We start from the raw sequence: 57,671 nt of genomic DNA on the forward strand, positions 1-57,671 counted from the left end.
AAGACGAAATCGAGCATGCCGGTGCGATCGGCATCGGTGTCGGTCCACACGTGCGAGCGATAGGACAGGAAACCGTTTGGCTTGCCCTCGGTGAAGGGCGAGTCGGCGAAGAGTGCGGTGGCGATCGGCTGTAGTGCCAGGCCCACGCGGAATTTCTTCACCATGTCTGCTTCGGAGGAGAAATCCAGGTTCACCTGCACGGTGCAGGTGCGCGTCATCATGTCCAGGCCGAGCGAACCGACCTTGGGCATGTATTCGCGCATGATCTTGTAGCGGCCCTTGGGCATCCAGGGCATTTCATCGCGCTTGAACTTCGGCTGGAACCCCATTCCCAGGAAGCCCAGGCCCATGCCATCGGCGATCGAGCGCACTTCTTCAAGGTGTGTATGAACTTCCGAGCAGGTGTCGTGGACGGTTTCCAGCGGCGCGCCGGAGAGCTCCAGCTGTCCGGCGGGCTCAAGCGTGATGTTGGCCTTGCCGCGAGTGAGCGCCACCGGCGTCTCGCCTTCACGGGCGATGTCCCAGCCGTAACGGTCGGCGATGGTCTCCAGCAGGTGCCGGATGCCACGCTCGCCCTCGAAGGTGGGCGGGCGCAGGTCGTCGGTACGGAAGCCGAATTTCTCGTGCTCGGTACCGATCCGCCAGTCGGCCTGCGGCTTCTCGCCCTGGGCAAGATAAGCCACCAGCTCATCCTTCGAACTGATCGGCGTGCCGGGGGCGGCGCTGGGGATGGACACAGGCATTCCTTGGAAGTGTTGGCTGGCCTTCCCTTTGGGGGCGGCCGCCCGCGATCAAAAGGGCGGGTGATCGCGAGAATAGCGTTCAGATGGCCCGAAGACGAGCCGCGCGACTATTTGGCGGCCATTGCCCAACCCATCGGCGCAACGGGTTCAGTAATGTGCCCTGCCGCAGGAAGTAACGACCCGATCATCATTCCGCGTTACCAGAGCGTGGGGCAAGATCGATCCTTGTTCTTTTCATAGGAAGGCATTGCCCATGAAGGCCATCGTTTATACCCGGAACGCCCTGCCCATCGACGACCCCGAGTCGCTCTACGAGATGGACCTGCCCACGCCTGCGCCGGGCCCGCGCGACCTGCTGGTGGCCATCCATGCGATCGCGGTCAACCCGGTAGACACCAAGGTGCGCCAGCGCGTCGCCGTGACCGAACCGCGGATCCTGGGTTGGGACGCCGTGGGCACGGTGGTGGACACCGGTGCGGACGTCACACTGTTCAAGAAGGGCGAGGAGGTGTTCTACGCCGGCTCCATCGCGCGGCCAGGCTCATATGCGGAGTTCGGCCTGGTGGACGAACGCATCGCCGGTCACAAGCCGCGGACGATCGATGCCGCGCAGGCAGCCGCGTTGCCGCTGACATCGATCACCGCCTTCGAACTGCTTTTCGACCGCCTGGGCGTAGATGAGGGCGGAGGCAAGGGCCAGTCGTTGTTGATCGTCGGTGCCGGGGGCGGCGTGGGCTCGATCCTGGTGCAGCTGGCGCGCAAGCTCACGCAGCTGACGGTGATCGGCACCGCCTCGCGCAAGGAGACCAGCGATTGGGTGAAGGAACTTGGCGCGCACCATGTGATCGACCATGGCAAAGCCTTGGGTCCGCAGCTTAAGGCGCTGGGCGTCGAGCAGGTGGAATGGGTGGCCAGCCTCACGCACACCCACGAGTACTTCGACCAGCTGGTGGAAGTAATGGCCCCGCAGGCCCGCTTCGGCTTGATCGACGATCCGGAAACCCTCGACGCCACACGGCTCAAGCAAAAGGCCATTTCCCTGCACTGGGAACTGATGTTCACCCGCTCGGTATTCCAGACCCCTGACATGCAGCGCCAGCACGAGATTCTCGAGCGCATCGCGTCGCTGGTGGACGACGGTACGCTCAGGACCACCATAGGCGAGAATTTCGGCAGGATAAATGCCGAGAACCTGCGCAAGGCGCACAAGAAGATCGAATCACACACCGCGCGCGGCAAGATCGTGCTGGAAGGTTTCTAGGTGCTATCGGCCAGTGTTTCGATGTCGTCGAAGGTTCGTTGCACGCCATGCGCAAGTGCTCCCACGCGAAGTTCCCGCATTCCTGGTGTGTCGATCACCCAGGCGCCTGTGGCGGTAGCGAACATCCTGCGTGAGGTGGTGGTGTGGCGGCCGCTGGCATCATCTTCGCCGATGCCAGCGGTATCGCGGGCGTGTATGCCGATAACGGTGTTGGTGAGCGTGGATTTTCCCACGCCGGAGGAGCCGACGAAGGCTACGGTCTGTCCATCGCCAAGCCATGGGGCGAGCAATGACGGGCTTGAGGCAGACGTGGCATTGACGGCGAGCACCGTGGCAGCACCTGAGATATCGCGGGCCTGCGCTACGTAGCCGGCGGTATCGTCGCAAAGGTCGGCCTTGGTCAGCACGAGAACGGGTTCGACAGCAGCCTCGTGGGCCAGGGCAAGGTAGCGCTCCAGCCGTGAAAGATTGAAGTCGTCGTTGCACGAGGTAACCACGAACAAGGTATCGACATTGGCAGCGATCGATTGCCGTTGGCTTTGGCTGCCGGCGGCGATACGCGTGAGCAGGGATTGCCGCTCTATCAGGCGGTACATGCGGTCGGCGTGGTGTTCCACCAGCACCCAGTCGCCCACGGCGATCGAATCTTCCAGTTCCTCAATCAGCCGAGCGGGAACCGTCACCTGACCCTGGCCACGTGCCGAGAGCACGCTCAAACCACTTCGATGCGCGCCGACCACGCGGGCAGGGTAGGCGGCCTCGAAATCGTCCAGTGTCAGGTAGTGGGCAAAGCTTGCACACCAGCCGAGCTGGTGCAGGGAATAAACCGGTGAATACATGGGTGAACCCTTTGAAGGCGCATACGGAACGGCTTCCCGGCAGCGGGAAGGCGAACGGAAGACCAGGTTCGACACGCGGGCCAGCCAGGGTGGCTGGCCGGAAGACTTAGTGCAGCGTGGACCCGGCGACGATGGCGGATGCAACATTCATGATGTTCTCCTTCCTCGTGCGAGTAAGACCAAAGGGACGCGCAGGTTAATCGCGAAGATCGCCAAGCGCAACCATGCCGTTCGTTACGGGTGCATGTGCACGGCTTCCTGTGCCCGTGGCGATCAGCGGCCACCGTGAGCGGGAGGCCGACCGGTAGATCCGAGCCGTGCGGCGGCGAGTTCCAGCGAGGCTATCGCGGCCAAGGTGAGGATGAACCATTCCTTTCCCGCACCGACCAGAATCCATCCGCCGACCACCGGAAAGCCGAAAATGCCCACGAAATAGGCGACGACGAACCATGTGAGGGCGGCGTGGCGATGCTCCGGCGCGGAGTGGTTGATGGTCCAGGTCTGGATCACCGGGTAAACCAGCCCATAGCCTGCTCCCGTCAACATCGCTGCGATGATGTGGAAGGCAGGATGAAACGAAGTGCCCAGCAGGCACACGATACCCAGGATAAGGCACGACAACAATACGGTGATCAGCCGAAGCTGCGGCATCATCGATAGACGCCGGGCGAGCATCAGCCGCAGAGTCACCACGGTCGCGGCATGGACGGCGAAGAAGGTACTGGCATGGGAGTCGGTCCCTTCCACGAGCGAGCCCTGGAAGGACATGATCCCCGAGAATACGCAGCCGCCAAGGCCCACCATGGCAATGGGCCTGATGGCGCTGCTCGCAGCGACGGCTGACAGTTTCCTTACCCAGGGCCTCAACGAGGGTTCGTCATGGCCACGAGGTTCCCTTGAGGCGAACATCCCCAGCAGCAGCGCGGCGAGCATCCCCATGCCGCCGACCAGGAGAAACGTTGCCTGGATGGCCATGCCGGTCTGCGCTATCACGGCGGTGAGGAGAATCGGGCTACCGCAGATCCCGGTCATCTGAAACGCGCTGAAGCGGGTAAACCATGGTCCGCGCTGCGCATCGGTGATGCGTTCGGACAAGGCCATGGGGCCGCCGATATAAAACATCCCCCATCCCAGGCCGATCAGCAGCGCTGCGACGTGCGGAAGATTGACCAGGCCACTACCCAGCAGAAGGTAACCGGCGGACATCGTGAGGGCGGCGAGGGCAGCCAGGCGCGATGCATCGAGCTGGCCGGCAAACCATCCCACCACCGGTACCCCGACCAGGGTGCCGACCAAAGCGACGCCGAGTGTTGCCCCCGCGTCGATATCGCTTCCTCCCTGCGCGCGATACCAGTCGGAAACAAGGAATGTCGCGCCATACCCACCGGCCGTGAAGGTGGTGCCGAGCATAAGGAATGGCGCCGATCCCGGCCGCATCGGTCAGGATCCAACTTTTTTATGGGGAGCCATCGACCTCAAGGTTTCCACGGCGTCTTCCAGTTGCTGGCAAACATCCCGAATCTCGGCCTCGGTGGTGAACCTTCCGAGTCCGAATCGGACGTTGCCCTGGGCGTGCGCGTTACATCAGCCACTTGCTGATCCATGGTCGATATCCTTTCGACTGTTCGAGCTATTGTTGTCGTTGTGTCCGACAGCGTCTGTAGTACCCAGGCAGGTAAGTTGTAATCATGCACGTGGCATATCTGTAGGAATGCGCTTACCGAGTGTCTTCGTCAGTTGCTTGCGATAATGACGGGTGAAACACTCATGGTGTTTCCTTCCTCTGGCGAGCAGAGCAAGGGGGTATGCCGGTCAAACGCGATATCGCCAGACGCAACCGTGCCGTTCGTTACCTATGCACGTATCCGGCGGCCAGCGCCGGTGGCGATCAGGCCGGCGGCGATCGAGAGTCCCAGCCCCAGCAGGTAAATCGGATGGAACGGGGCGTCGAAGAACACGACCAGCCAGATAGTTGCCAGCACCGGCGCCAGGAACACCAGCGGCGCGATGCGCGAAGGCGGCGCCAGTTGCAGTGCCCGCAACCACCAGAAATACGAGAGCCCGTTGATGATGCAGCCGTTGAGCAACAGCCCCGACCACGCCTTGCCCGACGACGGTAAGGCCAGCCCGTCACCGAAAAGCACGGTGATGAGGGAAAACACGGCGCCCCAGGCGAAGAAGCAGAAGATCACCAACATGCCTTCACCCGGCACGCTTCTGGACAGCAGGGAATAAAGTGCGAAGGACACCGCACCGACCAGTACGATGCCAAGCGTCGGCAAGTCCTGCGCGGGCAGGGCGGTGAAATTCCCCTTCGTGGCCACGACCGCGGAACCTGCGAAACCCAGCAGCACTGCCGTCACGCCAATGGCGCCGATCCGGTCGTGCGTCACCAGCGGCGCCAGCAACACGATCAGCACGGGCCACAGGTACTGCACCACCAACACGGCGATTCCATCGCCCACCGCGTAACCGTGGTACAGGCACAGATAGAAGAGATAGCAGCCGAGGAAGCCGGGCACGGCTGTACGCAGCAGGTTGGTGCGAGTCCCGGTGAGAAGACTCACGAAGGATGGCGCACGCTTCATCGCCACTACCCCGCACACGACGGCGGAGAGTACGTTGGACAGCAGCAGGAATTGCAGCGGCGTCAGGTCGTGCGTGGTCACCTTGGCGACCACGGGAATCAGGCTCCAGCTCGCGATGCAAAGCGCGGCGAAGATAAACGCCTTTGTCATGAACTGAATTTCCTTTCGCCGTATCGAATACTTCTTCTTTCTAACATGACATGGCGCCGTCGGCGTGTCCGGACGAAAGACGAGAGTCGATCCGACAGACAGCAATACGAAGGCCTACGGTCAGAACGTGGAAGCGAAGCTATCCTCCTTCTCGTATCCTGCTCCGCATCATGCGTTTAGGCAGGAAGCCATCCATGCAATCCACACCGGGCCAGGAAGGTCAAGAAATGAGCGCTGCGGAGATCGACCCGGAAACGAACCCGCGAAAAGCGGGCGATGGTGGCGGTTGGATGCTGGCCTCGCCGCAGGGCGACGACCTGACAACCCATTTGATCGCCCGCATGGGGAATCTCGAGTTCGGCATGGGGCGAATGATCGGCTCCATCGAACGCTTGAATGACCGAATCGACTCCCAGGTCGAGCGTTTGAACGATCGGATCCATTCCCAGGTCGCGAGCCTCAGCGAACGCATCGATACCCAGGTCGCGAGCCTGAGCGAACGAATCGATACCCAGGTAGCGCGTTTGAGCGAACGCGTCGATGCCCAGGTCGCGCGCTTGAGCGAACGCTTCGATACTCAGGTCGAGCATTTGAACGATCGAATCGACGCCCAGGGTGAACGGCTCGATAAGCGAATCGCCGTGCTCGGCGGACAGGTACAAGAGCTCGCTTCCGAGGTACAGAAGGTTTGTGTCGCGGTGAACGACCTTAACACCTGGAAACACAAGGTCTGGGGCATTTGCGTTGCGGTGTCCGGCATCGTCTCCATCGCGAGCGCGCTGGGTGCACTTTTCCAGGCGCTCGCCAAGACACCCTGACGGCGCGCAGCGCAAAGAAATGCCGGCTTGTAGCCGGCACTTGAATCAACCTTGCGGATGGGAAGGGCCGGAGTTGAGCTCCGGCCCCGATCAGATCAACGCTTCATCGAATTAAAGAACTCATCATTCGACTTGGTGTTCTTCATCTTGTCCAGCATGAACTCGATCGCCGCCAGTTCATCCATCGGATGCAGCAGCTTGCGCAGGATCCAGATCTTCGACAGCAGGTCCGGGTCGATCAGGAGATCCTCACGGCGGGTGCCGGAGCGGTTGATGTCGATGGCCGGGTAAACGCGCTTCTCGGAGATGCGACGGTTCAGGTGCACTTCCATGTTGCCGGTGCCCTTGAACTCCTCGTAGATCACCTCGTCCATCTTCGAGCCGGTTTCGGTGAGGGCGGTAGCGATGATGGTGAGGCTGCCGCCTTCCTCCACGTTACGCGCCGCGCCGAAGAAGCGCTTGGGGCGCTGCAGGGCGTTGGCGTCGACACCACCGGTGAGTACCTTGCCGGAGCTCGGGATTACCGTGTTGTAGGCGCGGGCCAGGCGAGTGATCGAATCGAGCAGGATGATCACATCCTTCTTGTGCTCGACCAGGCGCTTGGCGCGCTCGATCACCATCTCGGCCACCTGCACGTGGCGTACGGCGGGTTCGTCAAAGGTGGACGAAATCACTTCGGCGCGCACGCTGCGGGCGATTTCCGTTACTTCTTCCGGGCGCTCGTCGATCAACAGCATGATCAGATGCGCGTCGGGGTGGTTGTGCACGATGGCCTGCGCGATGTTCTGCAGCATCATCGTTTTACCGGATTTCGGCTGGGAGACGATCAGGCCGCGCTGGCCGCGGCCGATGGGGGCGACCAGATCCAGGATGCGTCCGGTGATGTCCTCGCTCGAGCCGTTGCCACGTTCAAGCTTGAAAGCCTTGCGCGGGAACAGCGGGGTGAGGTTCTCGAAGAGCATCTTGTTCTTCGAGGCTTCCGGCGGATCGCCGTTGATGTCGTCCACCTTGAGCATGGCGAAGTAACGCTCGCCTTCCTTCGGGTGGCGCACGCGTCCGGTGATGTAATCGCCGGTGCGCAGGTTGAAGCGACGGATCTGGCTGGGCGAGACATAGATGTCGTCGGGACCGGCCAGGTAAGACTCGTCGGCCGAACGCAGGAAGCCGAAGCCGTCCTGCAGGATTTCCAGCACGCCCTCGGCCCAGATGCCACCGCCGGAGCGGGCGTGGGCCTTGAGGATGTTGAAGATCACATCCTGCTTGCGCTGGCGGGCCACGCCTTCGCGCACACCGAGCGATTCGGCGAACTCCAGGAGCTGGATGGCGTTCTTGCGCTTCAGTTCCGTGAGGTTGATCAGGCGATCGTTGCTGCCGGCGTCGGCGTTTTCGTCTTCGTCGGCCGGGTAGCCGTTATTGTTGTTGTAGTGCTGGTTGCGCTGGTAATTGCCGGGGTTGCTGTTGCCGGCGTTATTACCCGGGTTTCCGCCACCACCACCCTGTTGGGGGCGTCCCTGGTTGCGTTCGTTGCGGCGGCGACGGCCGCGGCTGTCGCGACCTTCGCGCTGCTGCTGGCTGCCCTGGCCCTGGCCGCCCTGGTTCGGGTTGGCGGACTGGCCGCCCCCCTGGCCCTGTGGCTGACCTTGCGGACCGTTGCCACCGGGCTTGCTTTCCTGGCCGCCCTGGCTGGGCGGACTGCCGCCCTGGTTATCGCGCGCCTCATAGGCGCCGCGCGACTCCTGGACATTGCCATTGGCATTGCCCTGGCTTTCGTTGCCGCCCGGGGCCGTGGCCGCAGGGGCCGGCTGCGTGGGAGCAGGAGCCGGAGTTGGGTTGGGAGCGGGCGACGCGCTTTCAGCGCGCACCGGAGCCGATGGCAGCTCGCCCTGCACAGGCGCGGCAGCCTTGGCTGTCTTGCGCGGAGCGCGCTTGACCGGCCCGCTCACGGGTTTGTCATCGGCGCGCTTGGCGTCGGTGGATGCTTTGGATTCGATATCAGACACGGGCAAACCTCGGGGGCGCCGTTAAAAGGAAGGGTTTTTGGGAGTTGAAGCAGATGGCGCGAAGGGCACGGGACAGCGGTGAGTCCCGGCAGGTGCCATGGAATCTAGCACTGCACGCGCCGTGGCGTAAAGCCACGGCGTGTGAAATCCGGGGCGAAATGCCCGGAAGAGAGCAACTTACAGCGTTTTGTCGATCAACTGGGCCAGCTGGCCCTTGCTGACGGCGCCGATCTGGGTGGCCTCGACCTTGCCGTTCTTGAAGATCATCAGGGTGGGAATACCGCGGACGCCGAAGTCCCGGGGGGTCTTCTGGTTCTGGTCGATGTTGATCTTGGCGATACGCAGCTTGCCCTGGTACTGGGTGGCCAGGTCGTCCAGGATAGGGGCGATGGCCTTGCAGGGGCCGCACCACTCCGCCCAGAAATCGAGCAGGACAGGGGTCTCGGAATCGAGGACTTCGGCCTTGAAGGCGTCGTCGCTAACGTGGGTGATCAGGTCGTTCACCATGGATCTCCAGCTTGGAATGTTAAGGGGGTTGACGACCGCGCGGCTCGCATCAGCTACACTCATGCGCCCACGAAGCGCGGGTTGAACCAGGAATGAGGGACTGCCCCATGGGGCTTGCCCTCATTCCAGCGCAACTCGGGGTGCGATTCAAGGGCGCTGAAGCTGGCGCCGCCGCACGGCCGCTACACGCCCAGGCCAGGGCACCCCGGGCGTTTCGTTTCTGCAACTGGAAATGGGCACGCCCGCCCCAATTTCAACCATGCCCCAGGCGCCCGTTCGCGCCGTGGCCCCCAAGCCGGCAGCCGATCCGGGCGCCCGCATCTGTGATGACCCCCTATCCATGTCTGAAAAAGTACTGACCGACACCTTCTTCGAGTCCTTCGACCTTCACCCGCTGCTCCAGCAGGGCCTTGCCGATACCGGATTCACCCGTTGCACGCCGATCCAGGCGCTTACCCTGCCGCTGGCGCTGGAGGGCCGCGACGTCGCCGGCCAGGCCCAGACAGGCACCGGCAAGACCTGCGCCTTCCTGGTGGCGATGATGAACCGGCTGCTCACCCGGCCGGCCGCCATCGACCGGAAAGATTCCGACCCCCGGGCGCTGATCATCGCCCCGACGCGTGAACTTGCGATCCAGATCGAAAAGGACGCCCGCGCCATCGGCCGACATACGGGCCTGCGCTTCGCCCTGATCTACGGCGGGGTGGACTACGACAAGCAGCGCCAGCTGCTGCGCGATGGCTGCGACGTGATCATCGCCACGCCCGGCCGCATGCTCGACTACTACAAGCAGAATGTGTTTGGCCTTAATTCCGTCGAAGTGATGGTGATCGACGAGGCCGACCGCATGTTCGACCTCGGTTTCATCAAGGACGTCCGCTTCATCTTCCGCCGCCTGCCTGCCCGCGAGCAGCGCCAGGTGCTGCTGTTCTCAGCCACCTTGAGCCACCGTGTGCTGGAGCTCGCCTACGAGCACATGCACAACGCCGAGAAGCTGGTGGTGGAAACCGATAACGTTACCGCCGACCGCGTGCGCCAGCTGGTGTATTTCCCTTCCAAGGAAGAGAAGATGCCGCTGCTGCTGAACCTGCTCGAGCAGACTGGCGTCGAGCGAAGCATCATTTTCGTCAACACCAAGGCCGCCGCCGAACGCATCACCGACCGCCTGAAGCGCCACAACTATCGTGTGGGCGCGATCTCCGGCGATGTGCCGCAGGTCAAGCGGCAGAAGCTGCTGCAGCGCTTCCAGGACGGCGTGATCGACATGCTGGTGGCCACCGATGTAGCTGCACGCGGCCTGCATATTCCAGCTGTCAGCCATGTCTTCAACTACGACCTGCCACAGGACGCCGAAGACTACGTCCACCGCATCGGCCGTACCGCGCGCCTGGGCGCCGAGGGCGATGCGCTCAGCTTCGCCTGCGACCTCTATGCCATGGGCCTGCCAGACATCGAGCAATACATCGGGCAGAAGATCCCGGTAGCCAATGTCACGGCCGATCTGCTGATCATGCCCAAGCCGCGGCCGCGCGCCGATGGCCTGGTGGACGATGCCGAAGAAGATGCCGCCGATGCCGCCGCCAGTTCGCCGGTGAACGACAAGGCCCGCGAGGCCCGGTCGCGTTCGCGCAGCGGTGGCGGCGCGTCCGATCACAAGGGCAAGTCCAACGGCAGCAGTGGCCAGTCCCGTCCTCCGCGCGAGCGCAAGCCGGCGGCGGCGGTCACCGCCTCGGCTGGCGATGCCGTCGCGGTGCCCGTGCCCGTCACATCCACCGGCTCCGAAACGGCTACCGATGCCGTCAGTGATGATGCGGCCAGGAAGCGTCGCCGCCGCCGCCGCGGTGGCAAGGCCGCTCGTGAGCGGACGGCAGGGACGGTCAATGGCGCGGCCAACGGGGAGCGCGCCGAGGCCGCTTCGAACGGGTCGGCTGAGCCCGGCCGTCGCCCGTCGCGCCACGTGCCGTCCTCGCGCCCCAACGCCCCGGCCCCGGCGGCCCCCGCCACCGAGAAAGTCGGCTTCTTCAAGCGCCTCGGACGCCTCTTCGGCGCTCGATAACTTGCGGAAATCCCGTATGCTTCCTTAAGTCAATTCCTAGGGAAGCCCGGTGATTCGTTTCGACCAGGTGGGCAAGCGCTATGAGGGCGGCCACGACGCCCTGGCCGATGTCAGTTTCGGTGTCGAAGCCGGTGAGATGGCCTTCGTCACCGGCCACTCCGGCGCCGGCAAAAGCACCTTGCTGAAGATGCTGGGCCTGATCGAGCGCCCCTCGCACGGCATTGTGATGTTCGACGGCCAGAGCCTGGCGCAGGTGCGCCAGCGCGATGTTCCCAGGCTCCGCCGGCGCATCGGCATGGTCTTCCAGGACCACCGCCTGCTGATGGACCGCACCGCCTTCGCCAATGTTGAGCTGCCGCTGGTGATCGCCGGTGTCCCTGCCGCCGACCGTGGCAAGCGCGTGCGTGCCGCCCTGGAAAAGGTGGGCCTGCTACCCAACGAGAAACACCTGCCCTCGGCACTGTCAGCCGGTGAGCAGCAGCGCCTGGGCATCGCCCGCGCCATCGTCGGCAAACCCACCCTGTTGATCGCCGACGAGCCCACCGGCAACCTTGATCCCCAGCTGGCGGTGGATGTCATGGGCCTTTTCGCCGAGTTTCAATCCGTAGGCACCACGGTGCTCATCGCCAGCCACGACCTGATGCTGATCAAGCGGATGCGCAAGCGCGTCGTGGTGCTCGACCATGGTCGCCTTGTGGCCGATATTCCCGCCACGGAGATCGTATGAACGAGGCGGTACGCGAGAACCGGAAACCAGTCACTGCACGGGCACGCGCCGGCGGCTTCAACGCGTGGCGTGAGCACCATGCCTGGAGCATGGCATCGAGCTTCCGCCGCCTGGCCAGCCGGCCGCTGGGCACGGCGCTTACCGTGGCGGTGATGGGTTTTGCCATGTCGCTGCCACTGGCATTCTTCCTGTTGCTGGCCAACGTACAGCGCATCGGTGATTCGCTGGGCAAGGCCGACACCATCAGCGTGTTCCTGAAGGGAACCCTCGCAGCGCCCAATGCCCAGCAGGTGGCGGACATCCTGCGCGAGCGCCGGGACATCGGTGCCGTCGAGGTGGTCACCCCCAAGGAAGGCCTGGATGAAATGGCCCGTGCCCAGGGCTTTGCCGGCGCCATCGCCGACCTCGACAACAACCCGCTGCCCTACGTATTGAAGGTGCACCCGAAAACCGGCCTCACCGCCGACGAGGTGGCCAGGATGGTGCAGGAACTGCGCGACATGGGCGGGGTGGACATGGTCCAGGACAATGGCGGCTGGCGCGCCCGCCTGGATGCCATGGTGAACGTGGGTACGCGCGCGGTCACCGTACTCGCCCTGCTGCTGGGCATCGCCGCCCTCCTGGTGGTGGGAAATACCATCCGGGTCGACATCCAGGGGCGTGCGGCCGAGATCAGCGTGCTGCTGTTGATCGGGGCAAGCCGGCCGTTCATCCGCCGGCCTTACCTTTACGCCGGGCTCTGGTACGGCCTGTTTGCCGGCATCCTGGCCGTAGCGCTGGCGCTGGCCCTGCAGGCGGCCCTGGCCGGCCCCGTGGCGCGCCTTGCCGATGCCTACGGCGGCAGCATGGATTTTGGCGGCTTGCCGACATGGTTGTTGCTTGTTGTACCGTTACTATCGTCTTTCCTCGGCTGGCTGGGCGCGCGCCTGGTGGCCGCCCGGCAACTGCGAAAGGCACCTTAGCCGTGATGACCGCCGCCAACGATGCCAATGCCAGCCAGCACGTAACGCCGCCGCGCGTGTTGATCGTCGACGGTTCACGCGTGGTGCGGCAGCTGATCACCCGGGTGCTTTCGGCCGAACTTCCCGGTGTGGAGGTCGTCGCCTGTGGCAGCGGCGCTGAAGCGCAGGAACACCTTTCCCGTGGCGTGGTGGATTTCATCACCGTCGCCCTTCGCCTGCCCGATATGGACGGCCTGGAACTGGCGCGGATCGTTCGCGAAACAGCGCCGCAGATCTACGTACCCATCGTGGTGGTGTCCGGTGATGTCGAGCAACGCCTGCAGCGCCGGGAGCTTGGCGAGTTCATCACCGACTACTTCGACAAGGCACTGGGGTTCAGCGCCCTGGCCGAATTCATCAAGGGCTACGTCAAGCCCGAGGGTGGCGCCGAAGGCGAGGTGCTGTACGTCGAAGATAGCCGCGTGGTGGCCCTGGCCACGCGCCGCATGATGGAAAAATACGGCCTTACCGTGCATCACGTGATCAGCGTGGAAGACGCCCTGGCCCGGCTCGACACCGCCCGCGTACAGGGCAAGCTGGGTTGCGACATCGTACTCACCGATGTCAGCCTGAAGGGTGAGCTCACCGGGGCGGATCTGCTAAGCCGCATCCGTGGCGAGTTCGGTTACGGCAAGGGCCAGCTGCCGGTGCTGGTGATGACGGGCGATGAAAATGCCCAGAACCAGTCCGCGCTGTTGCGCGGCGGCGCGAACGACCTCGTCGTCAAGCCCATCGAGGAAAAGCGCCTGATCACCAAGCTGCTGTTCCAGCTGCGGGTGGCGTTGCACCTGCGCGAGCGGCTCACCACCGCGGCATGAGCGGCGAGCGCGTGAAGCTTGAGCCTTCGTGGAAGGCTCGCATCGGTGACTATCTCGAGCGGCCGGACATGCAGGCGCTGTCGGCATTCCTGCGTGCGGAGAAACAGGCGGGCAAGGTGATCTATCCGCCCGGCCCGGATATTTTCGCCGCCTTCGACCACACAGCGTTCGACAACGTACGCGTGGTCATCCTGGGGCAGGATCCTTACCACGGCCCGAACCAGGCGCACGGGCTTTGTTTTTCCGTGCGCCCCGGTGTGCGGATTCCCCCGTCGCTGCAGAACATCTTCAAGGAGATCCAGCGCGACCTGGGTATCGCGCCGCCGGATCATGGTTGCCTGACGCCGTGGGCCGACCGTGGTGTGTTGCAGCTCAATGCGGTGCTCACCGTGGAGCAGGGCAACGCCAATGCGCACCAGGGCAAGGGCTGGGAAGGGTTCACCGATGCGGCGATCGATGCCCTGAATCGAGAGCGCGAGGGCATTGTGTTCATGCTCTGGGGCTCATATGCACAGCGAAAGGGGCAGCTGATCGACACGGACAGGCACCGGGTACTGAAGTCGGTGCACCCTTCGCCGTTGTCGGCGCACCGGGGTTTCCTGGGTTGCGGGCATTTTTCCGCGGCCAATGCCTACCTGGAACAGCACGGCAAGGCCCCGGTCGACTGGTCCCTGCCGGCCAAGGCCTCGTTGGAAGCCCAGTAGCGCCGGCTTCCCGAGGTGGCCCGCCAGGGGGCCTCCGCCCCCGCAGCCCAGGTTTCATGCGGTTTTCCGCCCCCTGCTGAAAGACATTCCCCTCTGGCCGGGTCTTCCACTGGACACCGGCAACCAATTTCTGTACTATTGCGTACAGATAAGGGGCCGGGGAACGAAAGACGGCCTTAGCACTCCAACCCCTGGAGTGCTAAATTTCTACGAATTATCTTGGAGGTCAGTTCATGTCTACAGCCTTGGTCACCAGGAACTACCCGGTACCCAGCCTTACGGGCAGCCTGGATTCCTATATCTCGGCCGTACACCGCATCCCCGTCCTTACCCTGGACGAGGAGCAGTCGCTTGCCCGTAAATTCACCGAACAAGCCGACCTGGAAGCCGCCCGCCAGATGGTGATGTCGCACCTGCGTTTCGTGGTGCACGTTGCCCGCGGCTACAACGGTTACGGCTTGCAGCTTTCCGACCTCATCCAGGAAGGCAACATCGGCCTGATGAAGGCGGTCAAGCGTTTCGACCCGAACCAGGGCGTGCGTCTGGTCAGCTTTGCCGTGCACTGGATCCGTGCCGAAATGCACGAATTCATCCTGCGCAACTGGCGCATCGTCAAGGTGGCCACCACCAAGGCGCAGCGCAAGCTGTTCTTCAACCTGCGCAAAAGCAAGAAGCGCCTGGGCTGGATGAACGCCGAGGAAGTGCGCGTAGTGGCGAAGGATCTTGGCGTACCCGAGGCAACCGTGCGCGAGATGGAATCGCGACTGTCCGGCCGTGACATCGGTTTTGAAGCCCCGGCCGACGCGGACGACGACGACAAGCCGGCACCGGCGGCTTTCCTCATCGACGAGGGTGCCGACCCGTACGACAACGTCGCCGATGCTGACGCCAGCGACAACCAGATGGGGGCGCTTTCTTCAGCGCTCGCCCGCCTGGATGACCGCTCGCGCGACATCATCCAGCGTCGCTGGCTGCGTGAAGACGACAAAGCCACGCTGCAGGATCTTGCGGACGAATATGGTGTTTCGGCCGAACGCATCCGCCAGATCGAGGCCAACGCCATGAAGAAAATGCGTGGCGCCATCGCGGCCTAAGCCAACCAAACGTGGTTATGATGACGGCGGCCCCCCTGGGGCCGTTCGTCGTTTGGGCGGGGGAGCCCGGCGAATTATTCCCGCACCGGAGATCAGTCGGATGCAGCGAGCATTGGTCATCGAGGACGACGCGGTTACCGCGAACGAGATCGTCGCCGAGCTCGACCTTCATGGCTTGTCCGCCGAGTGGGTCGCCAACGGCGAGGACGGCCTGGACCGCGCCAGCAGCGCGGACTACGACATCATCACGCTGGACCGCATGCTGCCGGGCATGGATGGCATCGACGTGGTGGCGGCCCTGCGCAACCGCGGCGTTGACACCCCGGTACTGATGATCAGCGCACTGAGCGACGTGGATGAACGCGTGCGCGGCCTGCGCGCTGGCGGCGATGATTACCTCACCAAGCCCTTCGCGCCGGACGAAATGACCGCACGGGTGGAAGTGTTGCTGCGACGGCGCCAACCGCAGGCGCGCAGCGTGCTGCGAGTGGCGGACCTCGAATTGGACCTCGTTACCCATGCAGCGAACCGCGCCGGCCAGGAACTGCCGCTTCAGCCTACCGAATACCGCCTGCTCGAATTCCTCATGCGTCATGCCGGCCAGGTGCTGACGCGCACGATGATCTTCGAGCACGTATGGGGTTTTCATTTCGATCCAGGCACCAACGTGATCGATGTGCACATCGGCCGGCTGCGCCGGAAGATCGACCAGCCTGGGCAGTCGTCCCTCATTCGCACCATTCGTGGTTCGGGATACGTCATTGCGCCCGCTGACTGAAGTCTGGAGCGCCGCGACCTCGCGGTTGATGCTCATTTACGGCGCCCTGTTCGCTGTCTGGTGCGTGATTCTGCTCGGTGCGGTGCAGTTTGAATCGTCGCGCTACCTTTCCGGTGTGATCGACTCCATGCTGCAGCAACGCATCGCGCTGCTGGCACGCACGGAACCCTCGGCACTCCAGGGCGCGGTGGAGAAGGCGGTCGCGATCGATCCGGCCGGCGTGATGTGGCTGGGCCTGTTCGATGCCGATGGTCGGCCCATGGCGGGCAATGTCAACGCGCTGCCGGCGGACCTGCCAATGGACGGCGTGGCACACGCGATCGAGTCCGGTACGCTGCATCCGGTGGTCGGACGCCCCGTTCGGTCGCGCGCGGTGGTCATGAGGCTGCCCGATGGCCGGCGCCTGGTGGCGGCGAAAGATTCGCGCACGATCGATGGCCTTGGCGCGATCATGCGCCGCGGCCTGTTGTGGGGATTGTCCCTTACGCTTATTCCGGGCCTGCTGGGTGGCTTCCTGCTAAGCCGTGCACCGGCCAGGCGGATCCGGCAGATGCAGCGGGCCGCTGAACCGATCCAGCGCGGGGACCTTTCGCGGCGCCTTCCGGTTAGCGGAAGGGGGGACGAGATCGATCTGCTGGCCGGCATCGTCAATACCATGCTGACCGAGATCGAGCGCCTGATGGGCGAGGTCAAGGGCGTGTGCGACAACATAGCCCACGATCTTCGCACCCCGCTTACCCACCTTCGCGCCCGTCTCTACCGCACGCAGCAACAGCTCAAGGGGCCCGAAGAGGCAGCATCGCTGGATGTGTGCCTTGCCGACATCGATGCCCTGATGGCGCGTTTCCGCGCCCTGCTGCGCATCTCGGAACTGGAAGATGGCCAGCGCAGCGCCTGCTTCCAGCCGATGGACCTGGCCGGTGTGATGCGACAGGTGCATGAGTTCTACGGCCCCCTGGCCGAAGACCGCGGCCAGCGCTTCGAACTGGACCTGCAACCGATGCCGGCAACACGCGGCGATCCGCAACTGCTGTTCGAAGCGTTGGCGAATCTCGTGGGCAATGCGATCAAGTTCACGCCCGCCGGCGGCATGGTGACCTTGCGCAGCGCCAATGACAGTGACGGTGGCTACATCGAGGTTGGCGACAGCGGCCCGGGTATTCCCGAAGGCGAGAGGGAAGCGGTGCTGCTGCGTTTCTACCGTGGCGACGGCAGCCGCAGTACGCCGGGCTCGGGCCTGGGGCTTTCCATTGTCAGCGCCATCGCGCGATTGCATGGCTATGGCCTGGAAGTAGGTGGGGACGGCCACGGAGCGCGCATCCGCATGCGGTTCGGCCCCGCGACGTCGGCTACCGGCTAACCGTAAAGACGTCCAAACTTTCCTGCGGCTTTCATTCAATTTATTTGAATGATGAAACAATCTTCATCGATCCGGCGGGCCGGATATTTATGCTGCATGGCAAAATAGATGCATCGGCGCCCTTTCCCCGCGCCGGGAAGCACTCCCCATGCTTGCACTTGTCCGGATCGCGCTGACGCGGCCGTATACCTTCATCGTCCTCGCGTTATTGATCCTGATCATTGGCCCGATAACGGCCATGCGTACGCCCACCGACATCTTCCCGGACATCAAGATCCCGGTGATCAGCGTGGTATGGCAGTACACCGGCCTGCCGCCCGACCAGGTGGCCGGGCGCATCTCCTCGCCGTTCGAGCGCGTGCTGACCACCACGGTCAATGACGTGGAGCACATCGAGGCGTCGTCGATCCAGGGCTTCGGCATCATCAAGATCTTCTTCCAGCCCACGGTGGACATCCGTACGGCCAATGCCCAGGTCACCGCCGTGGCGCAGACGTTGCTCAAGCAATTGCCGCCGGGTATCACGCCGCCCCTGATCCTCAACTACAACGCATCCACCGTGCCGATCATCCAGCTGGCGCTGTCGGGCAAGGGACTGTCGGAACAGAACCTGGGCGACCTGGGCCTCAACGCGATTCGCCCGCCGATGACTTCCGTGGCAGGTGCGTCGGTGCCTTATCCCTTCGGCGGAAGGACGCGCCAGGTGCAGATCGACATCGATCCAGCCGCCTTGCAGGCGCGTGGCATGTCCGCGCAGGACATCGCCAATGCCCTGGCAGCGCAAAACCTGATCATCCCGATCGGTACGCAGAAGATCGGTGACTACGAGTACACGCTTCAGCTCAACAACGCCCCGGATAACATCGCCGACCTGGGCAACCTGCCGATCAAGACGGCCAACGGCACGACGGTTTACGTCCGCGACGTGGCGCATGTGCGCGACGGATCGCCACCGCAGACCAACATCGTGCACGTGGACGGCAATCGTTCGGCCCTGATGACGATCATGAAGAACGGCTCGGCCTCGACGCTTGCGATCATCGCGGGAGTGAAGGACAAGGTGAAGGAGATCATCCCGACCCTTCCCGATACGCTTAAAATTTCCCCCATCGGCGACCAGTCGCTGTTCGTCTCCGGTGCGATCTCCGGCGTGGCGAAGGAGGGTGTGATTGCCGCGGCGCTGACCAGCCTGATGATCCTGCTGTTCCTGGGCAGCTGGCGTTCCACGGTGATCATCGCCATTTCCATTCCGCTGGCGATCTTAAGCTCCATCGCGGCGCTGTCGGCGATCGGCGAAACCCTCAACATCATGACCCTCGGCGGCCTGGCGCTGGCGGTGGGCATCCTGGTGGACGATGCCACGGTAACCATCGAGAACATCAACTGGCACCTTGAGCAAGGCAAGGAAGTGGAGGAATCCATCCTCGACGGCGCGGCGCAGATCGTCACCCCGGCATTCGTGTCGCTGCTGTGCATCTGCATCGTGTTCGTGCCGATGTTCTTCTTGAATGGCGTGGCGCGTTTCCTGTTCGTGCCGATGGCCGAGGCGGTGATGTTCGCCATGGTGGCAAGCTTCATCCTCTCCCGTACGCTGGTACCGACCATGGCCAAGTACCTGCTGCACAAGCACAGGGCGGGCGAGGAACACGGCCACTCGATGGCGCCTTCGCGTAACCCGCTGGTGCGTTTCCAGCGGAGCTTCGAGAAGCGTTTTGAGAATATCCGTGACGGTTATCACGGGCTGCTGGCCCTGGTTCTGGAATACCGCAAGGTGTTCGTGATCGGCTTCCTGGCATTCGTGGTGGCATCCTTCGCGCTGGTGCCGTTCCTGGGCAGGAATTTCTTCCCGTCGGTGGATTCAGGCCAGATCCTGATGCATGTGCGGGCGCCGGTGGGTACCCGCGTGGAGGAAACCGCGCGCGTCTTCGCCGACATCCAGGCATCGATCCGCCGCATGGTGCCCCAGGAAGAACTCGGTACGGTGGTGGACAACATCGGCCTGTCGATCTCGGGCATCAACAATGCCTACAACAACACCGGCACCATCGGCGAACAGGACGGTGACATCCAGATCGCACTGAAGGAAGGCCACGCGCCCACGGCCAGGTACGTCAAGGCCTTCCGCGAGCGCCTGCCACGGGAGTTCCCCGGCGTGACGTTCTCGTTCCCGCCGGCGGACATCATCAGCCAGATCCTGAACTTCGGTTCGCCCGCGCCGGTGGACCTGCAGATCCGCGGCAACAACATTGGTGCGAACTTCGATTTCGCCAACAAGGTGCTGCGAGAGATCCGCCGCGTTCCCGGCGTGGCCGATGCGCGCATCCAGCAATCGCAGCAGAACCCGGTGTTCAACGTGGATGTCGATCGTACCCGCGCGCAGCTGGTGGGGCTGACCGAGCGCGATGTCACCAACAGCCTGGGCGTGAACCTGGCCGGCTCCAGCCAGGTGGCCCCCACCTACTGGCTGAACCCGCAGAACCAGATCTCCTACCCGATCGTGATGCAGACGCCGCAATACAGCCTGGACAGCCTGCCGGCGCTGGAGAACCTGCAGGTGTCAGGTCCAGGCGGTTCACAGATCCTGGGTGGATTTGCCAGGCTCCGGCGCACCCACTCCAACGCGGTGGTTACCCAGTACAACATCCAGCCGGTGGTGGAGATCTACGCCACCCCGCAGGGTCGCGACCTGGGCGCCGTGGCGACGGACATCCAGAAGATCATCAATGCCCATCAGAAGGAATTGCCCAAGGGTTCGAGCATGGCCCTGCTGGGCCAGGTGCAGACGATGAACAACGCCTTCAGCGGCCTGATCCTCGGCCTGCTCGGCGCGGTGGCGTTGATCTATTTCCTGATCGTGGTGAACTTCCAGTCGTGGAGCGATCCGTTCGTGATCATCACGGCACTGCCCGCGGCACTGGCCGGCATCATCTGGATCCTCTTCGCCACGCATACCACGCTCTCGGTGCCCGCACTCACCGGCGCCATCATGTGCATGGGCGTTGCCACGGCCAACTCCATCCTGGTGGTGAGTTTCTGCCGCGAGCAGCTGGCCCTGCATGGCGACGCCGCGAAGGCTGCGCTGGAAGCAGGCTTCGTGCGCTTCCGCCCGGTGCTGATGACGGCGCTGGCCATGATCATCGGCATGGCGCCCATGGCCCTGGGCCTGGGCGAGGGCGGCGAACAGAACGCCCCGCTGGGCCGCGCGGTGATCGGCGGCCTGGTCTTCGCCACGGTGGCCACGCTCCTTTTCGTACCTGTCGTTTTCGCCATCATCCACGGGCGGCACGCCCGCACCGCACCCGCGGCGCCTGCTTCCGGAGAACCTGTCCATGTCTGACAACATCACCAAGCCTAGTCGTCGCAGCTTGCGTCTGGCCGGCCTTATCGCGCTGGTCGTGTTCGTGGCGATCGTGGTGGCGGGCATTGCCACGCGCGCCGCCGATGCCCGCCGGCTGCGCACCTGGACCGACAACCAGGTCGTGCCAACGGTCAACGTGGCGCCGCCTTCCACCGACGTCGATGGCTCGCCGCTGCAACTGCCCGGGCGCCTGCAGGCGTATTCCCGCGCGCCGCTGTTTGCCCGCGTCAGTGGCTATCTGAAATCGTGGTCGGTGGATATTGGCGGCAAAGTGAAGGCCGGCCAGCTGATCGCCGAGATCGAAACCCCCGACCTCGACCAGCAGCTGCTGCAGGCCAAGGGCGCGCTCGCCAGCGCCCAGGCCAATGCGGCGCTGGCCGCCACCACGGCGAAGCGCTGGCAGTCGATGCTGGGCTCGGATTCGGTATCCAAGCAGGAAGTGGATGAGAAAACCGCCGACTACACCGCCAAGCTCGCCCAGCAGCGCGCGGCGCAGGCCGATGTCGATCGCATCCAGGCGCTGAAGGGCTTTGCCCGCATCACCGCGCCATTCGACGGCGTGGTCACCGCGCGCAACACCGATGTCGGCGCGTTGATCAATGCCGGTGGCGGCGCCGGCCCGGAACTGTTCGAGGTGTCGGACATCCGCAAGTTGCGGGCCTACGTGCGCGTGCCACAGAACTATGCCCCAAGCATCCATGACGGCGACACCGCCGAGCTCACGGTGCCTGAGTACCCGGGCAAGACCTTTACCGCGAAAGTCGAAGCCTCCGCCGGTGCCATCAATGCCGACTCGGGCACCACGCTTGTGCAGTTGGCCGTGGACAATGCCGACGGCAAGCTGATGCCCGGCGCCTTTGCCAACGTCAATTTCAGGCTGCCGGCCGACGCCAATGCTTTCAGCATTCCCGCCAGCGCGCTGGTGTTCGATGCCAAGGGCATGCGCGTGGCCACGCTGGGTCCCGACAACCGGGTGAAGTTCAAGCGCGTGACCATCGCGCGCGACCTTGGCAAGACGATCGAACTGGGCTCGGGTGTCGATCCGCAGGACCGTGTCATCGAAAGCCCGCCCGATGGGCTGGACGATGGCGACCAGGTGCAGCTTGCCCCGAAGGACAACACGGCCGAGACCCATGGCAAGGCTTGATCGCGCGTTCCTCGTCGCGGGGCTGACCGTGGTGCTGGGTGCCTGTTCGCTGGCACCGAAATACGAGGCGCCGAAGGTACCGGTAGCCGACCAGTACAAGCAGGTCGGCCCCTGGGCACCGGCCAAACCCGCCGATGCGTTGCCGCGCGACGGCTGGTGGCATTCGTACAGCTATCCGCGCCTGGACCAATTGCAGGCAAAGCTCGCAGCCAACAACGCCGACCTCGCCGCCGCGCTGGCGCACTACCAGCAGGCGGAAGCCTTCCGAAAGGAAATACGCTCCGGACTGTTCCCCACCATCGGCGTCGATGCCAATGCCCAGCGCGATCGCCAGTCCGACACCAAGCCGCTGCGCGGTGTGCTGGGATCGCCCACCTCGCCGCGCACGTACAACTCGTTCACCGTGGGCGCCGACCTGGACTACGAGGTCGACCTTTGGGGCCGCGTGAGCGACAGCGTCAAAGCCGGCAATGCCGAGGCCGAGGCCGCCGCGGGCGATTTTGCTTCCGCGCAGCTCAGCCTGCAGGCGCAGTTGTCCGACAGCGTGATCGTGCTGAACGGCCTCGACCGCCAGATCGACCTGCTACGACAGAGCATCGGGGCTTTTGAAAAAGCCTTGCAGCTCACCGAGGACCGCCATGCCGGCGGCATTGCCTCGGGGCTGGATGTGGCGCGTGCGCAGACACAGCTCTCCAGTGCGCGTTCGCAGCTGAAGCAAACCCAGGCCCAGCGCGAGATCACCGAGCACGCCGTGGCCGTACTGGTAGGCGATTCAGCGTCGACGTTCTCCCTGCCGACGGATCTCACCGCGGTCAACCTGCCGGCGATCCCGCTGGGCGTACCTTCGACCCTGTTGCAGCGCCGTCCCGACATTGCCGCCGCCGAACGCCGCACCGCGGCGGCCAATGCCCGTGTGGGCGTGGCCCGGTCGGCGTATTTTCCGCAGATCACGCTGGATGCGCAGGGTGGCTACCAGAGCGCCGTGTACCGCGGACTGCTCAATGCTCCGAATCATTTCTGGTCGCTAGGCCCGAGCTTCCTGTTGACGCTATTGGACGGCGGCCTGCGCAAGGCCGGCGTTGAGGCGGCCAGGGCGGCCACGGACGAAGCCGGGGCGAAATACCGCAGCGTGGTGCTGAATGCCTTTGCCCAGGTGGAAGACAGCCAGTCGCAGCTGGCCGACTTTGCTTCCGCGATCGAAGACCAGCAGGCGGCGGCCGACGCCGCGCAAAAAACGCTGGACCTCTCCATGGACCGCTACAAACAGGGCGCCGTCGGCTACCTTGACGTCGTTACCGCCCAACAGACCGCGCTTGATGCCAAACGCAGCCTGATCGACCTGAAGACCCAACAGCTCCGCGCCAGCATCGAGCTGGTCAAAGCCCTCGGCGGCGGCTGGCAGCAAACGTAAACATTAGGGGCCGAGGCTAGAGCTTCGCGCCGAGGAGTTCTTCCAGCTTGCGCTGGTCCACGGCGAACTTGCGGATGCCTTCGGCCAGCTTGTCGGTGGCCATGGCGTTTTCGTTGTGACCCCAGCGGAAGGCGCTCTCGCTGATCTTCGGCTGGCGCTCTTCGCGCTTGCCGTTATCGGACAGTGCGCGGGGCAGGTCGTCCTGGTTTTCCTGGAGCTTTTGCAGAAGATCCGGGCTGATGGTGAGGCGGTCACAGCCGGCCAGGGCCTGGATCTGGCCGATGTTGCGGAAGCTCGCGCCCATCACGATGGTCTGGTAGCCGTGCAGCTTGAACCAGTCGTAGATGCGGCGCACCGACTGCACGCCAGGGTCTTCGGCTGGTGCGTACACCTTCTTGTCGGTGTGCTCGACATACCAGTCGAAGATGCGGCCAACGAAGGGTGAGATCAGCGTGGCACCGGCTTCGGCGCAGGCGCGCGCCTGTTCGAAGCTGAAGAGCAAGGTCATGTTGCAGTTGATGCCTTTCTTCTCCAGCTGTTCGGCGGCGCGGATGCCTTCCCAGGTGGATGCGAGCTTGATGAAGATGCGGTCGTTCTTGACACCAGCGTCGTTGTACATGCCGATCAGGCGTTCAGCCTTGGCGATGGAAGCGTCGGTATCGAAAGAAAGGCGCGCGTCCACTTCGGTGGAGACGCGACCGGGCACGATGTCCAGGATCTTCCGGCCGACCTGCACGGCAAGATAATCGCTGGCGTCGGTCAGCTGCTGCTGGCGGTCGTTTGATTTGCCTTTCGCCCAGGCCACGGCAGCGTCGATCAGCGGAGCGTAGCCAGCATCGCCGGCGGCCTTGAGCAGCAGCGAGGGATTGGTGGTGGCGTCCACCGGTTTCCATTGGCTGATCGCCTGGATATCGCCGGTATCGGAGACGACGGTGGTGATCTTGCGCAGCTGTTCGAGTTGGCTCGCCATGGGGGACATCCTTGGAATCGAAGGGGAGGGCTATGAAAGACCAATATTTGTACCAGACCGCGTGTTGCCAAGGTGTCGATGGCCGCTAGTAAAGGTCCACCGGGTCGACGTCCAGCGACCATCGCACCTTGCGCGCCCCGGGTGCTGTCGCCAGACGGCTCGCCCACGTCTTGAGGAAGGCGTGGAGCTTGCCGCGCGTGGCAGCTTCTACCAGCAACTGGCCCCGGTGGCGACCGGCCCGCAGCGGCATGGGTGCGGGCATGGGGCCTGCGACGCCCCACCCGGCCTCCGGCGGGATCGCTGCCAGTGCCTGGGCCAGGAAGGTGTCGACAGCATCGCGGCCCAGTGCGTCCACGCGCAGCAGCACCTGGCTGCCGAAGGGAGGCAGCTCGGTCACCCGCCGTTCGTCCAGCAGCTGCGCGGCCACGGCGCCGTATCCGGATTGAAGCAGCGTGCGCAGCATCGGGTGGTCGGGGTGGTGGGTCTGCAGGATCACCGTGCCAGGTTTGCGTGCGCGCCCGGCGCGGCCAGCCACCTGTACCACCAGCTGGGCCAGCCGTTCGTTGGCGCGGAAGTCCACGCTGTGCAGGCCTTCATCGACGCCGACGATGGCCACCAGCGTGAGGTTGGGCAGGTCGTGGCCCTTGGCCAGCATCTGCGTACCCACCAGGATCGCGGGTTTTTCGTCCGCCAGCGAGCCAAGCAGCTCCTCGAAGGCATCGCGGCGGCGGGTGGTCTCGCGGTCCACGCGCAGCACGCGGACGTCGGGGAAGCGCGCCGTGAGCGCCTCTTCCAGCCGCTCGGTACCCTGGCCCTGCGGGCGTAGCTCGGTGGCCCCGCAGTTTGGACAAGCCTCCGGCAGCCGTTGCTCGCGGTTGCAGTGGTGGCATACCAGCCGGCGGCGGCCAGCGTGCAGGGTCATCGGTCGTTCGCAGCGCGTGCAGTCGGCATGCCATCCGCAGGCATGGCACAACAACACCGGCGCGTAGCCGCGGCGATTGCGGAATACCAGGGCCTGCTCGCCTCGCGCCAGGCACGCCGCCACCGCGTTGATCAAGACAGGAGACAAACCGTGGTCCAGCCGTTGCGCGCGCATGTCCACGACCTCCACACGCGTGGGTTGCGCCGCACCCGGCCGCACGCGCAGTCGCAGGTTGCGATAACGGCCGGCATCGACATTGGCCAGGCTTTCCAGCGACGGCGTACCCGAGCCCAACACCACCGGCACGCCCATCGCGCGGGCGCGCACCAGGGCAAGGTCGCGCGCGTGGTAGCGGAAGCCTTCCTGTTGCTTATAGGAACCATCGTGCTCTTCGTCCACCACGATCAGGCCCGCCTCGGGCAACGGCGTGAACACCGCCGAGCGCGTGCCCAGCACCACGCGTGCGCTCCCGTCGCGGGCCCGCAGCCAGGCGCGGGCGCGGTCACCTTCGGACAGATTCGAATGCAGCACTTCCACCGCCACACCCAGGCGGTCGCGCAGGCGCCGTACCGTCTGCGGCGCCAGGCCGATCTCCGGCACCAGCATCAACGTTTGTTTACCCGCCGCCAGCGCCTGTTCGATCAGGGCGAGGTAAACCTCGGTCTTGCCGCTGCCGGTGACGCCGTCGAGCAGGAATGGCTGGAACTGGCCGAACGATTCGCCGATCGCCGCCACCGCCTCGGCCTGCTCGGAGGTCAACTGGGGGGCGGGCGCGGCATGGCGGGGAAGGGTGGTGGCGGACCACTCGAGCTTCTGAACAAGACCAGCCTCCAGCAGGCGCCGGCCGGCCTCACGCCATTTGGGAACGCGCTCATCCAGTTCGTCGGCAGCACACGGGCCGTTGGCCAGCGCATCGAGCAAGCGCTGGCTGCCACCCTTGCGCGTACCGGCGGCGTGGACATCGCGACCGGCCACCGTGGTGGCCCATGCCTCGCGGCCCAGCGGCGGTAATGGCCGCGGTTCGCGCAGGGCCAGGGGTAGCGCATTGACCAATGCCTCGCCCGGTGCGCCCAGCCAGTAGTCGGCGGCCCAGTTCACGCTGGCCAGGAGTTCGTCATCCAGTAGCGGTGCGTCGTCCAGGAGTTCCAGGGCGGCTTTGAGCTTTCCCCCCGCGACGGTCGACTCGACGGCCGGGTCCACCACCACGCCCACCATCGCGCCCTTGCCGAAAGGCACCAGCACCCGCGCGCCGGCCCGGGCCTGGCCGGTGGCGGGCGGCAGGTAGTCGAACAGGGTGGGCAGGGGGACGGGCAGGGCAACGCGCAGGACGACAGGCATGGCCGGAAGTGTAGCGGCCCGCGTCGCAGGGTCTGCGACGACCTCGTGCGGGGGCTTCCCGGTCTGGATCATCACCTTGGGCAGCGATTGATCACCGTCATCGAGATGTCATCGCTAAGTCACTATGGGTTCGGGGGTTTCAACCTTATCCACAATGTCTGTGGATAAGTCTGTGGATGGATGTCGGCCATAAGCACTTTTTGCTCGGCGCGGGGCCCGGTTGTACACCCTGATTACATTTTGACCACCCAAAAAAACGCTTTTGAATCAAGAGACTGCAAAATCCTGACCTGCAGTGTTCATGTTCTGGTCACCGTTCCGTCACGTGTGTTGACGTGCCCGGGCGTCTGTGTAAAACCCTCTCTGCCCTAATGCGAAAGGCTGATGGCGGCGGCTATCAGCAGGGCCCAGAACAGCATCCAGGCGTACCAGAAACCAGCGAAAAAGTACTTCAGGAGGGTTTTGAACCAGCCCTGCCGGTACACCCGTTTCTGGGTCAGCAGCAGGTACACCGGCATCCACGCGAACAGGGCGAACTGCAGCCAGCCAATGCCGGTGTAGGCCCAGTGCGCGTGGGGCTTGAGCGCATTGCCAAGCATCGAGAGCAGGGCCACCAGCAGCACCGACAGGAACAGGAAGGCGTGGCTGTGCAGGGACACGATCATGTGTTCCATGTACAGGCGCCGCCGGAAGATATAGACGATCTTCAACAGCAACGCGAAGATCGGCAGCAGCACCAGCATGGTCTGCGGAAGCACGCTGAAAAGGCCCGTGATGAACCGTTCCTTGGCATCGGCATCGCCATCCTTCATGGCGGCCAGGTTGGCCTTCACCCGTGCCAGGCCCTGGTCCAGGCGGATGTTCACCAGGTTGGGCAGCCAGCTGATATGGAATCGGCTGACCACGTCAGGATGGTTGGGGTCGATCCGTTCGTCCGGGTGGTTGTGCTCGAAGGCGTTCAGCTCGGCCATGCGGCGATTGGCCTCGTGCACTCGCTCCGTCGCCTCGGCATCCAGTGCGGCGGTATCTGCACCGGGCTTATGGCGGGCGGCATCGATCGCGCCCTGGACAGTATCCAGGCGCTTCTGCACGGCGTCCTCGCTGGTATCGCGGGCAAACTCTCCCGCGTCGCCGCCGTACCATTTGGTGGTGATATGCGTGCCTTGGGCATTGGGTCCGGCGCTTTCGCTTCGTCCGAAGCCGATCGCCAGGTGCACGGCGAAGAACGCCAGCAGGCAGAACACGAACATCAGGCGGAATGGCTGCACGTAACGCACGCGGCGCCCGGCGAAATATTCCAGGGTAAGGAAGCCCGGCTTGAGGAAAAGCGGCGGCAAGGTGTGCACGATGCGCTCGTCGACATGGAAGATCATGTCCAGCGTGTCTTCCACCATCGAATGGATCGGCCGCAGCACGCTCTTCACCGACTGACCGCACGCATGGCAGAACGGGCCCTGCAGGGGCGCCTGGCAGTTGGCGCAATGCAACGCCGGTGCTGTCGCCGGTTCGGTTTCCGGCGCTACTGGCGTTAGCTCGGTGCTGGACATCGTTCCCTCCCCGGGACGAAAGCGTTAGCGGCGCGAATGATCGCACAGCCGGTACTCCACCGGCTCGCGCCATAGGGCACCCCTGCTTTCGGCACGCAGGGGGTGACTATCTGCCCTGACCTTAGTCACGGCATCGCCCGTACAATGGCCGGCCACGTTGTCGATCCCTCCCTGTCATGGCCGTTCACACCATCGATCGCGCCCGCGTCCGCCGCGAAGCCGGGGCGACGGTGCGCCTGGCCCTGCCGTTGATCGTCGCGCAGCTGTCGGCGATGGCGCCCAACGCGATAGACGCCATCCTGGCCGGACACTTCAGCGCGCACGTGCAGGCGGCGGTGGTCACCGGCACCAGCATCTGGGTGCTGGCCCTGGTGCTGGCCCTGGGCACCATGATGTCGGTGCCGCCCACCGTGTCGCAGCTCGATGGCGCCCAGCGGCGCGGCGAGATCGGCGCGATCTTCCACCAGGCGCTGTGGATCGCCTGGATCCTGGGGGCGGCGCTGTGGTTCGCCGCGCGCAACGCCGCGCCACTGATGACCGCCTTCGGTGTGGTGCCCTCGTTGCACGACGATGTGCAGGCGTTCCTGCATGCGATCAGCTGGGCGGCGCCGGCACTGACCACCTACTTCGCCCTGCGCGGCCTGTCCGAAGGGCTATCGATGCCCTTGCCATCGATGTTCTTCAGTATCGGCGGCCTGTTCGTGCTGGCGCCGCTGGGCTACGTGCTGGTGTATGGCAAGCTCGGCTTCCCGCCGATGGGCGCCCGCGGCACCGGTATCGCCACCGCGGTGGCGATCTGGGTGGAGATGATCGGTTTCGGCATCTACGTGCTCAAGCATCGCGCCTATCGCGATATCAACCTGCGCCAGCGCCTGGCCTTGCCCAACTGGTCGAAGATCGCCCCGCTGCTGCACATCGGCGTGCCGATGGCCATCACCCTGTTGATGGAAGCGGGCATGTTCGTGGCCGTGGCGCTGCTGATCGGTCGGCTGGGCGAAACGGTCACCGCAAGCCACCAGATCGCGCTGAACGTGGCCTCGATGTCGTTCATGGTGCCGCTGGGCCTGTCCATGGCGATCACCGTGCGCGTGGGTAATGCGGTAGGCCGCAACGATGCGGCCGGCGTGCGTTACGCAGGTTTCTGCGGCATCGGCCTGGTGATCGCGGTGCAATTGGTGGCGGTGGCCCTGATGCTGGGCGTTCCCCACGGTATCGCGGCGATTTATTCAAATAATCCAGCCGTGATCGCGGTGGCGGCGCAGCTGTTGCTTTATGCCGGCATGTTCCAGTTTTCCGACGGCATCCAAGTGGCTTCCAACAGTGCGCTCCGGGGCCTCAAGGACACCCGGGTGCCGATGGCCATCACCCTGGTGGCCTACTGGATGATCGGCATGCCGGTGGGCTGGTACCTGGGCTTTCCGATGGGCCTGGGCGCCCCGGGTATGTGGATCGGCCTGATCGCCGGGCTTACCGCGGCGGCGGCCTTGCTGTTCACTCGCTTCTACCGGGTGGCGCGGCGTGCCAGCTGGACTTCCGCCACGTGACCGCCCCCGCGGGAACGGCTACGCTCAGCACCGAACCCACCGGATTTTTTGCATGAGCGACCAGCTGCCACCTGCCTACCCACCGCCGCCACCACCGCCCGTGCCCGGGCCGGCCCCGGTGCGGGTGCAGGCGGCTGTACCTGCGCGCCGCCCGAGCGGATTCTGGGCTTTCCTGAAAGGCTTTGGCCGCGGCATCAATATCACCCGCCTGGTGATATTGAACCTGCTGTTCTTCGGCGTGTTGTTCATCGTGCTGCTGTTCGTTTTCCTCGGTGCCCTCGGCAGCCGCGAACTGCGCATGGTCAAGAACGACAGCGTGCTGTTGATCCGGCCTGAAGGTCGGCTGGTGGAGCAGTACAGCGATCCCATCGGCGTGGCCCTCTCGCGCCTGTCGGGCAACAAGGCCAAACAGGTGCAGGTACGCGACCTGGTCGGTGCCATCGATAACGCGGCCACCGATGCGCGCATCTCGCGCATCGTGCTGGATGTGGACGACATGCAGGCAGGTGGCTTCGCCGCATTGCGCGAAGTGGGCGCGGCGATCGACCGCTTCCGCGCCACCGGCAAGCCCGTGATCGCCTGGGCCGCCAATCTCGACCAGGGCCAGTACTACCTCTCGGCGCATGCCTCGAAAATCCTGCTCGATCCGCAGGGCAGTGTGTTGCCCACGGGCCTTGCCAACTACCGGTTGTTCTATAAAGACCTGCTGGACAAGATCGGCGTGGACGTCCACCTGTTCCGCGTAGGCCAGTTCAAGTCGGCCGCCGAGCCCTTCATCCTGGACCACGCCTCGCCGGAGTCGAAGGCCGCCGACACGTTCTACCTGGGCGGCCTGTGGGACACATGGCTTGCCGAAGTGGCCGCGGCGCGCAAGATCGATCCGGCCAAGCTTCGTGCCTCGATCGACAACATGCCCCAGCTGATCGCATCGGCGCGCGGCAACATCGCCCAACTGGCGCTGGACCAGCACTTGGTCGATGGCCTGGCCACCGAGGAAGAACTGATCGACGGCCTGCGCAAGGACGGCGTGCCGGCGGGCAAGAACGGCGAAGGCGTGCGCAGTGTTTCGCTCGAGCGCTACAACGCACAGATCGCCTCGGTCAGCGCGTTCAACAGCAAGCCCGGTGTGGCGGTGGTGGTGGCCGAAGGCGAGATCGTCAGCGGCAAGCAACCACAGGGCCAGATCGGTGGCGAATCCACCGCCGCCCTCATCCGCAAGGCGCGCCAGGACAAGAAAACCGCAGCACTCGTGCTGCGGGTGGATTCTCCCGGTGGCGAGGTGTACGCCGCCGAGCAGATCCGCCGCGAAGTGGCGCAGACGCGCGAGGCCGGCATCCCCGTGATCGTGTCGATGGGCGATGTTGCCGCCAGCGGCGGTTACTGGATCTCGATGAACGCCAACGCGATCCTCGCCGAACCCAACACCATTACCGGCTCCATCGGCATCTTCGGCATGTTCTATACCGTGCCCAACGCGCTGGACAAGATCGGCGTGCATTCAGATGGCGTGGCCGTAGGCCCGCTGGCCGGCTCCTTCGACATCACCCGGCCGCTGGATCCAAAGATCGGCCTGGTGGTGCAGTCGATCATCGACAAGGGTTACCGTGATTTCGTCGGCGGCGTGGCCGCGGCGCGCGGCAAGGATTTCGCCAGCATCGATGCCATCGCCCAGGGTCGCGTGTGGACCGGCGCGCAGGCGCGCGACCGCGGGCTGGTGGACAAGCTCGGTGGCCTTAACGATGCCATTGCCCTGGCGCGCAGCGAAGCGAAGCTCGACAAGGACGCACCCACCCGTTACATCGAAACGGACCTCGGTACGTTCGGCCGCGCCGTTGTCAGCATGAACGACAGCGCCGCGGTATCGATCGGGCGTTCCTGGGGCCTGGGCCTGCCGAAGTGGCTCTCGACTATCGACGAGCGCATTCCTGAGCTCAAGCTGCTGGAGCACGCACAGGCAGGTCGCCCGAACATCTACGCCTACTGCTTCTGCTCACCGCAGTAGGCAACCGCCGTTATTTCGACTGGTCTTCCACCGCCGCGTCCTGCGCTGCGTGTTGCTGGTCCACGGTGGCCTGTACCGCGCGGGCACGGTCGCGTGTCTTGAGCATCGGGTCAAGCGGGTTATAGGGCTTGGCCGTTGACTGCGCCGCCTGCGGTGCCGGCGGCGCGTTCGGATCGGGCGGTGGGGGATGGGAACAGCCGACGGCCAGCAGCGCAGCGGTTGCCGTGGCGCATGCAAGCCATGATCGTGTGGACTTCATCAAGCTACCCTCGCTGAATACCATGCATCGTTCCGCTGCACGCGCAGCGGCATGTCGAACAGGCGTGACAACGCATCACCGCCCAGGATCCCGCTCTTCGGGCCATCGGCGAACACCTTGCCATCGCGGATCATCACCACGCGGCCGATCTCGGGGATGATTTCCTCGATGTGGTGGGTGACCACCACCAGGGTGGTGCCGCCGCGGGCCAGTTCGCGCAGGTGATCGAGGAATTCCCGTCGCGCGGAAAGGTCGAGCCCGGTGCAGGGTTCGTCCAGCAGCAGGGCGCGCGGCTGGTACACCAGCGCGCGGGCGATCAGCACGCGGCGTGCCTCGCCGGTGGACAACGTGGCCACTTCGCGGTCGGCCAGCGCCAGCATCCCTACGCGTTCGAGCGCCCGGTTGGCGGCTTCGAGCATGTCCTGGGTCACATGGTGATCCAGCCCCAGCACCAGCGAGGCAAAGAAGCCGGAGAGCACCACCTCGCGCACGAGCAGCCCTTCGACAGTCTCCAGATCCCGCCGCAGCTCCGCCGACACCACGCCAATCAGCCGCCGGAGCTCGGTGACGTCCCAACGGGCGCGGCCGAACACGCGCACCGGATCACTGCCGTCACTGGGCGAAAGGGGATAGAGCCGGCGCTCGATCATCCGCACCAGGGTGGATTTGCCCGAGCCGTTGGGGCCGAGGATCGCCGTGTGCTCGCCGTCGGCCACACGCAGGCTGAAGTCTGCCAGCAGGGCGCGGTCTCCGCGGAGTACGGTGGCATGGTCGATGTCGAGCAGGATAGTAGGTTGGTCCATGCCTTCGAGCATAACGCGCCGTTGTACGATGCGTGCCTGTCCTTCATCTTCGGGAGACCCACGATGCATCCACGGCTGGCAAGCTGGCGGCTGGACGGCCAGACGGCGCTGGTGACCGGTGCCAGCAAGGGCATTGGTTATGCCTGCGCGCGCGAGCTGGCCGCGCTGGGCGCGGACCTGCTGCTGGTGGCCCGTGACGAGATCCACCTGGATCATGTCCGTGCCGAACTTGCCGATGAAGCCCCTCAGGCGTCGGTGCTGGCGCTGGCCGCGGACCTCACCGACCCGGAAGACCGCCTGGCCGTATTCGACTGGATCGCCGACCTCGGCAGCCCGCTGTCGTTGCTGGTCAACAACGTCGGCGGCAACGTGCCCGCCGCCACGGTGGATTACTCGCCCGAAGAATATCGCGGCATCTTCGAAACCAATGTGTTCTCCGCCTTCGAGATGTGCCGCCTGGCGTATCCGCACCTGGTGCAGCATGGCAACGCCGCGGTGGTGAACATCGGCTCGGTATCGGGCGCGGTGCATGTGCGCACGGGCTCGGTCTACGGCATGACCAAGGCCGCCGTGCACCAGCTCACCCGGAACCTTGCCGTGGAGTGGGCCGAAGATGGCATCCGCGTGAATGCCGTGGCCCCCTGGTACATCCGCACCCAGCGTTCGGAACCGGCCCTGGCCGATGCGGATTATCTTGAGGAAGTTCTCGACCACACGCCGATGCGCCGCATCGGCGAGCCGGAGGAAGTAGCCGCTGCAGTGGCTTTCCTGTGCCTGCCCGCGGCGAGCTACATCACCGGCGAGGTGGTGGCGGTGGACGGTGGCTTCCTGCGTTACGGCTTCTGAAGCCGCAGCCTCTGCGGCGCTCATGCCGGGGTGTTATGCGGCGCAGCCCTTCAGTTGCGCACGCAGCTCCGCATCGCGCTGTTCGAAGGGCGCCTGCTGGCTCTTGAAGGCCTTGCGCAGCTTGTCGCCGTTTTCGTCCAGCTGATCCTGCAACGCCTTGCAGGTTTCTTCCGGCGAAAGCTGGTGGCAACTGTCCTGTACCCATACATAGTTGTTGCCGATCATCTGGCCGTTGACCTTGACCCGATTGATTTCCGGGGCCGAGGGGGCAGCCTGGGCCGATAGTGAACTGCCGTAACTGCCGACCACGCCAGCTGGCGCCTGGTACGGCTGGCCCGGTCCATTGCTGGTGTAGGGCGTGCCGTCGGTGGCGCGCACGCAGCCGTACATGACCGGGATGCCGGGTGGGGGCGGAGGCATGGTACTGAATTGAGCTGGCGGCGCTGCGACAGGGGGAGCCGGCGCCACCGGCGGCAACGGCGCGGGCGGCGTCGTCATCGGCTCGGTATCGTCGATCACCCGCTTTTCGGACTTCGCACCGTGAGGGCACGGCATGTTCTGGTAGGTGACCTCACCTTTGGCGGTGGTGCATTTGTAGATGTCCGTGGCGTGGCTGGCCGGCGCGTACGCCAGCAAGCCCAGCACCATCAGGAAAACGAAGCCGGCAAGACGCATCAGAACTCCGCCACGTGCTCTTCGGCGGCAAAGCCGATGGTCATGGCGCCTTCGCCTACGTTCACCATGCCGGTGATGCTCATCGGGCTTTCCAGCATGTCCACCCCCGCAGCCTCGCAGGCCTTGAGCAAAATCTCGTAGCCGGGAAGGTTGCGCATCACGTCCAGGTCACCGCCGTAGGAAAGGCTCATCGCAGGCACCAGCAGGCCGGCCTGCACGCGCTTGGCGGCATATTCGAAGAGCGTTTGGGCGCCGTGCTCGAAGCCACGGATCTTGCCCACCGGGCCTGTTTCACCGCGGTAGCAGCGCAGCAGCGGCTTGATGTCCAGGGCCGAACCCAGCATGGCACTGAACATGCTGACACTGCGGTCCCCCTTCTTCTTGGCGCGTGCGCGCAGGTAGTAAAGGTCGCGCGGCAGCATATAACCGTAGGCATTGTTGGCGATATGCGCCGCCCGTTCACGCATCTGCTGGGGCGATTCGCCCGCGGCGATCATGCGCACCGCTTCCACCACCGGCGCCGCGGCGCCTGCAAAGATATTCCGGGTATCCACCACGCGCATCAGGAACGGCTGGCGGTTGCCCGACGCCTCGCGGATAGGGCGGTAGTGCTTCAGGATCGCGAAGCTGGCGCGGATCACGTTGTCGTGGATCGGGCTGCGCGTGGCGGTGATGGTGAGGCAGATCACGCAGTCGTAATCCACCACCATCCTGTCCAGGAACACCCGCTGCACGTGCTCCACGCTGCTGGGTTCGGTTTCCGCCTCGTGGGCGCGGCTGCCCATGTTCTGGTCGATGAAACGCTGGGTTTCGGCGGCGTTCCTGTCGTCCAGGAAGGTCTGGCCGTCCACCTTGATGGTGATCGGCAGCACCGTGATGTTATTCCTTTCGATGAAGTCCCGCGGCAGGTCGCAGGCCGCATCGATCGCTACGCCGATTCGCATGATGTCCCCCGACTAAAAGCCCTGGCGCGTCCGGGCAAACGGTAGCACGCCCGGGGCATGAAAGCCCGCCGTGATGCGCCGGCAGCCCTCGCGCGGGGCCGACGCATGGCGTATCCTCGTTGCGACAAATATAGGGCTCCTGCCGGCGTGGCGTCGCCGGTGCCAGCGCCGATCGGTTCGGTGCTAGAAAAAGCTGGAAAACATGAAGAACAAGCAAGAGATCGTCAGCAACTGGCTGCCGCGTTATACCGGCACCCCGCTCGAGGAATTCGGCGAGCACATCCTCCTTACCAACTTCGGACACTATGTAGAGCGCTTCGCCGAGTGGAACGGGGTAGACGTGAAAGGCCGCGACCGGCCCATGCCCAACGCCACGGCCGACGGCATCACCCTGATCAACTTCGGCATGGGCAGCCCCAATGCCGCCACCGTGATGGATCTTCTAAGCGCCATCGGCCCGAAGGCGGTGCTGTTCCTGGGCAAATGCGGGGGGCTTAAGAAAAAGAACGCGATCGGCGACCTGGTGCTGCCGATCGCCGCCATCCGCGGCGAGGGTACTTCCAACGACTACCTGCTACCCGAGGTGCCGGCCCTGCCGGCCTTCCAGTTGCAGCGCGCGGTGTCCACCATGATCCGCGACCTGGGCCACGACTACTGGACGGGCACTGTCTACACCACCAACCGGCGGGTGTGGGAGCACGATGAGGCGTTCAAGGAATACCTGCGTCGTACCCGATCGATGGCGGTGGACATGGAAACGGCCACCATCTTCGCGGCGGGCTTCGCTAACTCGATCTCCGTTGGCGCGCTGCTGCTAGTTTCGGACCAGCCGATGATTCCCGAGGGGATCAAGACGGAGAAGAGCGACACGGCAGTCACCGCCAACTATGTCGAGCGGCATATCCGCATCGGCATCGAGGCGTTGAAGCTGGTGCGCCGGCATGGGCGGAGCATGAAGCACCTGCGGTTCGAGGATGAGAATTCGCTGGAGTAGGGTTTAGGCGAAACGTGGAAGCGGGCAGGACGCGTCTGGGGGAACATAGGTTCGATCCTAGGACATGGATGTTGACATGCACCCCATATTTTCTTCGGCTGCCCACCAGCTTCAGCGCCTGCTGCCGCAGGCGTGGTCTGCAGCCAGGTCGCAAGGTTCAAACGTTAGCTCGCAGTTGACGAATGTGCGTCAAGCTGGCGCCGCCACGAAGGGATGCCAGACAACTTATTCCGACGCCAAGGAACTGATACTCCGCAAAGCGTGCGAGGACGAGTCAGGTGCCAGGCGTGGTATCACCCTCAAAATTCTCAACATCGCCAGTGGGGTTCGTCGTCTTAGTAACGATGTGCAGGCGGAAAGGATAGTTACCGCGGGTAAAAACACTTTCTTCGGAACGAAGGTGGCGGCGGCTGCCGTCGGCGCCGTCAAGTCCAGACCCGAAATATTGCATGAAGGATGGCAAGCGAACCTGCGGAACGGCATAACTGCACTTATCAAGCGCGCTGGTGAGCAGGTGTTCCAGGTGCAGTCGGACGCCAGCTTGGGCGTGAAGCGCGAACAACGTTCGTCCGATGCCTTCCTCAATGCAATCCGGGTAGATAGCAGCAAACTGAAGCCTTATTACGACGCGATCATTGACGCCACGAAGCTCAACAAAGCGGGCCGCCATAAAGAGGCCCTCGACTTGCTGCGGGATGCTCCGGATCACCAGAAAATCATGGCTTACTTCCGGGTCCCACCCGGTGCGCATGGATCGGAGAAGGCCGATCGTGCTCTATCGCACGCGAACGAGGCGCGCGAAAGTTTCCATGCACTTGTGGATGGTCATGCTGAACCAGCCGGTGTCCTGGGCCAGCAGGTAGCATACGCGCGTAAAAATCCCGATGTGCTTGGCACGCGCGGCCTGGTGCAGTCGGTGGCCGCCGAGCTCTACCTTGTCGGCGCCTATAACGATGTGATCGCCACGTTGCTGCCGCCCGTGCCACCACGGACCGCTGCTTGATTAGCTGCGCATGGATGTTCATATGATCTCATCGGCAACTTGCTCATTGCCCAGCGTAGCCAGGCTTGTCGCGCAGTTCGAAGAAACCATCCGGCCGGCCGCCAGTAACGCTAACCAGACGATGGGGTTGCGGTCCGTCCAGCAAGTCACGGGATCAGGCGTGAACATTCGCAAGGCAAACGTTCCGTCGATCGACGGGCCAGGGGAGCGGTCAGAACGGCGGGCGATGCTTGGGAACGGCTTAACCCGTCTTATCGAGCATGCGATTCGACGATTGCGACAGGTTCGGTCGGATGCCAGGCGCAATGTCGTATCCAAAGGATCACGGGATAGTGCGGCGCTCAGAAAGGTCCGGGGAGACAATGGCATCGTCGTTGACTTTCTCCGGGCTATCATCAAGGCGAGGCGGCTGAACAACGATGGCCGCCATGTCGAAGCACTCGTCGCGCTGAAAGATGCTCCGGAGTACACGGATATCATGAAGCACGGAATCGAGGTCCCGCGCGGTCCGGAACCCAAGGCCTATCGAATCCTGCAAGCGAACGAATGCCGACGGGGATACTCCTACAACGCCCTCGTTACCGGCCGTGACGACAAACCCCACGGCGTCCTGGATCAACAGGGGGTGTGCAAGCACAGGATTCCCGACAAGCTTCGCATCCCTGCCTTGATCGACCTCGTAGCGTGGGAGCTCTATTCATTCGGTGCCTACGACGATGCGATCGTCACTTGGCTGCCGCCACCGCCCATCGCTTGAATGACGCGTCGTAAGGCGGTACGGCCCTGCGGGAAGCAATCAGCCCAAAGGAGGGCTACGTCATGACATCACCGTTTCGATCTGTTTTCAGTGCATTGGACTCCTGTTTTCCTACGCGTCGTGATATCGCCGAAAAACCTGGGGCTTCCCAGTCATCCGCTCGGATCTTCGGGCGGTCAAGCAGTGTGTCCTCGTCGCTCGCTGGCGTTGAGCAATCCACTGTTCAGCTGCTGCGTTGCCGCTCGATCAGCGATGACGCGGTAAGCACGGCAAGCTTGCCCGCAACGTTTGCCGAACTCGGCGAAGCCTGCCCATCCAGGGCGTCGTGGCTGCACGACAAATTCATGGCTGTCAGAACTTCCTCTCATGAGGGACCAGTTGGCTACGGGAGTGAGGCTGCAAAGCATCGCGCATCACGTCCACCTTCCGGACCGGATGCTATCCACGCCCACTCAGGCAAACGGTCAGTTATTGTCGACGCGCTTCGGCACATTTTAATGCCACCCCGTAAAACACCGATCGAAAAGCTTCGAGTCGCAACGAGCGAACTGGCGGACATGCAGCTTCGCCACTCGCTGACCGAACGTGGCAGGCGCGCGGAAGTCCTTTATGGCGAAACTATGGACAAGTGGCATAACGAAGGCGACCTGGCGGCTTATTCGTACGTCAAGCAACGTATGGCAGACGTGCGCAAGGCTGCCCTGATACCGTTGAGTTACGACCAAGTCTATGGACGCACAACGGCCCGGCCGAATGCCTTATTCGGTTCTCTGGAATCTGCTTCGCGTCGGAGCTCAACTTGCAATGGGACAGAGGCTACGGACTGCCACTCATCGCTTCCATCAATTGAGGACGATAGCGTTTTCGACGTCGGAACGGATCCGGTTGCGCCCGCCGTAGTGATTGCGACGAAGGGAACCACGCCACACACGTCGACGTCGAGTGCCGGTTCGAGCATAGTCAGTGCATTGCAACGGATGTTTTCCGTGCCGGAACGTGTACCGGGAGAAAAGCTTCAGAAGCTGGTCAAGGAGCTTCGGTCTGCGCAGATCCTGTACTCGTCCAGCGAACGCGGCGACCGCTCCAGGGATCTGCTTCGCGAAATAGGCGCCAGGCGTCGTAGCGATGGCGACGTCGCGGCCTATGTCCACGCGAAGCAGAACATCCGCAGCGTGCGAGAGGCATCGACGTCGGTCTCCAGGTGGCTGGAGAAGTTCCAACTTACGTAGGTCTCCCGAACAGTCAGTTCCCCTTGCCCTGAGGTTACCAGAGCACGCAATGGTATCGATCGCGAGAATCATGCGCGAATCCCCGCCATTAAGAAATATTACTACACGGACGTATCCCATGCCCCTGACATTTGGAAGTGTGGCCGCGCTGGCCGCAAAGTTTGACCGGCCTGTGGGCCGGATCGATCCCCTGGACACAAAGGCGACGATCAGCCGCCTCGTCTTGCGCAAGACAGGCCTTATGGCGGTGGCCAATGCCCCGCGCGGTGTGTGTATCGATCGGTCCAATCCTGGCGCCTCGGCCTCGCTCATCCAGCGTGTTGGCCCTGCGTCGAACGCATGCGGAGATAGTCATAAGCCGTCCATGCCCGGGCGATCGACCGACATTTACGCTCCTCAGAGTCGAGCGCAGTTTGCTGAGCGGTTGGCCTTTTTTGAATCCTTGGCCAAGGACTCAAGTGCGGGCGTAACGTCACCCAAAGCCGATCGTGCGGATAGTCCGCGGGGATTGGGCGCGATTGATGTTGTCGCACTTGAGGTCATCCGGAAACCATTGTCTCCAGCTCCACCAACTGCCGCGGAACCGAAAGAAAACCTTCAGCAGAGCGCCTCGAACCATAAGCAAGCGAACATCGTTGGGCCGCGTGGCGCGCAACCACCAAGGCCGCACAATCACCTTAAAGATATCGTGCAGAAGGGCAAAGCCAAGTTGCAGGACTGCCAGACGTCGTTCGTGCCTGCTGGTGAGAAAATCGCCAACCCTGCGAGATTCTCCATGCCACCGGTTGCAGCATCCTGGACGCCGCCTACGTCGCCTGATTCGGGTCATGACAGTCCGGTTGATAAGGCCAGGAGCCCTGGTTCACCCTTGAGTGAATTCATGCAGTCGATGTTGAGATATTCGCCTTCCGGGCTATTGAAAGACGAGCCATCGCCCGGATCATCCCGGGAATCACCGGACTCAAATCGTCCAGCTGTTACTGTTTCCAATCAAGTTATGCACGCGAGCGTGGATAAACCTAACCTGTTAGAGCGGTATTTCAGCGACCTTGCGTCGATTGCATTGGTTAACAAAGGAGTGGGTGTAGACGACAAGGTATCGTCGGCAGATGCCAGTTCCGACTATGAAAGCGATTCCCCGGGGTCGTTGTCTCCATCGCCGCCAGGCTCACCCGGCGCAGTGGTGCCCATGAGTACCTGGACGAAGGCATACGCTGAAGCAATCCTTCAGCCGCCATTCCTTCCGCCCGACGAGGATGTGTCGGTGACGGAGTTCAAGGATGCACTCGGACAACTTAACCGTGCCATCGATAGCGGAAGCAACAATACGATTGCCCACAATGCAATTGAACTTCTGGACCTCGCGATGAGCCACTTTGGGAACGGCCTCGTCGCGGAAGCCCATGCCGCGGTCATGTGTGCCTTAAATAGTTCGGCCGATGCCCCGACACCGTCAGAACTTTCGCCTGAGCCGGTATCCCTTACGGAAGCAGAATATGCAGAAGACCTGGACAGCTTGCTTAAAGACCTAGCTGATGTGGCGAAGCGGTATACCGGGTCGGCGCGGGGACGCGAAGCGAAGGCACTTCAGGCAGCAGCTTACGAGCAGTTTCAGACGAGTCCGGCAAGTCAGGTTTTCATCTTCCTTGAAGCCGCCATGCGAGACCTGAAACACTTCCCCACCGTGTCCAGGTCAGGTTGAAAGCTCCCTGACTGGGAAGGCCGCCTTACACGCCCTGGGCAAGCGGGTGACCCTAGCGAAACTGCGCCAACGAACGGACACCCGTCTCCGTTCGCCACTGATCGGCAAGATAAAAAAAGGCCACCGTCCTTGGGAAACGGTGGCCAGTCTGGGGAGATGCATTTCGGCGGCTGCGGGAACAGCCGCCTTTTTTCTAGTTATGCAAAGTACTTACAGCGTGAAGTCATAACGGAGGCCCAGGCGCACATATCGCGGGTCCTGGAATGAACGGGCACGCTTGAAGTTGGGGTTGGGCACGCCGGCGGCGGACTCACCCGTTTCAAAGTACTGCGTGACCTGCTGCTTGCCGATGATGTTGAAGACGTCGATCGAAAGGCCCAGCTTGTGGTCGGCGAAGGCCGGCTTCCACAGGGCGCTTACGTTAGCCGTATACGTCCACGGCGTGCTGCCGTACGAGCCGCGCGCAGCCGGCTTGCCGTTGCAGTAAAGGTAGGCTGCACCGTAACCGAACGGGTCGCCGCCCAGGGCGGGCGGACGCTGGCCGAAGCAGTTCACGGGATAACCCGACGCGATGCGCGTGTTGGTCGACACAGCCCACTCTTCGTTGAACTGGTAAACACCATAAATGCGTAGCTGGTGCTTCTGGTCCGACGGCAAGCGGCCGTTGGTGTTCTCCATGATTTCTGGGAAGTCCCACGCTTCGGTGGTGGACACGTCAGCCTGCACGATGTCCGAGTCGAGCTGGCCTTCGGCGTTGCCGTAGCTGCGCGAGAAGGTGTACTCGATCTTGCCGTACCACTTGTCGCTGAACTGGTGTTCGGCATAGAAGTCGGCCATGTAGTAGGCACGCTTGGCCTTCGGCTCACCGATCTCGACGGCGTTAAGCGGGATGGAGATGTACTGGCCGTCGGCCGGCGACAGCGTGAACGTATTGGCGCGGCCGGGGTTGTACAGGAAGCATTCGGTAGAGCGCGCGAGGCCTGCTTCCACGACATCCAGGTTGCCATGCTCCGCACCGTAGGTTTCAAACGGACGGATGTCGCAGGTATCGTCGATCAGGCTCTTCAGCTTGCGATACATGAACTTCGTGCCCACCGTCCAGTTTTCCGGAAGCTGCTTGTCTGCACCGAAGATGTATTCATCCTGGTAGTAGGAATGCAGATGCTGGGCCGACACCACCTTGGCGTCGGGCGGCGTGCCGTTCTCGCCGTTCAGGAAGTACAGACCAGCGGCGGGGTTCGCGGTACCCAGTCCCGTGGGAATACCCGTGGTTGGGTCGATGCCCGTGAACGAGTAGTACTGCGACGGGAAGGTGGAGGGACCAGCACCACGGATGGCCACGGATGTCGGCAGGCCCAGATGGTAACGGCCAGCGTTGGCGTAGATCTTCAAGGACGAATCGCCTTCCACATCCCACGAAATGCCCAGGCGCGGGTCAAGCTGGTGGCGCTGGCTGGCGTAAGCTTCACCCACGCCGTTGTAGTTGGTGAACTGCTCGTTGCGCAGGCCGATGTAACCGTGCCAGCGATCGGAGATCTGCCAGTTGTCCTCGATGAACTGCGAACGCTGGTTGGTGCGGGCGGTGGTGCCGGACGAAAGGCCTGTCTTGTCGACGAAGTAGCCATTGGGATAGTCCGCTGGGTTGTACAGGCCCGGATCCAGGCCCAAATTGGTCAGGCGCTGCTGGATCGACGAACCATTGCCCACGTCGTTATAGATGTACTGCGCACCGCCCACCGGCGAGGAACCGGCCGTGGCGCGAAGCACATAGTTGTCCACGCCGCCACGAAGATCGTGATCGCCAATGTGGTATTCGATGTTGATCGCCCAGCCGGTCGTGCTGTCCTTGGCCCCTGGCACTTCGATGGTGGTGGAACCGACAGTACAACCGCCCTGCGGATTGCCCTTGAAGGCCACGCGAGTGTCGGAAATCGGGGGGCAAACTCCACCGCTCGCACCGCTGACATCCTGCTCGTGAGGTGAACGAGTCTTGCCATACAGGGCGTTCACCGTCAGGTCATCGGTGATGTAGCCAGTGTAGTGGCCAATATAGGTCACGCCACCCGGCGTGGCATTGGTCTGCGTGCCGTTGTAGTTCTTGGTGGTCTGTTTGCCGAGGTAGGCACCCCGGCCAGTGGTGTAGTTGTAACCGAAGATCGACGAATCGGTATATTCAGAATCTCCCATCCCGGTGAATTCCAGGATGTGGCTGTCGGTGATGTTCCAGTCCAGCTTGGTCAACCAGCGGGTGGTGCTGGGGGCTTGGTTCTCATAGTCGTTGGCGCCATTTACACCGTAGAACTGGCCGGTGGACTTGATAAAATCGCCTGCGGCGAAGAAGAATAATTTGTCCTTGATCAGCGGGCCGCCGATGGAAGCGGAGTACTGGATCTGGTTGTTGTTGATGCGGTTGAAGGCATTACCCGTCTGGTAAAGGGTGCCGTCCTTCAGGTACACGCTGCGCGGCGTCTGCTGAAGCTGCTGGGGCGACCACAACACCTGCACGTCACCCTTCCACGTGTTGGTACCGCGCTTGGTCACCACGTTGATCACGCCACCGGTGGAGCGGCCATATTCGGCGCCGTAGCCGCCGATCAATACCTGTTCCTGGTCAATCGCGTCATAGGGCAACTGGCGTGAGCTCACGCCAGTCAGCGGGTTGGTGGCCTGGAAACCGTTGATGTAGTAAGAGTTTTCTGAAGCCGACGAGCCGCCGAAGGAAAGGGCGTTGCCATAGCCACGCGCCGCCGGCGTGGTGCCGGGCGCCAGCAGGGCGATGGAGCTCACCGAAGTACGGTCGATAGGCAGCTTGGCCAGTTGCTCGGACGTAAGCACTGTGCGTGAGTCCACGGAGCTGACGTCAATGGTGGGCAGGGCTGTCCCGATCACCTGGACGGCACCGAGCGTGGTGGCATTCTGGCTGTTGGCCGAGGAGGTGGCGTTGAACGACACCTCGGTGCCGGAACTGATCGTCGTCTGCACGCCCTTGTGGCTGTCCACCACAGCATCGCCTTTCATCAGGGTGACGTTGTAGAGACCGATCGGCAACGAAGCGGCGCGGTAACGGCCACTGGAATCCACCGGAATATCACGGCGGACGCCCGTATCCGGGCTTTCAATGTGCACCACGTCGCCAGGTTCGGCATTACCGAAGATCACGCCGGTGGCATTGGACTGGGCCAGGGCAGTCCCTGCCGTAATGGCAAGGCCGAAAATAACAGCGCAAGAAAGTGTGGTTCGCGCGAGGCGATGCACGGACCCCGAGCGGGGGGCCGGCTTGGTAAGGACAGGCATTGACAGTCTCCCAAAGAACTACAAAGACGCATCCATGCAGTCAGAAAAGCGAGGTTCGTCTCCCCACGAACCTCGTAGCGAAGGCGTTTGCCGCCAGCGCAATCGTTAAAACCCCATGAGGAGAAAGTGAGCCTCGGAACCTTTCGACTTGCTTTCCATTTCGCTGAATGCTGCGAATCTAGGAAAAATTCCTACGAAATTCGTTAGTTCCTGCTTAGGACATATAAACCACGACATAAAAAAAGGCCACCGTTCTTGGGGAAGCGGTGGCCTGGTCCAGGGAGATGCTTTTGTCGGCGGCTGCGGGAACAGCCGCCGGGTTTTTCTAGTTATGGGTTAACCGTATGCCTTACAGCGAGAAGTCGTAGCGGACGCCGAGGCGGACGCTGCGCGGAGCGGTGTAGCTGATCACGCGGCCGTAGTCCGGATCAGGTGCGCCGCCGGTGTTGGTGGCGTTGGTGTTGCTCGTCTCGCCGTACTCGTAGAACGAGGTCGGACGTTGCTGCCCGAACAGGTTGAAGATGTCGGCACTGAAGGTCAGCTTGTGGGCGAACAATTCGGGAGCGTACGAGGCATTGACGTTGATGATCTCGGTATACGGCAGCCGACCACGCGATCCACGGGCCACCGGATGGCCACCGCAGATGAAGTAGTTGTTGCCGTAACCGTAAGGGTCGCCACCCTGGGCGGCGTTCGCCGGCAGGCCCATGCAGCTCTTGGGTTCGCCGGAGGCCAGGTTGAGGTTGGCGCCGACCAGCCATTCCGGCGTGAGCTGCCAGAAACCGTAGGCCTTCAACACATGGCGGCGATCGTTCGGCAGCGAGCCGTTGGTGCCCTGCATGATCTCCGGGAAGTCCCACGACTCGGTGGTGGACACGTCCTGCTGGCCGATGTCCGAATCAAGCTGGCCTTCGGCGTTGCCGAAGCTGTGCGAGTACACGTACTCGAGCTTGCCGTACCAGCCATCGGCGAAATCGTGCTGTAGGTAAAAATCAGCGGCGATGTATTTGCGCTTGAGGCTCGGGAAGCCCAGGTCCTTCTTGCTGAGGTCGAAGGTCTGGTACGTGCCGTTGCCCGTGGTATCCACCGTGTAGGTGTTGGAGCTGCCCGGGTTGGAAATGAAGCAGGGTGCAGCGGGGCTGTCCGGATCGTACAGATACGCCGGGTTGGTCAACGGGATGTTGTGGGCCAGCGCATAAGCCTCGAACGGACGGCTGTCGCAGGTATCGTCGATGATGCTGCGCAGCTTGCGATAGGTGAACTTTACGCCGGTGGTCCAGTTGTCGGCCAGTTGCTTGTCGGCACCCAGGATGTACTCATCCTGGTAATAGGCCTTCAGGTTGCGGGCGGCGATCAGCTTCGGATCGGGCGCCACGCCGTTGGCACCGTTCTCGTACTGGGTGGCACCGTACTTGGTTATGCCCGTGGGCATGCCGGTGATCGGATCGATACCGGTGAAGGTCGCCAACTGCGTGGTGTAGGTAGATGCCGAAGCACCACGGATGGCAACGTTGGCGGGAATAGCCAGATGATAGCGGCCGGCATTGCCATAGATCTTCAGCGTGGAATCACCGAACACGTCCCAGGTAGCACCCAGACGCGGAGCAAGCTGATGGCGCTGCTTGGCGTACACCACACCGCTACCGTTGTAGTTGTCGAACTGCTCATTGCGCAGGCCGATGGATGCCAACACACGATCGGTTACCTGCCAGCGATCCTGCAGGTACTGGGCCTGCTGAGTCACCCTGACATGAGCCGTGGCGGCGAAGTAGCGCATGTCGACGTATTGCGTGGTGCCGACGGGGAGGAACGCGTCGGAATGGCCGGAAATCGTACCCGGTGCGCCGGTGTTGTCGTAGTACACCGCCTCGCCGGCCGGCGGATCGACCAGGCCGGAGAAGTCGCGGATGTTGTAGTTGTCCACGCCGCCGGTGATGTCGTGGCTGCCCAGCTTGTAATCCAGATCGATGCGCCAGCCGCTGGTCTTGTCGTTTGCGCCAGGTGAGAGGACGGAGCTGACGATGTTGCAGCCGCCCTGCGGATTGCCTGCGAAAGCCAGGCGATGGTCGGTGATCAGGCCGCAACCGTCGCCGGCGGCGCTCGACACGTCCTGGGTATGATCCGAATGCGTCTTGCCGTAGAGGGCATTGATGGTGAAGTCGTCGGTGATGTAGCCGGTGTACTTGGCGATGTAGACCGAGCCACCCGGCGTGGCGTTGGTGCCGACGCCGTTGTAGTTCTTGGTATAGGCATTGCCTCGGTACGTCGTGGACTGCATCGTGGCGTAGTTGTAATTCTTCAACGAGTCATTTTCCTGCTCGTTGTCGCCGATGCCCGTCAGTTCGATGATGTGGTCGTTGGTGATGTTCCAGTCGACCTTGGCCAGCCAACGGGTGGCGCGGGTGCTGTAGTTGGTGTCCTGCTTGGAGGCGGTGCTGGCAATGGTCTCGCCAGTGCCGTGGACAAAGTCACCCGCGGCGTAGAAGAACAGCTTGTCCTTGATCAGCGGGCCGCCGATTTCAGCGGAGTACTGCAGCTGGGATTGGGTATTGTCGCCGCGATACTGGTAGATGGTGCCGCAGGCTTTGCTGAGAGCCGGGTCGCACGCGGGATGGTAAATCGACTTGGGTGACTGCTCGAGCGAGCTGGGCGCCCAGTAAACGCCAGCGCTGCCCTGCCAGGTGTTGCCGCCGCGCTTGGTGATGATGTTCACCACGCCGCCGGTGGAGCGACCGTATTCCGGGCCATAGCCGCCGGTGAGTACCTGCTGCTGGTCGATGGCGTCGAAGGGCAGGGTGATGGAGCCCACGCCCGTCAGCGAGTTGGTGACGGCAAAGCCGTTGATGTAGTACTGGTTCTCCGAGGCCGACGAACCACCGAACGAAGCCACGTTACCGTAGCGCGCGTCGGCAGCCACCGTGCCCGGTGCCAGAAGCGACGTGGCCGTGATGTTGCGCTGTACTGGCAGCTTCTGCAGCTGCTCTGCTGTGAGCACCGTGCGCGAGTCTACCGACGACACGTCGATGGCCGGAAGGGCATTGCCCACCACGGTCACGGCGCCGAGGGTCTGCGCATTCTCGGCCGACGCCGAGGTGTTGTTGAACGACACGTTGACACCGCCACCCAGGCTCACCGCCACGTTGTTGCGGGTGTCCAGCGTGGTGCCATTGCTTATCAAACTCACCTTGTAGTTGCCGATCGGCAGTGAGGCCACGCGATAGCGGCCGTCCTTGTCCACCGAGATGTCACGTGTGAGGCCCGTATCGGCGTTCTCGATATGGATCACGGCATTGGGTGCTTCGGTCTGGCCGAAGATCGAACCGGAAGAGTTGCTTTGCGCAAAGGCGACGCCAGCACCGCCAAGGGCCAGGCCCACGGCAATGGACGTCGCAATCGCCCGGCGGGCGATTCGCACGTTGAGAATGGTCATCTAAGTTTTCCCCAGAAAAGTTCGGCAAAGCGTCCGTGCAGTTCTGCTGTCACCGGCGACGGATCTCCCCAGTCGTCGCACGGGTCCCGCCTGAAGCGGGACATCCCCTCCGAATCGTTAATTCGGAATGAAATGAACAGTTGCGTCCGTAACCTTTCGGGATGCTTTCGAGAAACGTGATTTCTCCCTCATATAGGAAAAATTCTTACGTCGCAAGTTATTGCTTTATCGCAAGATTTCTTGTTGTCCCGCAATTACCCGCTATCTCGGAACCCAAAATCCAGGCAAAAAAAACCGAGGCCAAAGGGCCTCGGCATGAGTCTGGGGATGCTCTTCGCGGCGGCCCCGGGAAAGGCCGCCGCTGTTTCTAGTTATGGTTAAGAAGCTTAGAAGTCGTAGGTGGCACCCAACTGCACCGAACGCGGCGGGGTGAACGACAGCGGGGTGTAGAAGTTCGGCGAGGCGATGAACTTGCCTTGCTCGGACGTATTGTCGAACTGCGTCGGACGCTGCTGGTTGAACAGGTTGTAGACGATCAGGTTGAACGCCAGCTTGTGATCGGCAAAGGCTGGACGCCACTCGACGTTGCCATTGACGATTTCCGTCCACGGCGTGCGACCGGTCTTGCCAGGAGCCGCCGGCGTACCGTCCGGTCCGCAGAAGTGGTAAGCCACCTTGTAGTTGTACGGGTCAAGCTGTTCCGGGCCGAAGTAGCCAAGGCAGGTCCTGGGGGTACCCGAGAGGATCTGCATGTTGGCGCCGACCATCCATTCCGGCGTGATCTGGTAGTAACCGATCAGCTTGAACTGGTGGCGGCGATCATTGGACTGGTCGCCGTTGGAGTTGGTCATCACGCCAGCGTTATCCCAGTCTTCGGTCTGCGACACGTCGTTCTGGCCGATGTCCGAGCGCACCGAACCTTCCGTGTTGCCGAAGCTGTGCGACCAGGTGTAGTCGATGCGGCCGTACCACTTGCCGTCGAACGGGTGCTCAAGGTACGTGTTCAGGGCGGCGTACTTGCGCTTCAGGTCCGGCATGCCGAAGGCTGACCAGGGGATGGTCAGGGTGCCATACGTGCCGTCTCCGCGGGGAACGTTGAAGGTGGAGTTCTTGCCCGGGTTCATGATGTAGCAACCTTGGCCTTCGGCCGCAGTCTCATCGAAACCCTGGGCGACACCTTCGGCGCCGAAGATGGCGGTATCGCAAACATCATCCAGGTCGTTGCGCAGCTTGCGCCACACGCCCTTGGCGCCAGCCGTCCACTTGTCGCCGAACATGTCGAACGACTTGTCGATACCGGCGATGTATTCATCCTGGTATTCAGCCTGAACGTTCTTGCTGGTGACCTGCTTCGGGTCGGGCGGCACGCCGAACTCGAGGTTGGCCGACACGCCGGGGTAATGGCCCTGCGGGATCTGCGTCAAGCCCGTGGGTACGCCCGATACCGGGTCGATGCCGGTGTAGGTGAAGTACTGGTCGGTAAAGGTGCTGCCTGCAGCGCCGCGAACAGCCACGTTGGACGGCTCGTCGAGGTAGTAGCGACCTGCGTTGGCGTACACCTTCATGCTGGAGTCGCCGAAGACGTCCCAGCTGGCGCCCAGACGGGGCGAGAGGTTCGGGCGGGTCAAGCGGATGTAAGCTGCGCCGTCAGGGTTGTAGTTGGTGAACTGGTCGTTGCGTACACCGATCGAAAGCAGCACGCGATCAGTCACTTGCCATTCGTCCTGGACAAACTGCGCGCGCTGTTTCACGCGTACCGACTTGGCAAAAGTGGTGAAGATCTCGTTGGCTACGTAGTAGCCATCGCCACCCGGGGCAGCTACTTCCTGTCCTGGCTGCGTGCTGATCGGGCTGTTCGGGGCGCCGTTGCCATATACCCAGGCCGAACCGCCTGGGTACTGGGAACCGGCGCCGATGGACTGGATGTCCATATTGTCGATACCGGCGGTGATCGAATGCGAGCCGACCTTCCAGTTGAAGTCGAAGCGCGCGTTTCGCGTCTTGTCCTCGATGTTCGGATTATCGACGGAGCTCGTGGCCACGGACTGGCCGGTATAGCCCGGACCGCCGCCGGTGTAGAGCGGATTCTGGCTGGACGAGCCGAAGATGATCGGGAACTGCGAGTTCACCCGCGTGGTATCGGTCTGCCTCATCTTGCCGTACATCGCATCGATGGTGATGTCATCGGTGATGTAGCCGGTGTACTTGAGGATGCCCAGGTCCGCACCCTGTTTGGTGACAACACCCGACCCGAGGTACGCGCCGCGCGTGCCCTTGATGTTATTCGGGTCGTTATAGGCGTACGAGAACACCTTCGGGTCGTACTCGGTCTTGTCCGATGCGCCGGTGAACTCCAGGATGTTGTTGTCGGTGATGTTCCAGTCGACCTTGGCGTACCACTTCGGGTCGGTGTAGCTGTATTTGGTGTCCTGGCCGACGTCGGTGGTCTGCACGTTGCGCCCGTCGACGCGGCGCTCGGCTTCCACGGCGCCGAAGATGAACAGCTTGTCTTTGATCAGCGGGCCACCGAAGTAGCCATCTACCGTCTCGGTGGTGTCCTTGTTCTCGTTGCGATAACGGAACGGCTGGCCCTGGCGGCCACCGCTGTCGTTGGAAAGATACTGCCCGCCGGTGGGGTAGTAGATGTTCTTCGGATCGGCTTCCAGCGACTTGGGCGAGAACAGGATCTGCGCGCCAAAGTGCCACTCATTGGTGCCGCGCTTGCCGACCTGGCTGATCACGCCGCCGTCGGAGCGGCCGTACTGCGCGCCGTAGCCGCCGGTCAGCACCTGCTCCTGGTCGATCGCGCCGTACGGGAGTGTCAGGCCGCCGAAGTTACGCAGCGGGTCGGTCGTGTTGAAACCATTGATGTAGTACGCGTTCTCGGCGATGGAGGAGCCGCCGAAGGAGTTCAGCACGCGGCCGCCCTCACCGGTAAGCAGCGACGTGCCGGCGTTGACACCGGGCGCCAGCTGGGCGATGGCCTCGGCATTACGGGCCAGCGGCAATCTGGCCAGCTGCTGCGAGGTAATGGTGGTACGGGAATCTACCTGGCTGACGTCAATGGCGGGCAAGGCGTTGGCGGTGACCTGCATGGCGCCCAGTTCCGTCGCGCCTGCGGCATTGGCTGCCGCGAACGAAACCTGGGTCGCGCCGCCGGCAGACAACGTGATGTTGTTGCGGGTGTCGACCGTGGCGCCGTCACGCAGCAGGGACACCGTATAGGTACCCAGTGGCAGCGAACTAGCCGAGAAACGGCCGTCGGCACCCACGCTGATCGTGCGGCTAAGGCCTGAGGAGCTCTGCAAGGTTACGGTTTCATTGGCACCGACGGGCGCATCGCCGTAGATGGAACCGGTAGTGGACTGTGCGAACACGGGCGCGGCGACGCCCATTGAGAGCGCCGTGACAACGGCGAGCGTAAGCGAACGTCGCGCAAGCGCGCGGCGGCTGCGATGGTTATTCCCCAAGTACATGTGCATCTCCGGACAAGTAGTGGCAAGGCATCCATGCAATTGAACTGTCACCGGCAACGAGTGCTCCCCTTCGTTGCGGGCTTTGGCGTTAAGAAAAGCCAAGGCTTCTTGTTAAATTCCAATTAGCAACCTTCCACTGGTTTTCTTTCGTGTTCCTTTCGCATCCTGTCACCTACATGACGACATCTTCACAATCGTGAAACACTGCGAAATACGCAAAAAAATAGGGGCGCCAAGAGGCGCCCCATGCAAAAGATCACCGTTTTATATTGCGGTTATTTCTTGCCGCCAAAATGCCAGTTGAACTCCACGAATACCGATCGGCCATAAATGTCGTAATTGTCCGCATTAAAATACGGAAGCGTGTAGTACGAGCGATCCATCGGCGGCTTGGTGTTGCGCAGGTTGTTCAGCACCAGGCTGATGCTGGCGTCATCGGGGAGCTGGTAACCCACATTGAGGTTGAACGTGGTCCACGAACCCAGGCGGCCAGCGCCGGGCACGGTGTAGCTGTTGTTCACCTGCGCCAGGTAGTTCGGGGTGCGGCCGCGGCGGTTGCCGAAGAGGGTGGCCGACCAGTCGCCCCGGTCCCAGCCCACGGACGCCGTGATGATGGTCTTGAAGTCGGTGGAATACTGCGGCTCGCGCAGCAGGTCGATGGTGGGTTCGCCGGCGTACTGCTGAAGCGTGTGCTTGAGCGTGTTGCTGTACGACGCACCCAGCCGAAGGTTCCCTGCGGTACCCATGTCGATGCGGTAGTTCGCACCCGCGGTCAGCGCATCCACTCGCTCGCTGGATGAGTTGATCGGACCGCTGCGGATCTGGGTGACGGCGCCGGTGGCGTCACGGGTAATGCGCGACAGGGCATCCTGGCACGAGGCCGAGCCTGCATCCATGCGTCCCGCCCGGCAATCAGCCTCGTTGCGAAACAGCGTGGTGACGCTCAGTTCTTCCACCTTGTCTGCGATGCGGATGGAGAGGTAGTCCAGGCTCAGGTTGAAATCCTGCGTGGGCGACCATACCGCGCCGACGCCATAGGACTTCGCCGTGATCGGCTTCAGGTCCGGATTGCCGGCGCGGACGCCGCGGGTCGACTGGTTGTATGCCGGACAGTCGCGCAGGGCCTCACCTGGATAGAACGTCTCGCAGCCGTAGAAATCCGGTGCGCCGGTGAAATAGCCGCTGTCGCCGGCGAACAGATAGCCCATGTCCGGTGCGCGGAATGCCGTGGCGTAGTTGGCGCGCAGCAGCAGGGTGTCGACCGGGCGGTATTCGAAGGCCAGCTTGTAGGTGGGCCGGCCAATGGTGTTACCCGTCCACTGGTAGCGGTCGTAGCGCACGGCAGCGTTGGCCAGCAGTTCGGCGGTGATCGGCACGCTCAGTTCGCCGGCCAGCGCATAGTGCTGGCGTTTGCCGTGGCCCTGGGTGCCCGAAAGACCCCAGTAGTTGCCGTTGACCACGCCAAGATCGGTGCGGTTGCTCCAGTGCTCGTTGCCGGCCTGGCCCACGATGGCAAGGCCGATGTCACCGGCGGGCAGTGCGGCCAGCGATGTGTTGGTGAGCTGGACATTGAGATCCTGCGTCCAGGTTTGGGACACGGAGTTGATCTGGCCGAGCGTGGCGATGTACTGCTCAGGGGTTACCGCCTGGTAGAAGTTCGCCCAGTTCGGCGCGTAGATCGGCAGGCCGGTGGCGGCGTCACTGCCCAGCTGCGGGCCCATGAACTGCTGTCCGAACAGCGAATCGAGCGGGCCGGCGAGCGGCCGGTTCTGCTTGTTGGTCAGCGAGTACGCCGAGCGGTTGTAGTAGGCATCGTAATCCCACGCCGAATCGCCCAGCCTGCCGCGGCCGCCCAGGATCACCTGGTATTGCTGGCCGATGTTGCGGTTGGCGACGCGGTCGTAGCCGCCGGTCTCTTCGGGCGACAACGCATGCTGGGCGAGCGTTTGCTGGCCGGTGGCCTGGTCGATGAAGCGGCCGCCGTTGTTGGCGCTCCAGAAGGTGTAGTTGGAACCGGAGATCGACGTGTTGGTGGAGGATCCATACAGCCCGCTGCCGTACAGCTCCAGATGGTCGTTCACCCTGAATGAGCTCGACAGGTAACCCGTGGCCGAGCGCTTCCTGTTCGAAAGGGTAGCCTGGCCGACTTCCTGGCTACCGCAGTAGTAGCCCGAGCCCGGCCGATACGCGTAGTACGTGCTGTTGTTGAAAAGCGACGACACGTTCTGGCAAGCCTCGGCGCCCGGATCCACGTACGAGGCACGGCCGTTGGCGTCGTAGACCATGTGGAGGAAATTCCGCGAGGCGACGGGGTCTGCACCGTCGCGCGAGGGATCGGATGCGGTTGAGCGGGTGAGCTTGCGGTCAGCGCCGTAGATCGGAGCCTGGTTGCCCAGCTCCACGCTGAAGACGGTTTTGGAGCGATCGGTGGAGTGGCCGCCGGTCAGCTGCACGCGCTGGTTGCCGCCACCGCCGTCGGTGTAACCGCCGCCACGGAAGTTCACGTCGAAACCGTTGACGTTCTTCTTCAGGATGATATTCACCACGCCGGCAATGGCATCCGAGCCATACACGGCCGACTGGTTACCCGGCACGATGTCGATGCGCTCGACGATCGAGGTGGGAATGGTGGAGATGTCCACGAAGTTGCTCTGGCCGTTGTAAAGCAACGGATAGTTGGCCAGTGGATGGCCATCGACCAGGATCTTGGTGAAGCCCGGATCCAGCCCGAACAGGCTGATCGACTGCGCGCCCTGGGTGAACGAGGCGCTTGTTTGTGCGTTCTGCACGGCGCCTGAGGCCAGCGGTGATGCCCGGAGCGCATCGGCCACGGTCTTGAAGCCCTGCCGCTGGATGTCGGCAGCGGTGATCTCGATGGTCGGCGTGGCGGTTTCCACCACGGCTCGCGGAATCAACGAGCCGGTAACGGTGACCGTTTCCAGCGTCTTGGGTTCGTTATCGGCCGCGAAGGCGGGCGCGAAGAAGGCTGCCGCAATGGCGGCGGCCAGGAGCTTCCTGGATTGCATGCTGTTGTCTTCCCTGGTGGTGTGTACTGACACGGCTATGCCGGGCCCGACATTCCACGCTAGGGGAATTTAGCAACAGGGAATATGGAAGAAAGCTCAAATTCCCGGGGGTGCGAAAGAAAACGGCGACGTGCCAAGGCACGTCGCCGCTCACTGCATACGCGATTGGATCAGTAGCGCGGAACGCTCGAATCGACTTCCTGCGACCACGCATCCATGCCACCGGCCACGTTGAACACGTTGCTGAAACCATGCGCGGCAAAGTGGTTGGCCGCTGCCATGCTGGAGTTGCCGTGGTGGCAGATGAAGGCGAGTACGGTGTCCTTGGGCAGGCGACCCAGGGCGTCGTAGCCTTCTTCTTCCAAAATACGGGCGCCGGCAAGGGGTGCGGCGGCGGCGCGGCCGTTGGCCGGACGCACGTCGACCAGGGTGATGGAGCCTTCAGCCATGCGGGTGGCCAGTTCCTGCACGGTCATCGACTTCACTTCGTTGGCGCCGGGGAACTTCAGGCTGAGGCCCTCGCCCTGCACGGTGCTTACCCAGTCGATCACGATGCCCTTGGCGCGCTGGGCGCTGCCCGGGTCGAAGTGCACTTCGATGCCGCTGGCGCTCACCACGATGTCGTGGTCCTGGGCCGGGGCGAGCTGGAAGCCGGCGCCGTGGTCCGGGCCGATCTCAAGATGCAGCACCATGCCTTGAGCATCCGCCATGCCGGCGCGGATGGCTTCGGCGGCCTTCTCGGTGATGGTGATTTCCGGCGGGGTGCGGTCGGGCGGGGTGGCGCCGAACAGGGAGTGAAGCTCGCCGCTGCCGTACATCTGGCGGATGATGTCCGCGCCGCCCACCAGTTCGCCTTCCACATACAGCTGTGGGATGGTGGGCCACTGGCCGTAGGTCTTGATGCCGTCGCGGATTTCCGCGTCCTGCAGCACGTCCACTGTGTAGTAATCGGGCAGCAGCTCGTTCAGCACATTGGTGGCCGAGGCTGAGAAGCCGCACATCGGCTGGCTGCGGTCGCCCTTCATGAACAGCACCACGCGGTGTTCGTTCAGCAGGGTTTCGATGCGTTCGCGGGTGGCGGAATCGAGGCTCATGAGGGGTCCGGGAAAGAATGGGGAATGGGCGTAGTTTAGCCGTTCGTCCGACATGGCCGCTTCGGGCCGGGATTTCAATGGGTTATGGCTGGGCAGGCGGCAGTTCGATGCCATCACGGAGGGTCTGATGGCGGGCCGGGGCTGTTATTGCGGCGGCTGGGCCAGCTCTTTGGCGCTTAAGTATCCATCGTGGTTGCGGTCCAGCCGATGGAACTGCGTTTCGTAGTTACGCCGCACTTCGTCCAGCCGCAGTGGCTTGCCGTGCTGGCCGGGAAGCTCCGATGCATCGAGCACGCCGTCGCCGTTGGTGTCCATGTGGCGGAACCCGGCGGTCATATAGGTAAGGTATTCGTCCCGGCTCACCTTGCCGTCGCCATTGGTGTCGAACTGGCGCAGGTACTCCGCCGGTGTGGCCTGGGCGACGGCGATGCCGGGCGCAGCGGATGCCGCCAGCATCGCCATGGCCGCGAAGGCGGCGCGGCGCATCAGCGCCGGTCGACGCCGACGAAGCGCAGGAACTCAGCGCGTGTGCGCGGATCCTCGCGGAAGCTGCCAAGCATCTGGCTGGTCACCATCGATACGCCGCGCTTGTGCACGCCGCGGGTGGTCATGCATTCGTGCGAGGCATCGATCACCACGCCTACGCCACGTGGCTGCAGCGTTTCCTCGATGCAGTGGGCGATCTGTGCAGTGAGTTTTTCCTGCACCTGGAAGCGACGGGCGAAACCATCGACCACGCGTGCCAGCTTGCTGATGCCCACCACGCGGTCGGTGGGCACATAACCCACGTGGGCGCGGCCGATGATCGGCGCCATGTGATGCTCGCAATGGCTTTCGAACTCGATATCCCGCAGCACGATCATCTCGTCGTAGCCGCCGACTTCCTCGAACGTACGGGCCAGGTAGTCGGCCGGGTCTTCCAGGTAGCCGGAAAACCAGTCGCGATAGGCCTTGACCACGCGCTTGGGCGTATCAAGCAGGCCCTCACGGGCGGGATCGTCGCCCGCCCAGCGCAACAGGACGCGCACAGCGTCCTCAGCCTGTTCGCGGGTGACATCAGGGTTCTTTGGCTCGGTCATGGGTCGTCAGGGTAGCCGGCTAAAGCGCCCATTGTAGCGCCAAGCCCATAAGAGCCCATTAGGGGTCAGAGTCATTATGCGTGCCAATCAAACAACAAAAGCCCATAAAGGGGTCAGAGCCATTTTGCGCACCAGTCAAACGACGAACCCTGTTCGCGATGCCAGTGTGTGTGAGCCAAGCTTAATGACTCTGACCCCCTTAAGGCCCGCGACCGGCAAGCGAGCCGCGCACATTTACTCTGACCCCTTAAGGCGGGTTGGGGTGGTATGTGTTCCGTTTTAATGACTCTGACCCCTTTAGGGGAGGGGTTAGTCGGGGGTGGGGGCTTCATCGTCGAGGTCGTCGTCGGGTTCGACGGGTTCCAGGGCGATTTTTAGGGCTTCGCTGGAGACGTCGCTGCCCAGGGACTGTACTTCGCGCAGGCGTTTTTCGATCGCCCGGGTGCGGACGCCGGCGCTGTCGATGCTGTTGCGCACGGTGTCCAGTTGCTTGCGGGTTTTCTCAAGGACCGTGCCGAACTTGCCGAACTCGGTCTTCACCGCGGCCAGCACGTGCCAGACCTCGCTCGAGCGCTTTTCAATGGCGAGCGTGCGGAAGCCCATCTGCAGGCTGTTCAGCAAGGCGGTAAGGGTGGTGGGCCCGGCCACGGTGACGCGGTATTCGCGCTGCAGCAGATCCGACAGGCCCGGACGGCGGATCACTTCCGCATACAGGCCCTCGGTGGGCAGGAACAGGATGGCGAAGTCGGTGGTGTGCGGCGGGCCGACGTACTTGCCGTGGATGCGCCTGGCTTCCTCGCGCACGCGCACCTCCAGCGCGCGGCCGGCGGCGAGTGCGGCGTCGGCGTCGGCGGCGTCCTGGGCGTCGAGCAGGCGCTGGTAGTCTTCCACCGGGAATTTCGCATCGATCGGCAACCACACCGGCACGCCATCTTCGGTGCCGGGCAGGCGGATGGCGTATTCCACGCGCTCGGAGGAACCGGGAATGGTCGCCACGTTGGCGGCGTATTGCTCGGCCACCAGGATCTGTTCCAGCAGCGAGCCCAGCTGCACTTCGCCGAAGGTGCCGCGGGTTTTGACGTTGGTCAGCACGCGCTTCAAGTCACCCACGCCGGCAGCCAGGGTCTGCATTTCGCCCAGTCCGCGCTGCACCGCCTCAAGGCGCTCGGACACCAGCCGGAACGACTCACCCAAACGCGTTTCCAGGGTGGCGTGGAGTTTTTCATCCACCGTCTGGCGCATCTGCTCAAGCTTCGCGGCGTTATCGTCCTGGATGGATTTGAGCTTCGATTCCAGCACCTGGCGCACCTCGCCCAGGCGCTTTTCGTTCTCGGCGGCCAACGCACCAAGGCGCTGTTCCAGCAGGCTGCCAAACTG

Annotated in this window: 43 protein-coding genes (1 of these 43 running past the window's edge); 21 read left to right on the top strand and 22 right to left on the bottom strand. The window is 63.2% G+C overall.

What is annotated here, in order from left to right:
- Positions 1-737: glutamate--cysteine ligase (locus tag VGM61_RS02580; RefSeq protein ID WP_414694784.1), on the bottom strand; the 737-nt coding region annotated here is incomplete at its 3' end.
- A 259-nt stretch (positions 738-996) separates the two neighbouring features.
- Between VGM61_RS02580 and VGM61_RS02585 the strand changes: the two genes are divergently transcribed.
- The gene (locus VGM61_RS02585; protein WP_331521149.1) at positions 997-2,004 is read left to right on the top strand and encodes a zinc-binding alcohol dehydrogenase family protein; all 1,008 of its coding nucleotides are present in this window, start codon (positions 997-999) and stop codon (positions 2,002-2,004) included.
- Here VGM61_RS02585 and rsgA read toward each other — a convergent pair.
- The 3 genes from rsgA to VGM61_RS02600 all read right to left on the bottom strand — a co-directional run bounded on the left by rsgA (position 2,001) and on the right by VGM61_RS02600 (position 5,581).
- Complete coding sequence (gene rsgA / locus VGM61_RS02590; RefSeq protein WP_331521150.1) at positions 2,001-2,843, bottom strand: ribosome small subunit-dependent GTPase A; 843 nt, start codon at positions 2,841-2,843, stop codon at positions 2,001-2,003. The two genes, VGM61_RS02585 and rsgA, sit on opposite strands and share 4 nt — an antisense overlap.
- A 273-nt stretch (positions 2,844-3,116) precedes the next feature.
- Positions 3,117-4,253: an MFS transporter gene (locus tag VGM61_RS02595; RefSeq protein WP_331521151.1), complete on the bottom strand. Its 1,137-nt coding sequence runs from the start codon at positions 4,251-4,253 to the stop codon at positions 3,117-3,119.
- Positions 4,254-4,696: 443 nt separating this feature from the next.
- On the bottom strand, positions 4,697-5,581 hold the full coding sequence (locus tag VGM61_RS02600; RefSeq protein ID WP_331521152.1) for a DMT family transporter: 885 nt from the start codon (positions 5,579-5,581) through the stop codon (positions 4,697-4,699).
- Between the two features lie 194 nt (positions 5,582-5,775).
- Here VGM61_RS02600 and VGM61_RS02605 point away from each other — a divergent pair, with 194 nt between their 5' ends.
- On the top strand, positions 5,776-6,399 hold the full coding sequence (locus VGM61_RS02605; protein ID WP_331521153.1) for a hypothetical protein: 624 nt from the start codon (positions 5,776-5,778) through the stop codon (positions 6,397-6,399).
- 95 nt (positions 6,400-6,494) lie between these two features.
- Here the strand turns inward: VGM61_RS02605 and rho are convergent, their stop codons facing one another.
- Positions 6,495-8,288 (bottom strand): transcription termination factor Rho, encoded by a 1,794-nt coding sequence (rho, locus tag VGM61_RS02610; RefSeq protein ID WP_331521204.1) that lies wholly within the window; start codon positions 8,286-8,288, stop codon positions 6,495-6,497.
- Positions 8,289-8,576: 288 nt separating this feature from the next.
- Positions 8,577-8,906 carry a thioredoxin TrxA gene (trxA, locus tag VGM61_RS02615; protein ID WP_331521154.1) on the bottom strand — a complete coding sequence of 110 codons (330 nt, stop codon included), beginning with the start codon at positions 8,904-8,906 and terminating at the stop codon, positions 8,577-8,579.
- 340 nt (positions 8,907-9,246) lie between these two features.
- Between trxA and VGM61_RS02620 the strand changes: the two genes are divergently transcribed.
- The 11 genes from VGM61_RS02620 (at position 9,247) to VGM61_RS02670 (ending at position 23,360) form a co-directional block, all read left to right on the top strand.
- Entirely contained in the window at positions 9,247-10,962 is a 1,716-nt protein-coding gene (locus VGM61_RS02620) for a DEAD/DEAH box helicase (RefSeq protein ID WP_331521155.1), read from the top strand.
- A 49-nt stretch (positions 10,963-11,011) separates the two neighbouring features.
- Positions 11,012-11,689, top strand: coding sequence for a cell division ATP-binding protein FtsE (ftsE, locus tag VGM61_RS02625; protein ID WP_331521156.1), 678 nt, complete (start codon positions 11,012-11,014; stop codon positions 11,687-11,689).
- Entirely contained in the window at positions 11,686-12,651 is a 966-nt protein-coding gene (ftsX, locus tag VGM61_RS02630; protein WP_331521157.1) for a permease-like cell division protein FtsX, read from the top strand. The genes ftsE and ftsX overlap by 4 nt, the downstream gene beginning before the upstream one ends.
- 5 nt (positions 12,652-12,656) lie before the next feature.
- The gene (locus tag VGM61_RS02635) at positions 12,657-13,508 is read left to right on the top strand and encodes a response regulator (RefSeq protein WP_331521158.1); all 852 of its coding nucleotides are present in this window, start codon (positions 12,657-12,659) and stop codon (positions 13,506-13,508) included.
- Entirely contained in the window at positions 13,505-14,212 is a 708-nt protein-coding gene (ung, locus tag VGM61_RS02640; RefSeq protein ID WP_331521159.1) for a uracil-DNA glycosylase, read from the top strand. The genes VGM61_RS02635 and ung overlap by 4 nt, the downstream gene beginning before the upstream one ends.
- 233 nt (positions 14,213-14,445) lie before the next feature.
- Complete coding sequence (rpoH, locus tag VGM61_RS02645) at positions 14,446-15,306, top strand: RNA polymerase sigma factor RpoH (protein ID WP_331521160.1); 861 nt, start codon at positions 14,446-14,448, stop codon at positions 15,304-15,306.
- A gap of 100 nt (positions 15,307-15,406) precedes the next feature.
- Positions 15,407-16,084 (top strand): response regulator transcription factor, encoded by a 678-nt coding sequence (locus tag VGM61_RS02650; RefSeq protein WP_331521161.1) that lies wholly within the window; start codon positions 15,407-15,409, stop codon positions 16,082-16,084.
- Positions 16,068-17,444 carry a sensor histidine kinase gene (locus VGM61_RS02655; RefSeq protein WP_331521162.1) on the top strand — a complete coding sequence of 459 codons (1,377 nt, stop codon included), beginning with the start codon at positions 16,068-16,070 and terminating at the stop codon, positions 17,442-17,444. The genes VGM61_RS02650 and VGM61_RS02655 overlap by 17 nt, the downstream gene beginning before the upstream one ends.
- A 148-nt stretch (positions 17,445-17,592) precedes the next feature.
- Positions 17,593-20,781, top strand: a complete 3,189-nt coding sequence (locus VGM61_RS02660) for an efflux RND transporter permease subunit (RefSeq protein WP_331521163.1) — start codon at positions 17,593-17,595, stop codon at positions 20,779-20,781.
- Positions 20,774-21,949, top strand: a complete 1,176-nt coding sequence (locus VGM61_RS02665; RefSeq protein ID WP_331521164.1) for an efflux RND transporter periplasmic adaptor subunit — start codon at positions 20,774-20,776, stop codon at positions 21,947-21,949. Before VGM61_RS02660 ends, VGM61_RS02665 begins: the two co-directional genes overlap by 8 nt.
- A complete protein-coding gene (locus tag VGM61_RS02670; RefSeq protein WP_331521165.1) occupies positions 21,936-23,360 on the top strand; it encodes an efflux transporter outer membrane subunit in 1,425 nt (474 codons plus the stop codon). The genes VGM61_RS02665 and VGM61_RS02670 overlap by 14 nt, the downstream gene beginning before the upstream one ends.
- A gap of 16 nt (positions 23,361-23,376) precedes the next feature.
- Here VGM61_RS02670 and tal read toward each other — a convergent pair whose 3' ends face one another.
- From tal to VGM61_RS02685, 3 genes are all read right to left on the bottom strand, one after another.
- The gene (tal, locus tag VGM61_RS02675) at positions 23,377-24,339 is read right to left on the bottom strand and encodes a transaldolase (protein ID WP_345786378.1); all 963 of its coding nucleotides are present in this window, start codon (positions 24,337-24,339) and stop codon (positions 23,377-23,379) included.
- 76 nt (positions 24,340-24,415) lie between these two features.
- Positions 24,416-26,590 (bottom strand): primosomal protein N', encoded by a 2,175-nt coding sequence (locus tag VGM61_RS02680; RefSeq protein ID WP_331521167.1) that lies wholly within the window; start codon positions 26,588-26,590, stop codon positions 24,416-24,418.
- A 368-nt stretch (positions 26,591-26,958) separates the two neighbouring features.
- Positions 26,959-28,137, bottom strand: a complete 1,179-nt coding sequence (locus tag VGM61_RS02685) for a DUF3667 domain-containing protein (RefSeq protein WP_331521168.1) — start codon at positions 28,135-28,137, stop codon at positions 26,959-26,961.
- Between the two features lie 176 nt (positions 28,138-28,313).
- Between VGM61_RS02685 and VGM61_RS02690 the strand changes: the two genes are divergently transcribed.
- Both VGM61_RS02690 and sppA read left to right on the top strand, forming a co-directional pair.
- Positions 28,314-29,681, top strand: coding sequence for an MATE family efflux transporter (locus VGM61_RS02690; RefSeq protein WP_331521169.1), 1,368 nt, complete (start codon positions 28,314-28,316; stop codon positions 29,679-29,681).
- Positions 29,682-29,733: 52 nt separating this feature from the next.
- Positions 29,734-31,683, top strand: coding sequence for a signal peptide peptidase SppA (sppA, locus tag VGM61_RS02695; protein WP_331521170.1), 1,950 nt, complete (start codon positions 29,734-29,736; stop codon positions 31,681-31,683).
- A gap of 10 nt (positions 31,684-31,693) precedes the next feature.
- Here the strand turns inward: sppA and VGM61_RS02700 are convergent, their stop codons facing one another.
- A complete protein-coding gene (locus VGM61_RS02700) occupies positions 31,694-31,942 on the bottom strand; it encodes a hypothetical protein (protein ID WP_331521171.1) in 249 nt (82 codons plus the stop codon).
- Positions 31,942-32,745, bottom strand: a complete 804-nt coding sequence (locus VGM61_RS02705) for an ABC transporter ATP-binding protein (protein WP_331521172.1) — start codon at positions 32,743-32,745, stop codon at positions 31,942-31,944. Before VGM61_RS02705 ends, VGM61_RS02700 begins: the two co-directional genes overlap by 1 nt.
- 63 nt (positions 32,746-32,808) lie before the next feature.
- Between VGM61_RS02705 and VGM61_RS02710 the strand changes: the two genes are divergently transcribed.
- Positions 32,809-33,591, top strand: coding sequence for an SDR family oxidoreductase (locus tag VGM61_RS02710; protein WP_331521173.1), 783 nt, complete (start codon positions 32,809-32,811; stop codon positions 33,589-33,591).
- 33 nt (positions 33,592-33,624) lie between these two features.
- Here the strand turns inward: VGM61_RS02710 and VGM61_RS02715 are convergent, their stop codons facing one another.
- Both VGM61_RS02715 and VGM61_RS02720 read right to left on the bottom strand, forming a co-directional pair.
- Positions 33,625-34,266 (bottom strand): DUF4124 domain-containing protein, encoded by a 642-nt coding sequence (locus VGM61_RS02715; protein ID WP_331521174.1) that lies wholly within the window; start codon positions 34,264-34,266, stop codon positions 33,625-33,627.
- Positions 34,266-35,210 (bottom strand): DegV family protein, encoded by a 945-nt coding sequence (locus tag VGM61_RS02720; protein WP_331521175.1) that lies wholly within the window; start codon positions 35,208-35,210, stop codon positions 34,266-34,268. The genes VGM61_RS02715 and VGM61_RS02720 overlap by 1 nt, the downstream gene beginning before the upstream one ends.
- Positions 35,211-35,412: 202 nt before the next feature.
- On the opposite strand from VGM61_RS02720, the gene VGM61_RS02725 reads away from it, so the two are divergent.
- From VGM61_RS02725 to VGM61_RS02735, 3 genes are all read left to right on the top strand, one after another.
- Positions 35,413-36,204, top strand: coding sequence for an AMP nucleosidase (locus tag VGM61_RS02725; protein WP_331521176.1), 792 nt, complete (start codon positions 35,413-35,415; stop codon positions 36,202-36,204).
- 76 nt (positions 36,205-36,280) lie between these two features.
- The gene (locus VGM61_RS02730) at positions 36,281-37,207 is read left to right on the top strand and encodes a hypothetical protein (protein WP_331521177.1); all 927 of its coding nucleotides are present in this window, start codon (positions 36,281-36,283) and stop codon (positions 37,205-37,207) included.
- A gap of 160 nt (positions 37,208-37,367) precedes the next feature.
- Positions 37,368-37,964, top strand: coding sequence for a hypothetical protein (locus VGM61_RS02735; protein ID WP_331521178.1), 597 nt, complete (start codon positions 37,368-37,370; stop codon positions 37,962-37,964).
- A gap of 223 nt (positions 37,965-38,187) precedes the next feature.
- Here VGM61_RS02735 and VGM61_RS02740 read toward each other — a convergent pair whose 3' ends face one another.
- The gene (locus VGM61_RS02740; RefSeq protein ID WP_331521179.1) at positions 38,188-38,310 is read right to left on the bottom strand and encodes a hypothetical protein; all 123 of its coding nucleotides are present in this window, start codon (positions 38,308-38,310) and stop codon (positions 38,188-38,190) included.
- Positions 38,311-38,521: 211 nt separating this feature from the next.
- On the opposite strand from VGM61_RS02740, the gene VGM61_RS02745 reads away from it, so the two are divergent.
- Positions 38,522-39,193, top strand: a complete 672-nt coding sequence (locus VGM61_RS02745) for a hypothetical protein (protein ID WP_331521180.1) — start codon at positions 38,522-38,524, stop codon at positions 39,191-39,193.
- A 118-nt stretch (positions 39,194-39,311) separates the two neighbouring features.
- Entirely contained in the window at positions 39,312-40,895 is a 1,584-nt protein-coding gene (locus tag VGM61_RS02750) for a hypothetical protein (RefSeq protein WP_331521181.1), read from the top strand.
- Between the two features lie 210 nt (positions 40,896-41,105).
- On the opposite strand, the gene VGM61_RS02755 is transcribed toward VGM61_RS02750, so the two are convergent.
- From VGM61_RS02755 to rmuC, 8 genes are all read right to left on the bottom strand, one after another.
- A complete protein-coding gene (locus VGM61_RS02755; RefSeq protein ID WP_331521182.1) occupies positions 41,106-44,189 on the bottom strand; it encodes a TonB-dependent receptor in 3,084 nt (1,027 codons plus the stop codon).
- A gap of 349 nt (positions 44,190-44,538) precedes the next feature.
- The gene (locus VGM61_RS02760) at positions 44,539-47,619 is read right to left on the bottom strand and encodes a TonB-dependent receptor (protein WP_331521184.1); all 3,081 of its coding nucleotides are present in this window, start codon (positions 47,617-47,619) and stop codon (positions 44,539-44,541) included.
- Between the two features lie 386 nt (positions 47,620-48,005).
- Positions 48,006-51,095: a TonB-dependent receptor gene (locus tag VGM61_RS02765; protein ID WP_331521185.1), complete on the bottom strand. Its 3,090-nt coding sequence runs from the start codon at positions 51,093-51,095 to the stop codon at positions 48,006-48,008.
- Between the two features lie 275 nt (positions 51,096-51,370).
- Positions 51,371-54,121: a TonB-dependent receptor domain-containing protein gene (locus VGM61_RS02770; protein ID WP_331521186.1), complete on the bottom strand. Its 2,751-nt coding sequence runs from the start codon at positions 54,119-54,121 to the stop codon at positions 51,371-51,373.
- Positions 54,122-54,291: 170 nt separating this feature from the next.
- Positions 54,292-55,215, bottom strand: a complete 924-nt coding sequence (gene grxD, locus VGM61_RS02775; protein WP_331521187.1) for a Grx4 family monothiol glutaredoxin — start codon at positions 55,213-55,215, stop codon at positions 54,292-54,294.
- A gap of 144 nt (positions 55,216-55,359) precedes the next feature.
- A complete protein-coding gene (locus VGM61_RS02780; protein ID WP_331521188.1) occupies positions 55,360-55,701 on the bottom strand; it encodes an EF-hand domain-containing protein in 342 nt (113 codons plus the stop codon).
- Complete coding sequence (gene folE, locus VGM61_RS02785) at positions 55,701-56,294, bottom strand: GTP cyclohydrolase I FolE (RefSeq protein WP_331521189.1); 594 nt, start codon at positions 56,292-56,294, stop codon at positions 55,701-55,703. The genes VGM61_RS02780 and folE overlap by 1 nt, the downstream gene beginning before the upstream one ends.
- A 309-nt stretch (positions 56,295-56,603) precedes the next feature.
- Positions 56,604-57,671 carry the 3' portion of a DNA recombination protein RmuC gene (rmuC, locus tag VGM61_RS02790; protein ID WP_331521190.1) on the bottom strand. Its footprint extends 387 nt past the window's final position, so 1,068 of the gene's 1,455 nt are visible here — the last part of the coding sequence; its start codon lies beyond the right edge, outside the window; the stop codon is at positions 56,604-56,606.

The sequence above is a fragment of the Pinirhizobacter sp. genome, assembly GCF_036499745.1.
Lineage (GTDB): Bacteria > Pseudomonadota > Gammaproteobacteria > Xanthomonadales > Rhodanobacteraceae > Pinirhizobacter.

Coding starts and splice junctions, on each gene's coding strand:
- VGM61_RS02585 (WP_331521149.1), top strand. CDS start 997: ATGAAGGCCATCGTTTATACCCGGAACGCCCTGCCCATCGACGACCCC.
- rsgA (WP_331521150.1), bottom strand. CDS start 2,843: ATGTATTCACCGGTTTATTCCCTGCACCAGCTCGGCTGGTGTGCAAGC.
- VGM61_RS02595 (WP_331521151.1), bottom strand. CDS start 4,253: ATGCTCGGCACCACCTTCACGGCCGGTGGGTATGGCGCGACATTCCTT.
- VGM61_RS02600 (WP_331521152.1), bottom strand. CDS start 5,581: ATGACAAAGGCGTTTATCTTCGCCGCGCTTTGCATCGCGAGCTGGAGC.
- VGM61_RS02605 (WP_331521153.1), top strand. CDS start 5,776: ATGCAATCCACACCGGGCCAGGAAGGTCAAGAAATGAGCGCTGCGGAG.
- trxA (WP_331521154.1), bottom strand. CDS start 8,906: ATGGTGAACGACCTGATCACCCACGTTAGCGACGACGCCTTCAAGGCC.
- VGM61_RS02620 (WP_331521155.1), top strand. CDS start 9,247: ATGTCTGAAAAAGTACTGACCGACACCTTCTTCGAGTCCTTCGACCTT.
- ftsX (WP_331521157.1), top strand. CDS start 11,686: ATGAACGAGGCGGTACGCGAGAACCGGAAACCAGTCACTGCACGGGCA.
- VGM61_RS02635 (WP_331521158.1), top strand. CDS start 12,657: ATGACCGCCGCCAACGATGCCAATGCCAGCCAGCACGTAACGCCGCCG.
- ung (WP_331521159.1), top strand. CDS start 13,505: ATGAGCGGCGAGCGCGTGAAGCTTGAGCCTTCGTGGAAGGCTCGCATC.
- rpoH (WP_331521160.1), top strand. CDS start 14,446: ATGTCTACAGCCTTGGTCACCAGGAACTACCCGGTACCCAGCCTTACG.
- VGM61_RS02650 (WP_331521161.1), top strand. CDS start 15,407: ATGCAGCGAGCATTGGTCATCGAGGACGACGCGGTTACCGCGAACGAG.
- VGM61_RS02660 (WP_331521163.1), top strand. CDS start 17,593: ATGCTTGCACTTGTCCGGATCGCGCTGACGCGGCCGTATACCTTCATC.
- VGM61_RS02665 (WP_331521164.1), top strand. CDS start 20,774: ATGTCTGACAACATCACCAAGCCTAGTCGTCGCAGCTTGCGTCTGGCC.
- VGM61_RS02670 (WP_331521165.1), top strand. CDS start 21,936: ATGGCAAGGCTTGATCGCGCGTTCCTCGTCGCGGGGCTGACCGTGGTG.
- tal (WP_345786378.1), bottom strand. CDS start 24,339: ATGTCCCCCATGGCGAGCCAACTCGAACAGCTGCGCAAGATCACCACC.
- VGM61_RS02680 (WP_331521167.1), bottom strand. CDS start 26,590: ATGCCTGTCGTCCTGCGCGTTGCCCTGCCCGTCCCCCTGCCCACCCTG.
- VGM61_RS02685 (WP_331521168.1), bottom strand. CDS start 28,137: ATGTCCAGCACCGAGCTAACGCCAGTAGCGCCGGAAACCGAACCGGCG.
- VGM61_RS02690 (WP_331521169.1), top strand. CDS start 28,314: ATGGCCGTTCACACCATCGATCGCGCCCGCGTCCGCCGCGAAGCCGGG.
- sppA (WP_331521170.1), top strand. CDS start 29,734: ATGAGCGACCAGCTGCCACCTGCCTACCCACCGCCGCCACCACCGCCC.
- VGM61_RS02700 (WP_331521171.1), bottom strand. CDS start 31,942: ATGAAGTCCACACGATCATGGCTTGCATGCGCCACGGCAACCGCTGCG.
- VGM61_RS02705 (WP_331521172.1), bottom strand. CDS start 32,745: ATGGACCAACCTACTATCCTGCTCGACATCGACCATGCCACCGTACTC.
- VGM61_RS02710 (WP_331521173.1), top strand. CDS start 32,809: ATGCATCCACGGCTGGCAAGCTGGCGGCTGGACGGCCAGACGGCGCTG.
- VGM61_RS02715 (WP_331521174.1), bottom strand. CDS start 34,266: ATGCGTCTTGCCGGCTTCGTTTTCCTGATGGTGCTGGGCTTGCTGGCG.
- VGM61_RS02720 (WP_331521175.1), bottom strand. CDS start 35,210: ATGCGAATCGGCGTAGCGATCGATGCGGCCTGCGACCTGCCGCGGGAC.
- VGM61_RS02725 (WP_331521176.1), top strand. CDS start 35,413: ATGAAGAACAAGCAAGAGATCGTCAGCAACTGGCTGCCGCGTTATACC.
- VGM61_RS02730 (WP_331521177.1), top strand. CDS start 36,281: ATGCACCCCATATTTTCTTCGGCTGCCCACCAGCTTCAGCGCCTGCTG.
- VGM61_RS02740 (WP_331521179.1), bottom strand. CDS start 38,310: ATGAATTTGTCGTGCAGCCACGACGCCCTGGATGGGCAGGCTTCGCCG.
- VGM61_RS02745 (WP_331521180.1), top strand. CDS start 38,522: ATGCAGCTTCGCCACTCGCTGACCGAACGTGGCAGGCGCGCGGAAGTC.
- VGM61_RS02750 (WP_331521181.1), top strand. CDS start 39,312: ATGCCCCTGACATTTGGAAGTGTGGCCGCGCTGGCCGCAAAGTTTGAC.
- VGM61_RS02755 (WP_331521182.1), bottom strand. CDS start 44,189: ATGCCTGTCCTTACCAAGCCGGCCCCCCGCTCGGGGTCCGTGCATCGC.
- VGM61_RS02760 (WP_331521184.1), bottom strand. CDS start 47,619: ATGACCATTCTCAACGTGCGAATCGCCCGCCGGGCGATTGCGACGTCC.
- VGM61_RS02765 (WP_331521185.1), bottom strand. CDS start 51,095: ATGTACTTGGGGAATAACCATCGCAGCCGCCGCGCGCTTGCGCGACGT.
- VGM61_RS02770 (WP_331521186.1), bottom strand. CDS start 54,121: ATGCAATCCAGGAAGCTCCTGGCCGCCGCCATTGCGGCAGCCTTCTTC.
- grxD (WP_331521187.1), bottom strand. CDS start 55,215: ATGAGCCTCGATTCCGCCACCCGCGAACGCATCGAAACCCTGCTGAAC.
- VGM61_RS02780 (WP_331521188.1), bottom strand. CDS start 55,701: ATGCGCCGCGCCGCCTTCGCGGCCATGGCGATGCTGGCGGCATCCGCT.
- folE (WP_331521189.1), bottom strand. CDS start 56,294: ATGACCGAGCCAAAGAACCCTGATGTCACCCGCGAACAGGCTGAGGAC.